At 63.4% G+C, this 54,765-nt stretch carries 56 protein-coding genes and 1 other RNA gene (2 of these 57 cut by a window edge); 28 read left to right on the top strand and 29 right to left on the bottom strand.

The window, feature by feature from the left end; genetic code table 11:
* The 10 genes from D0T21_RS23050 to groL form a co-directional block, all read left to right on the top strand.
* A protein-coding gene (locus D0T21_RS23050) for a TonB-dependent receptor domain-containing protein (RefSeq protein ID WP_116992856.1) crosses the window boundary here: on the top strand, positions 1-1,610 show its 3' portion. The gene continues 1,186 nt to the left of window position 1, outside the view; only the last 1,610 of its 2,796 coding nucleotides appear in the window; its start codon lies off the left edge, out of view; its stop codon occupies positions 1,608-1,610.
* A gap of 193 nt (positions 1,611-1,803) precedes the next feature.
* The gene (locus tag D0T21_RS23045) at positions 1,804-4,113 is read left to right on the top strand and encodes a DUF1549 and DUF1553 domain-containing protein (protein WP_116992855.1); all 2,310 of its coding nucleotides are present in this window, start codon (positions 1,804-1,806) and stop codon (positions 4,111-4,113) included.
* Positions 4,114-4,134: 21 nt separating this feature from the next.
* Positions 4,135-5,580, top strand: coding sequence for a DUF1501 domain-containing protein (locus D0T21_RS23040; protein ID WP_116994540.1), 1,446 nt, complete (start codon positions 4,135-4,137; stop codon positions 5,578-5,580).
* A 7-nt stretch (positions 5,581-5,587) separates the two neighbouring features.
* Positions 5,588-5,965 carry a hypothetical protein gene (locus tag D0T21_RS23035; protein WP_116992853.1) on the top strand — a complete coding sequence of 126 codons (378 nt, stop codon included), beginning with the start codon at positions 5,588-5,590 and terminating at the stop codon, positions 5,963-5,965.
* Positions 5,966-5,980: 15 nt separating this feature from the next.
* Positions 5,981-6,607 (top strand): c-type cytochrome, encoded by a 627-nt coding sequence (locus D0T21_RS23030; protein WP_229211606.1) that lies wholly within the window; start codon positions 5,981-5,983, stop codon positions 6,605-6,607.
* A 26-nt stretch (positions 6,608-6,633) separates the two neighbouring features.
* Positions 6,634-7,224, top strand: coding sequence for a peroxiredoxin (locus D0T21_RS23025; protein WP_116992852.1), 591 nt, complete (start codon positions 6,634-6,636; stop codon positions 7,222-7,224).
* Positions 7,225-7,235: 11 nt separating this feature from the next.
* Positions 7,236-8,246 carry an SMP-30/gluconolactonase/LRE family protein gene (locus D0T21_RS23020; protein ID WP_116992851.1) on the top strand — a complete coding sequence of 337 codons (1,011 nt, stop codon included), beginning with the start codon at positions 7,236-7,238 and terminating at the stop codon, positions 8,244-8,246.
* Positions 8,247-8,275: 29 nt separating this feature from the next.
* Positions 8,276-8,755 carry a cytochrome c gene (locus tag D0T21_RS23015; protein ID WP_116994539.1) on the top strand — a complete coding sequence of 160 codons (480 nt, stop codon included), beginning with the start codon at positions 8,276-8,278 and terminating at the stop codon, positions 8,753-8,755.
* 2 nt (positions 8,756-8,757) lie between these two features.
* Positions 8,758-9,474, top strand: a complete 717-nt coding sequence (locus D0T21_RS23010) for a lectin (RefSeq protein ID WP_307720728.1) — start codon at positions 8,758-8,760, stop codon at positions 9,472-9,474.
* Positions 9,474-11,099 carry a chaperonin GroEL gene (gene groL, locus D0T21_RS23005; protein ID WP_116994537.1) on the top strand — a complete coding sequence of 542 codons (1,626 nt, stop codon included), beginning with the start codon at positions 9,474-9,476 and terminating at the stop codon, positions 11,097-11,099. Before D0T21_RS23010 ends, groL begins: the two co-directional genes overlap by 1 nt.
* 24 nt (positions 11,100-11,123) lie before the next feature.
* Here the strand turns inward: groL and D0T21_RS23000 are convergent, their stop codons facing one another.
* From D0T21_RS23000 to D0T21_RS22955, 10 genes are read right to left on the bottom strand one after another with little or no spacing between them, the layout of a single operon-like run.
* Positions 11,124-11,813, bottom strand: coding sequence for a tetratricopeptide repeat protein (locus D0T21_RS23000; RefSeq protein WP_158568041.1), 690 nt, complete (start codon positions 11,811-11,813; stop codon positions 11,124-11,126).
* Complete coding sequence (locus tag D0T21_RS22995) at positions 11,810-12,229, bottom strand: cytochrome c-type biogenesis protein (RefSeq protein ID WP_116992846.1); 420 nt, start codon at positions 12,227-12,229, stop codon at positions 11,810-11,812. Before D0T21_RS22995 ends, D0T21_RS23000 begins: the two co-directional genes overlap by 4 nt.
* Complete coding sequence (locus D0T21_RS22990; protein WP_116992845.1) at positions 12,222-12,749, bottom strand: DsbE family thiol:disulfide interchange protein; 528 nt, start codon at positions 12,747-12,749, stop codon at positions 12,222-12,224. The genes D0T21_RS22995 and D0T21_RS22990 overlap by 8 nt, the downstream gene beginning before the upstream one ends.
* A gap of 12 nt (positions 12,750-12,761) precedes the next feature.
* Complete coding sequence (locus D0T21_RS22985) at positions 12,762-14,735, bottom strand: heme lyase CcmF/NrfE family subunit (protein WP_116992844.1); 1,974 nt, start codon at positions 14,733-14,735, stop codon at positions 12,762-12,764.
* Complete coding sequence (ccmE, locus tag D0T21_RS22980; RefSeq protein ID WP_070269894.1) at positions 14,732-15,175, bottom strand: cytochrome c maturation protein CcmE; 444 nt, start codon at positions 15,173-15,175, stop codon at positions 14,732-14,734. The genes D0T21_RS22985 and ccmE overlap by 4 nt, the downstream gene beginning before the upstream one ends.
* A complete protein-coding gene (ccmD, locus tag D0T21_RS22975; protein ID WP_116992843.1) occupies positions 15,172-15,339 on the bottom strand; it encodes a heme exporter protein CcmD in 168 nt (55 codons plus the stop codon). The genes ccmE and ccmD overlap by 4 nt, the downstream gene beginning before the upstream one ends.
* Positions 15,336-16,121: a heme ABC transporter permease CcmC gene (gene ccmC / locus D0T21_RS22970; protein ID WP_116992842.1), complete on the bottom strand. Its 786-nt coding sequence runs from the start codon at positions 16,119-16,121 to the stop codon at positions 15,336-15,338. Before ccmC ends, ccmD begins: the two co-directional genes overlap by 4 nt.
* A gap of 19 nt (positions 16,122-16,140) precedes the next feature.
* Complete coding sequence (ccmB, locus tag D0T21_RS22965; protein ID WP_116992841.1) at positions 16,141-16,809, bottom strand: heme exporter protein CcmB; 669 nt, start codon at positions 16,807-16,809, stop codon at positions 16,141-16,143.
* Positions 16,803-17,453, bottom strand: coding sequence for a cytochrome c biogenesis heme-transporting ATPase CcmA (gene ccmA, locus D0T21_RS22960; RefSeq protein ID WP_116992840.1), 651 nt, complete (start codon positions 17,451-17,453; stop codon positions 16,803-16,805). Before ccmA ends, ccmB begins: the two co-directional genes overlap by 7 nt.
* Positions 17,453-18,577, bottom strand: a complete 1,125-nt coding sequence (locus D0T21_RS22955) for a sigma-54-dependent Fis family transcriptional regulator (RefSeq protein ID WP_116992839.1) — start codon at positions 18,575-18,577, stop codon at positions 17,453-17,455. Before D0T21_RS22955 ends, ccmA begins: the two co-directional genes overlap by 1 nt.
* A gap of 291 nt (positions 18,578-18,868) precedes the next feature.
* On the opposite strand from D0T21_RS22955, the gene D0T21_RS22950 reads away from it, so the two are divergent.
* Positions 18,869-19,756, top strand: a complete 888-nt coding sequence (locus D0T21_RS22950; protein ID WP_116992838.1) for an RNA polymerase sigma-70 factor — start codon at positions 18,869-18,871, stop codon at positions 19,754-19,756.
* Positions 19,757-19,853: 97 nt separating this feature from the next.
* Positions 19,854-20,318: a carboxymuconolactone decarboxylase family protein gene (locus D0T21_RS22945; protein WP_116992837.1), complete on the top strand. Its 465-nt coding sequence runs from the start codon at positions 19,854-19,856 to the stop codon at positions 20,316-20,318.
* A gap of 2 nt (positions 20,319-20,320) precedes the next feature.
* Here the strand turns inward: D0T21_RS22945 and D0T21_RS22940 are convergent, their stop codons facing one another.
* Complete coding sequence (locus D0T21_RS22940) at positions 20,321-21,430, bottom strand: DegT/DnrJ/EryC1/StrS aminotransferase family protein (RefSeq protein ID WP_116992836.1); 1,110 nt, start codon at positions 21,428-21,430, stop codon at positions 20,321-20,323.
* 120 nt (positions 21,431-21,550) lie between these two features.
* Between D0T21_RS22940 and D0T21_RS22935 the strand changes: the two genes are divergently transcribed.
* Together D0T21_RS22935 and D0T21_RS22930 are read left to right on the top strand one after the other, a co-directional pair.
* Positions 21,551-22,570, top strand: a complete 1,020-nt coding sequence (locus tag D0T21_RS22935; protein ID WP_229211605.1) for a diguanylate cyclase — start codon at positions 21,551-21,553, stop codon at positions 22,568-22,570.
* 230 nt (positions 22,571-22,800) lie between these two features.
* Positions 22,801-25,521 (top strand): LamG-like jellyroll fold domain-containing protein, encoded by a 2,721-nt coding sequence (locus D0T21_RS22930; RefSeq protein ID WP_116994536.1) that lies wholly within the window; start codon positions 22,801-22,803, stop codon positions 25,519-25,521.
* 53 nt (positions 25,522-25,574) lie between these two features.
* Here D0T21_RS22930 and D0T21_RS22925 read toward each other — a convergent pair whose 3' ends face one another.
* Both D0T21_RS22925 and D0T21_RS22920 read right to left on the bottom strand, forming a co-directional pair.
* Positions 25,575-25,907, bottom strand: a complete 333-nt coding sequence (locus tag D0T21_RS22925) for a helix-turn-helix domain-containing protein (protein ID WP_116992834.1) — start codon at positions 25,905-25,907, stop codon at positions 25,575-25,577.
* Positions 25,891-26,154, bottom strand: coding sequence for a type II toxin-antitoxin system RelE/ParE family toxin (locus D0T21_RS22920; protein ID WP_116992833.1), 264 nt, complete (start codon positions 26,152-26,154; stop codon positions 25,891-25,893). The genes D0T21_RS22925 and D0T21_RS22920 overlap by 17 nt, the downstream gene beginning before the upstream one ends.
* A 1,545-nt stretch (positions 26,155-27,699) precedes the next feature.
* Here D0T21_RS22920 and D0T21_RS22910 point away from each other — a divergent pair.
* The 4 genes from D0T21_RS22910 (at position 27,700) to D0T21_RS22890 (ending at position 30,268) form a co-directional block, all read left to right on the top strand.
* Positions 27,700-28,335 (top strand): HEAT repeat domain-containing protein, encoded by a 636-nt coding sequence (locus D0T21_RS22910; RefSeq protein ID WP_116994534.1) that lies wholly within the window; start codon positions 27,700-27,702, stop codon positions 28,333-28,335.
* Between the two features lie 63 nt (positions 28,336-28,398).
* On the top strand, positions 28,399-28,731 hold the full coding sequence (locus D0T21_RS32560; protein WP_116994533.1) for a low molecular weight protein tyrosine phosphatase family protein: 333 nt from the start codon (positions 28,399-28,401) through the stop codon (positions 28,729-28,731).
* A gap of 94 nt (positions 28,732-28,825) precedes the next feature.
* Positions 28,826-29,347 carry a hypothetical protein gene (locus D0T21_RS22900; protein ID WP_147328160.1) on the top strand — a complete coding sequence of 174 codons (522 nt, stop codon included), beginning with the start codon at positions 28,826-28,828 and terminating at the stop codon, positions 29,345-29,347.
* Positions 29,348-29,707: 360 nt separating this feature from the next.
* Positions 29,708-30,268 (top strand): DUF2059 domain-containing protein, encoded by a 561-nt coding sequence (locus D0T21_RS22890; protein ID WP_158568040.1) that lies wholly within the window; start codon positions 29,708-29,710, stop codon positions 30,266-30,268.
* A gap of 86 nt (positions 30,269-30,354) precedes the next feature.
* On the opposite strand, the gene D0T21_RS22885 is transcribed toward D0T21_RS22890, so the two are convergent.
* The 3 genes from D0T21_RS22885 to D0T21_RS32550 all read right to left on the bottom strand — a co-directional run bounded on the left by D0T21_RS22885 (position 30,355) and on the right by D0T21_RS32550 (position 32,858).
* Positions 30,355-31,569: an integrase arm-type DNA-binding domain-containing protein gene (locus D0T21_RS22885; protein ID WP_116994530.1), complete on the bottom strand. Its 1,215-nt coding sequence runs from the start codon at positions 31,567-31,569 to the stop codon at positions 30,355-30,357.
* Positions 31,570-31,864: 295 nt separating this feature from the next.
* Positions 31,865-32,225, bottom strand: a transfer-messenger RNA (tmRNA) gene (ssrA, locus tag D0T21_RS22880).
* A 192-nt stretch (positions 32,226-32,417) separates the two neighbouring features.
* Entirely contained in the window at positions 32,418-32,858 is a 441-nt protein-coding gene (locus D0T21_RS32550; RefSeq protein WP_229211604.1) for a hypothetical protein, read from the bottom strand.
* 254 nt (positions 32,859-33,112) lie between these two features.
* On the opposite strand from D0T21_RS32550, the gene D0T21_RS22870 reads away from it, so the two are divergent.
* The 3 genes from D0T21_RS22870 to D0T21_RS22860 are packed head-to-tail and all read left to right on the top strand — an operon-like array spanning position 33,113 to position 34,424.
* Positions 33,113-33,757, top strand: a complete 645-nt coding sequence (locus tag D0T21_RS22870) for a TetR/AcrR family transcriptional regulator (protein ID WP_116993449.1) — start codon at positions 33,113-33,115, stop codon at positions 33,755-33,757.
* A gap of 25 nt (positions 33,758-33,782) precedes the next feature.
* Positions 33,783-34,082, top strand: a complete 300-nt coding sequence (locus D0T21_RS22865) for an antibiotic biosynthesis monooxygenase (RefSeq protein WP_116993450.1) — start codon at positions 33,783-33,785, stop codon at positions 34,080-34,082.
* Between the two features lie 39 nt (positions 34,083-34,121).
* Positions 34,122-34,424, top strand: coding sequence for a hypothetical protein (locus tag D0T21_RS22860; protein WP_116993451.1), 303 nt, complete (start codon positions 34,122-34,124; stop codon positions 34,422-34,424).
* 8 nt (positions 34,425-34,432) lie between these two features.
* Here D0T21_RS22860 and D0T21_RS22855 read toward each other — a convergent pair whose 3' ends face one another.
* The 3 genes from D0T21_RS22855 to D0T21_RS22845 are packed head-to-tail and all read right to left on the bottom strand — an operon-like array spanning position 34,433 to position 38,800.
* Positions 34,433-36,718: a bifunctional diguanylate cyclase/phosphodiesterase gene (locus tag D0T21_RS22855; protein WP_116993452.1), complete on the bottom strand. Its 2,286-nt coding sequence runs from the start codon at positions 36,716-36,718 to the stop codon at positions 34,433-34,435.
* A gap of 1 nt (position 36,719) precedes the next feature.
* The gene (gene pncB, locus D0T21_RS22850; RefSeq protein ID WP_116993453.1) at positions 36,720-37,913 is read right to left on the bottom strand and encodes a nicotinate phosphoribosyltransferase; all 1,194 of its coding nucleotides are present in this window, start codon (positions 37,911-37,913) and stop codon (positions 36,720-36,722) included.
* The gene (locus D0T21_RS22845) at positions 37,910-38,800 is read right to left on the bottom strand and encodes a cysteine hydrolase (protein WP_116993454.1); all 891 of its coding nucleotides are present in this window, start codon (positions 38,798-38,800) and stop codon (positions 37,910-37,912) included. Before D0T21_RS22845 ends, pncB begins: the two co-directional genes overlap by 4 nt.
* A gap of 125 nt (positions 38,801-38,925) precedes the next feature.
* Here D0T21_RS22845 and D0T21_RS22840 point away from each other — a divergent pair, with 125 nt between their 5' ends.
* Entirely contained in the window at positions 38,926-39,456 is a 531-nt protein-coding gene (locus D0T21_RS22840; RefSeq protein WP_116993455.1) for a DUF3455 domain-containing protein, read from the top strand.
* Positions 39,457-39,530: 74 nt separating this feature from the next.
* Here D0T21_RS22840 and D0T21_RS22835 read toward each other — a convergent pair whose 3' ends face one another.
* Entirely contained in the window at positions 39,531-40,142 is a 612-nt protein-coding gene (locus D0T21_RS22835) for an FMN-dependent NADH-azoreductase (RefSeq protein WP_116993456.1), read from the bottom strand.
* Positions 40,143-40,283: 141 nt separating this feature from the next.
* Here D0T21_RS22835 and D0T21_RS22830 point away from each other — a divergent pair, with 141 nt between their 5' ends.
* Entirely contained in the window at positions 40,284-41,387 is a 1,104-nt protein-coding gene (locus tag D0T21_RS22830) for a LysR family transcriptional regulator (protein ID WP_116993457.1), read from the top strand.
* Here D0T21_RS22830 and D0T21_RS22825 read toward each other — a convergent pair.
* The 4 genes from D0T21_RS22825 to D0T21_RS22810 form a co-directional block, all read right to left on the bottom strand.
* Positions 41,365-41,673 (bottom strand): chaperone modulator CbpM, encoded by a 309-nt coding sequence (locus D0T21_RS22825; protein ID WP_116993458.1) that lies wholly within the window; start codon positions 41,671-41,673, stop codon positions 41,365-41,367. The genes D0T21_RS22830 and D0T21_RS22825 overlap by 23 nt on opposite strands.
* A 3-nt stretch (positions 41,674-41,676) precedes the next feature.
* Positions 41,677-42,615: a DnaJ C-terminal domain-containing protein gene (locus D0T21_RS22820; RefSeq protein WP_116993602.1), complete on the bottom strand. Its 939-nt coding sequence runs from the start codon at positions 42,613-42,615 to the stop codon at positions 41,677-41,679.
* A 67-nt stretch (positions 42,616-42,682) separates the two neighbouring features.
* Entirely contained in the window at positions 42,683-43,018 is a 336-nt protein-coding gene (locus D0T21_RS22815; RefSeq protein WP_116993459.1) for a beta/gamma crystallin family protein, read from the bottom strand.
* A 49-nt stretch (positions 43,019-43,067) separates the two neighbouring features.
* A complete protein-coding gene (locus tag D0T21_RS22810; protein WP_116993460.1) occupies positions 43,068-43,748 on the bottom strand; it encodes a beta/gamma crystallin-related protein in 681 nt (226 codons plus the stop codon).
* Positions 43,749-43,927: 179 nt separating this feature from the next.
* On the opposite strand from D0T21_RS22810, the gene D0T21_RS22805 reads away from it, so the two are divergent.
* The 3 genes from D0T21_RS22805 to D0T21_RS22795 all read left to right on the top strand — a co-directional run bounded on the left by D0T21_RS22805 (position 43,928) and on the right by D0T21_RS22795 (position 48,322).
* On the top strand, positions 43,928-45,346 hold the full coding sequence (locus D0T21_RS22805; RefSeq protein ID WP_116993461.1) for an MATE family efflux transporter: 1,419 nt from the start codon (positions 43,928-43,930) through the stop codon (positions 45,344-45,346).
* A gap of 131 nt (positions 45,347-45,477) precedes the next feature.
* Entirely contained in the window at positions 45,478-47,694 is a 2,217-nt protein-coding gene (locus D0T21_RS22800) for a S9 family peptidase (protein WP_116993462.1), read from the top strand.
* Positions 47,695-47,827: 133 nt separating this feature from the next.
* Complete coding sequence (locus D0T21_RS22795) at positions 47,828-48,322, top strand: type VI secretion system tube protein Hcp (protein ID WP_116993463.1); 495 nt, start codon at positions 47,828-47,830, stop codon at positions 48,320-48,322.
* A gap of 58 nt (positions 48,323-48,380) precedes the next feature.
* Here the strand turns inward: D0T21_RS22795 and D0T21_RS22790 are convergent, their stop codons facing one another.
* The 3 genes from D0T21_RS22790 to D0T21_RS22780 all read right to left on the bottom strand — a co-directional run bounded on the left by D0T21_RS22790 (position 48,381) and on the right by D0T21_RS22780 (position 51,570).
* Positions 48,381-48,572: a CsbD family protein gene (locus D0T21_RS22790; protein WP_008446105.1), complete on the bottom strand. Its 192-nt coding sequence runs from the start codon at positions 48,570-48,572 to the stop codon at positions 48,381-48,383.
* Between the two features lie 119 nt (positions 48,573-48,691).
* A complete protein-coding gene (locus D0T21_RS22785; protein ID WP_116993464.1) occupies positions 48,692-49,312 on the bottom strand; it encodes a bifunctional 2-polyprenyl-6-hydroxyphenol methylase/3-demethylubiquinol 3-O-methyltransferase UbiG in 621 nt (206 codons plus the stop codon).
* A gap of 221 nt (positions 49,313-49,533) precedes the next feature.
* Entirely contained in the window at positions 49,534-51,570 is a 2,037-nt protein-coding gene (locus D0T21_RS22780) for a M13 family metallopeptidase (RefSeq protein ID WP_116993465.1), read from the bottom strand.
* 232 nt (positions 51,571-51,802) lie between these two features.
* Between D0T21_RS22780 and D0T21_RS22775 the strand changes: the two genes are divergently transcribed.
* Both D0T21_RS22775 and D0T21_RS22770 read left to right on the top strand, forming a co-directional pair.
* On the top strand, positions 51,803-52,630 hold the full coding sequence (locus D0T21_RS22775; protein ID WP_116993466.1) for an HDOD domain-containing protein: 828 nt from the start codon (positions 51,803-51,805) through the stop codon (positions 52,628-52,630).
* Positions 52,631-52,781: 151 nt separating this feature from the next.
* Positions 52,782-53,060: a flagellar protein FliT gene (locus tag D0T21_RS22770; protein WP_116993467.1), complete on the top strand. Its 279-nt coding sequence runs from the start codon at positions 52,782-52,784 to the stop codon at positions 53,058-53,060.
* Positions 53,061-53,116: 56 nt separating this feature from the next.
* On the opposite strand, the gene D0T21_RS22765 is transcribed toward D0T21_RS22770, so the two are convergent.
* Positions 53,117-54,343: an aminotransferase class I/II-fold pyridoxal phosphate-dependent enzyme gene (locus tag D0T21_RS22765; protein WP_116993468.1), complete on the bottom strand. Its 1,227-nt coding sequence runs from the start codon at positions 54,341-54,343 to the stop codon at positions 53,117-53,119.
* A gap of 90 nt (positions 54,344-54,433) precedes the next feature.
* On the bottom strand, positions 54,434-54,765 hold the 3' portion of the coding sequence (locus tag D0T21_RS22760; RefSeq protein WP_116993469.1) for a FimV family protein. 1,210 nt of this gene lie beyond the right edge of the window; the window shows 332 of its 1,542 coding nt (coding positions 1,211-1,542); its start codon lies beyond the right edge, outside the window; the stop codon is at positions 54,434-54,436.

Genomic DNA, 54,765 nt, shown 5'->3' with positions numbered 1-54,765 from the left:
AGATCGACCTGACCTGGAACCTGGCCAACCACACACTGACCTCCATCACCGCCACCCGCAAATACAGCTTCGACGCCCACAACGACGAAGGCACGCCGTTCGACATCAACCGCAACGGCGGCGGCGGCGTCGACTACCAGCAATTCAGCCAGGAGCTCAAGCTCAAGTCCAAGCCGGGCGGCGCGTTCGACTACGTGACCGGCTTGTTCTACCTGAAGACGAAAGACGACATCGCCTCGAAAACCGGCTGGGGTTCGGACGCCGGCGCATGGTTCGCCACCACCGCGCAATACAACACGCTGGACCGCCTGGCGGGTGTCAACCGCGGCGCGGGCCTGGCGCTGCTGAAGGATGCGCTGGACGATGCGCTCACCAAGGGCGATACCATGGTCGACACCAAGAGCAGCGCCATCTACGGCAACGGCACCTGGCACGCGACCGACGCCATCAGCCTTAACGGCGGCCTGCGGCTGACGCACGAAAACCGCACCACCACCGATCTGAAGGTGCTGACCGCCAACGGCGCAGGCGCCGCGCTCAATCCGGTCGCGGTGCGCGGCGTGCAGCTGGGCGGCTTCAACTCCACCGCCAGCGGTGCGCTCGCCGCCGGCAACAGCACCGCACAGGTGGCGCTGGCCGACGCGGTGGCCAGCCGCTACTTCGGCGCCGCCTCGTATGGCGCTTTGAGCACCGCGCAGCTGGCGCAGGTGGCCGCCGCCAAGGCGCTGCGCGCCGGCCAGGTCGGACAACTCATCAGTGGCATCACCAGCCATTACGACGACAACCTGGTCACCGCCACCCTGAGCCCGAGCTACCGCTTCAACGACAACGTCTCCGGTTACACCTCGTGGCAGTACGGCGAAAAGTCCGGCTCCGCGCTCAACGTCAACGGCCTGTCGGCCAACGTGCGGCCGGAGAAGACCAACGCCTTTGAAGTCGGCCTGAAATCGAGCCTGCTGAAAAACACGCTGATACTCAACGCCGACCTGTTCCAGATGAATATCCGCGACTACCAGTCGACGGTGCGGGTGGTGGACGACTTCACCACCCAGACCAACATCGCCAACGGCCAGGCCAATCCAACCGCCTACGTGACGGCGCAAGGCAACGTGCCCAAGGTGCGGGCGCGCGGGCTGGAACTGGACGCGGTCTACTCCGGCATCCAGAACCTCAGCATCCGCGTGGCCGGCGCCTACACCGACGCGCGCTACGTCAGCTTCCCGCTGGCGGCCAAGCCGGACGAACTGGCTTACCTGGCGGCGCCGTACGTCGACCAGAGCGGCCTGACGCTGCCGGGCGTGGCCAAGTGGACCGGCAACGTCGGCGCCGAATACCGCCTGCCGGTGTGGGGCGACAAGCAGTTCCACACCAGCTTCACCACCGCCTTCACCAGCCGCTATAACAACACGGACACGCTGTCGGACTACGGCTACGTGCCGGGCAACGCGGTCACCGACTTGTCGGTGGGCCTGACCTTCAAGACCGGCTTCGACGTCAGCCTGGTCGTGAAGAACGCCACCGACAACCGCGCGCACGAACCGGCATGGACCAGCTACGCGCCCAATCCGTATCCGCGCTGGTTTGGCCTGACCTTCAGCGGCAAGCTGTAATCGCAGCAACGGCCTGCTGTTTATTCAACAGCAGGCCGCGACAACTGACCGCGCCGCAGCAGGCGCCCTTCCCGCCTGCGACGCAATTCCCAATCAAATCAAGTACATGGATGCAAAGCGACTGCTGGTCCGATAGTTGCTATCTAAAGCAGTAACACCTTATCTCGTCCACGCATACAGAAGGAGCAAGTCAGTGAACAAGCCCGCCATAAAGACGCTATCGATCGCCGTGCTGCTGTGCTTTTCCGCAGTGCTGTCGGCAGCGCCAGACGACACCACCAAGCCAGCGGCGCCAGCCAGCAGCAAGGCATGGGCATACACCACGCCGCAGCAGCCGTCCGCCCCCATCGTCAAACTGAAAAGCTGGGTGCGCACGCCGGTCGACGCCTTCGTGCTGGCCAAGCTGGAGGAAAAAGGCTTGAAGCCGTCGCCGGATGCGGACCGCGCCACCTTCATCCGCCGCGCCACGCTCGACACCTGGGGCCTGATCCCGACGCCGGAGGAAGTCCACGCCTTCGTCAACGACAAGTCGCCGGACGCCTACGAGAAGCTGGCAGACCGCCTGCTGTCGTCGCCGCACTATGGCGAGCGCCAGGCGCGCCGCTGGCTGGACCTGGCGCGCTACGCCGACAGCGCCGGCTTCCAGAACGACACCACCCGTCCTAACAACTACCGCTATCGCGACTACGTCATCAACGGCTTCAACGCCGACAAACCGTTCGACCGCTTCATCAAGGAACAGCTGGCGGGCGACGAGCTGTGGCCGGACAGCCAGGAAGCGAAGATCGCCACCGGCTTCCTGGCCGGCTATCCGGACAACTCGAACTCGCGCGACCTGGTACAGCGCAAATACCAGATCGCCACCGACATGACGGACCTGGTGGGCGAGACCTTCCTGGCCGCCACCGTCGGTTGCGCGCGCTGCCACAACCACAAGGCGGACAAGGTCACGCAGAAGGAATACTTCCAGCTGCAGGCCTTCTTCGCCAACACCAGCTTCGACGAGAAGGCGCCCGCCATCAAAGGCGAAGCCGAACTGGCATACGAGAAGCAGCAAGCCGCCTACCGCGAGGCGACCAAGGATATCCGCGCGCAGCAGAAGGCCATCCTCGACACCATCCGCACGGTGGCCGTCAAGTATCACAAGGAGCGCTACCTGACCGACAGCCGCGAGGCGATCTTCAAGCCGGAATCCGAATGGACGGCGATGGACCGCTGGGTTAACTTCCGCCTGAAGTCCGTCAGCACCGAGCAGGACGTGGTGGCCTACCTGAAGCTGACCGCCGAAGACAAGGACAGCACCGACTTCACCCCGGCCAACGTCGACAAGTGGAAGCAGTACCAGAAGCTGACCGCCGACCTGAAAAAGTTCGACAAGCTGAAACCTGAAAAAGGCAGCCTGACGCTGACCACCGCGACCGAACTGGGTCACGCCGATGCGCCGGCCACGTTCGTGCGTTTCGGCGGCGTGCATGAGCGTCCGACCGATGAAGTACAACCGGCACTGCCGGCGCTGTGGGCCGGCGCCAATGCCAAGCTGGAGATCAAATCGACCGCCACGTCGTCGGGCCGCCGCACCGCGCTGGCCAACTGGCTGGCCAGTCCTGAGAATCCACTGACGGCGCGCGTGTTCGTCAACCGCGTGTGGAGCCAGTACTTCTCCAACGGCATCGTCAGCACGGTGGCGGACTTCGGCCGCGCAGGCCAGAAGCCCACGCATCCCGAACTGCTGGACTACCTGGCCACCGACTTCGTCAAGCAGGGCTGGAGCGTCAAGAAGCTGCACCGCCAGATCCTGCTGTCGAGCGTCTACCGCCAATCGTCCGGCCAGCGCGACGATGTGCTGAAGGTCGATCCGGACAACAAGCTGCTGGCGGTCTATCCACGCAAGCGCCTGGAAGCCGAAGAGATCCGCGATTCGCTGCTGGCCGCTTCGGGCAAGCTGGAAGACAAGATCGGCGGCCCAGCGGTGTTCCCACCGGTGCCGGCCAACTTCAACGCCGGCAACCTGTGGACGCCGTCGGCCGACCCTGCGGAGCAGAACCGCCGCAGTGTCTACGTGTTCGTGCGCCGCAGCGTGCCGTATCCGCTGATGCAGAGTTTCGACCTGGCCGATCCTTCGCACGCCCACCACAAGCGCGATGTCACCACCACGCCGCTGCAGGCGCTGACGCTGTTCAACAGCGACGTGGTGTTCGGCTGGTCGCAAGCGCTGGCGGGCCGCGTGATCCGCGAGGCTGGGAAGGATGAATCGGCGCAGCTGAACCGCCTGTACGAAATCCTGTTTGCCCGCGCACCGAACAAGTCGGAGAAGGCGGCGCTGAAGGACTTCCTCGACAAGGAAGAAAAAATCATCCTGGCCAAGAACGCGGAGGGCAAGTTTGAAATCGCCGTGCCGTCCGGCCTGAACGAGAAACAGCAAGTGAACCCGGTGCGGGCGGCGGCATTCGTCGACCTGGTGCACGCGGTTTCCAATTCCAACGACTTTGCATACCGCTTCTAACACGACAAAAAGGACAGCACCATGAGCATCAATACACGTCGCGACTTCCTGCTTAAATCCGGCCTCGGTCTGGGCGCCGGCGCCCTCACCGGCCTGCTGCCGGGCGGTGGCCTGCTGCACGCGGCCAGCGCCGCCGAATTAGCGGATCCGCTGGCGCCGAAACAGCCCAACTTCCCGGCCAAGGTCAAATCCGTCATCTGGCTGCACATGAACGGCGCACCGAGCACGCTGGACCTGTTCGACTACAAGCCGGACCTGATCAAGCTGGCAGGCCAGGACGTGCCGGCCTCCTTCCTGAAAGGGATCAAGACCAGTACCCAGGGCGGCGTCGGCAAGCTGTATGCATCCAAGCGCACCTGGGCGCAGCATGGCGACAGCGGCTCCTGGTTCTCGGACCTGGTACCCAACATCGCCACCCAGTCCGACAAGATCGCCTTCATCAAATCCAGCGTGACGGTGGGCGCCACCCACGACATCTCGATCCTGAAGCTGAACACCGGCGACCTGAGTCCCGGCCGTCCATCGTTGGGCGCGTGGGTTAGCTACGCGCTAGGTTCCGCCAATCCCGACCTGCCGCCTTACGTGGTGCTCTACAACGGCAAGAGCGAGCCTAGCGCCGGTTCGGTCAACTGGAACTCCGGCTTCCTGCCGGCGGTGTACCAGGGCACGGCCTTCCGTCCCGGCCCGTCGCCCATCCTGTACCTGGAGCGCCCGGAGCTGCGCACCGCGTCGCAGCAGCGCGCCTCGTTGGACCTGCTCAAGCGCCTCAACAACGAAGGCGCGGCGCGCTACTCGGCCGACACCGAACTGAAAGCCCGCGTGCGCTCGTATGAGCTAGCCGACCGTATGCAGGTCGCGGCTCCAGAAGCCGTGGACCTGACCAAGGAAAGCGACGCCACCAAAGAGCTGTATGGCCTGAACGACGAAACCAGCGCAAGCTACGGCACCACGCTGCTGCGCGCGTGCCGTCTGGTGGAGCGCGGCGTGCGCTTCATCCAGGTTGTGTCCGGCGCGCCGGACGGCCAGACCGAGATCACCAGCTGGGATGCGCACAGCGAGCTGGAAAAGAACCACAGCGTCAACGCCCGCATGATCGACAAACCGATCGCCGGCCTGCTGGCGGACCTGGCCTCGCGCGGCCTGCTCGAATCGACGCTGGTGGTGTGGACCTCGGAATTCGGCCGCACCTCCTACGGCCAAAGCGGCAATGGCCGCGACCACAATCCATGGGGCTACACGCAATGGGTGGCGGGCGGCGGCATCAAGGCCGGCACCACCTACGGCGCGACTGACGAAATCGGCCTGCAGGTTGCGGACAAGGACAAAGCGGTCGACACCTACGACCTGCACGCGACGGTGCTGCAACTGCTGGGCCTCGACCATCTGAAAACCACTTTCCTCAACAACGGCCGCTCGGAACGCCCAACCGTCGTCTACGGCAAAGTGATCAAAGAACTGCTGGCCTAAGGTCTCCATGCGTAAAGTCATTTTGTTATTTGCAGTCGCGATGGCGCTGTCGGCCGGGGTCCGGTCGGCAGAGGAGTTGAGCGTGGACCTGATGCAGTCGATCGAGGACACCAACAAAAGCCTGTCCTCGAATATCGCCCTCAGTAACAAGCAGGCCGCCACGGCGGACGCGAAGGAACTGACGCAGATGTTCGCGCAGGTCGAGACCTTCTTCGACCACAAGGGCGATGCGAAGAATGCGGTGGACCTGGCGAAGCAGAGCAAGGACCTGTCGACCGAAATCGTCGGCTACGTGGCGGCCAATAACTTTGAATCGGCCACCACTGCAGCCACCACGCTTTCGCGCACCTGCCGTACCTGCCACACGTTCTACAAGAAGGAGTAGCGTATTTACAGAGCATTGCAAGCGGCCGCACTGGCGTCGTTGCTGGTTCTGCTGCCCGCTTCAGCCAAGCCACCGGGAGATCCGGTGGCCGGCAAGGAAAAGGCCGACACCGAACGCTGCCTGGAATGCCACGGCGGCAGCGGCGAAGGCCAGGGTTTCAGCGTCGGCACGGACGGCAAGTTCGCCAAGTTGGGCGGTCAATACCCGGAGTACATCATCAAGCAGATACAGGATTTCCGCAGCGGTAAACGCAAGCATGAATTCATGAAGATGATGGCCACCGGGATCAGCGACGCCGACCTGGCAGACATCGCAGCCTACTTCGCCACGCTGCCGCCGATGCCGGCCGCCGCGCCGGCCAGGCCCGCGCCGCAGCAAGCCGCAGCACAGCAACTCTACGTGCACGGCGATCCGGCGCGCAGGCTGCCCGCCTGCGCCACCTGCCACGGCGAAGGCGGCAAGGGCACGGCGGGTGTCGGCCCGGTCATTGGCGGCCAGGGCCAGCGCTATCTGGAGCAGCAGCTGCACGACTGGCGCAACGGAAGCCGCAACAACAGCGCCGGCGGCGTCATGAACCAGCTGGCGGCGCCGCTCAGCGATGCGGAAATCGAAGCGCTGGCGCGCTACGTATCCGAGATGTAGTCCACTTAACCAAAACAGGAGTTCCAATGAAACGCATGTTAATCGCATCGCTGCTGGCGGCTGTTGTCACGCTGCCCGCCGCCGCCGCGCTCAAGGAAGGCGACGCGGCGCCGGCCTTCAAGGCACAGGCTTCGCAGGCCGGCAAGGCCTTCTCCTTCTCGCTCAAGGACGCGTTGAAGAAAGGCCCGGTGGTCGTATACTTCTATCCGTCCGCCTTCACCGGCGGTTGCAATATCCAGGCGCATAGCTTCGCGGTCAATCACGATAAGTTCAGCGCCGCCGGCGCCACCGTGGTCGGCGTTTCGCTGGACAGCATCGCGCGGCTGAACGAATTCTCCGCCGATCCGAACTACTGCGCCGGCAAGTTCCCGGTGGCCGCCGATGTCGACGGCGACATCGCCAAGTCCTACGAACTGGCGATCCGCGACATCGCCGCCGGCAAGAAGGACACACGCGGTGTCGAGATCGACCATGCCGCAGCCGAGCGCACCACCTTCGTCATCACCCCGAACGGCAGGATCGCCGCCACTGTGGGCGGCCTGACGCCGGAGGCCAATGTCGAGAAAGCGCTGGCGGCGGTGCAGCAACTGGCACAGCGTCCAGCCAAGAAATCCTGAGGAGCCAGAACATGAAAGATCTCTACACGACCTGGCGTCCGCACCTGGCCACCATCGTCGCCACCGGCCTGGCGCTGGTGGCCCTGGACCTCACCGCCCACGCGCAAACAGCTCCCGGCCCGAGCACCACGCCGGCAATTGCGGGCGTGGTGGCGGCGGGCACGCCGATAGAACTTATACGCGATGGCTTCACCGGCACCGAAGGCCCGGTGGTGCTGCCCGACGGTAGCCTGATCTTCACCGAGACCACCGCCAACCGCATCACCCGCATCGCCGCCGACGGCAGCACTTCCACCTTCCTCGACAACAGCAACGGCTCGAATGGACTGGGCTTCACCGCCAACGGCGACCTGTACGCGGTGCAGGTGCTGAAGCCGCGCGTCGGTATCGTCTACCCGCCTTCGCATGCGCGCACGCTGGCCGACCAGTACGACGGCAAGCCATTCGGCCGCCCGAACGACCTGGTGGTGGACCGCAAGGGCGGCGTCTACTTCACCGATTCCGGCGCGCCACCGCGTCCAGCGGGTACGCCCGCACCGGCGGAGCAGCCGGTAGTGGCCAAGCCGGCCGTGTATCACATTACGCCGTCCGGCGAGCTGCAACGCATCGCCGCCGATATCGAGCGCCCGAACGGCATCCAACTGAGCCCTGACGAGAAGGTGCTGTATGTCGCCAATACCGCCGGTGAGCACGTGCTGGCCTACGACATCGCCGCCGACGGCAGCATCGGCGCACGCCGCAACTTCGCAAAGTTGGAAGGTTGGCGCAAGACCGACACCGGCGCCAGCAGCGGCGCCGACGGCCTGGCGGTGGATGGCAGCGGCAGGCTGTATGTGGCATCCACCGCAGGCATCCAGGTCTTCTCCAGCAAGGGCGAAGCCCTGGGCGTGATCGCCCTGCCGAAAGCGCCGCAGAACCTGGCCTTTGCGGGACCGGGCAAGAAAACCCTGTATGTGGTCGGACGCGGTGCAGCATACAAGATCGCCCTGCTGGCAGAGGGCTACGGCGGACGCGCCAAGTGAAGACTTCTCAACCTGACGACGGAAAACTGATGAAACAAACACTCAAAAAAGCACTCATATCCACGCTGGCGATCGCCCTCCTCGCCGGTTCCGCCAGCGTGCTGGCGCAGCAGGCGCCGAAGCCGGAGAACCTGATCAAGTGGCGCCAGTCGGCGTTCCAGGTGGTGGCCTGGAACACCGGCCGCATCAAGGCTTCGGTGGAAGGCCAGTACAACAAGGACGAAGTGCAGCGCGCGGCCAACACCATCGCCGCCATCGCCAACTCGGGCCTGGGCGGCTTGTTCGCAGCGGGCACCGAGCAAGGCAAGGGCTGGCACGACACCAGCGCCAAGCCGGAGCTGTTCAAGGACGGCAAGCATTTCGCTGAACTCGGCGCCAACTTCGGCAAGGAGGCCACCGAGCTCGCGACCGTGGCCGGCGGCGGCGATGTCGCCGCGATCAAGGCCCAATTCGGCAAGCTGCAACGCACCTGCAAATCCTGCCACGACGATTTCAAATCCAAAGACTGAACATGACCACTCATAAAACAAGCTTGATATGCAGCGCCATCGCGGCGCTGTGCCTGTCCCATGCCGCGCTGGGGCAAACGCCTGCTCCGGCGCAGCCGAACACCGCGCGCTCCACCGATCCTGCCAAGCCGCTGAGTTTCTTCGTCACCAGCGAAGGCCTGGGCAAAGGCGCGGACCTTGGCGGCCTGGCCGGCGCCGATGCGCACTGCCAGAAGCTGGCGGAGTCGGTCGGCGCGGGCAAGCAGACCTGGCGCGCGTATCTGAGCACGCAGGCGGCCGACGGCAAGCCGGCTGTCAATGCGCGCGACCGCATCGGCAACGGGCCATGGTTCAACACGCGCGGCGCCGTGGTGGCGCGCGACGTGGCGCACCTGCATGGCGATACGCTGGATGCCGCCCGTCTCGGCAACAACCTGACCCGCACCACCGTCTTCACCGAAAAGAACGAACCGGTGAAGGGCGCCGGCGACAAGCCGAACGAGCATGACATCATCACCGGTTCGCAGCCGGATGGCCGCGCCTATGCAGATGCAGCCGATCATACGTGTAAGAACTACACCAGCAGCGCCGCTGACGGCTCCGCGCAGCTGGGTCACTTCGACCGCACCGGTGGCGGCAACTCGTCCTGGAACGCGGCGCATCCAAGCCGCGGTTGTGGCCAGCCTAACCTGGTGGCCACCGGCGGCGCCGGCCTGCTCTACTGCTTCGCAGCCAACTGATGTCGGCAAAGGACATCGTATTCGGGGATAGTGCCCGCAGGCGCCTGGCTTCCGGCGTCGACATCCTGGCCGACGCGGTCAGGTTGACGCTGGGGCCGAAGGGCCGCAACGTGGCACTGGAACGTGGCCATGCCGCGCCGGCACTGACCAAGGACGGCGTGACCGTGACGCGGGAGATCGACTTCGAGGATCCGTTGCAGAACATGGGCGCCCAGCTGCTCAGGGAGGTGGCGGCGCGCACCGGCAATGACGCCGGCGACGGCACCACCACCGCCACCGTGCTGGCGCAGGCCATCGTACGCGAGGGCCTCAAGTACGTCTCGGCCGGTTTCAGTCCAATAGAGCTGAAGCGCGGAATAGACAAGGCGGCAGCCGCCGTCGTTGGTGAACTGGCGGCTATCGCGCGTCCGGTTTCAGACAGTCGGGAAATCGCGCAAGTGGCGACGGTGTCCGCCAACGGCGACGCGGCGATAGGCGACATCATCGCGCGGGCCTTCGAGCAGGTCGGAAGGGATGGCGTGATTACTGTGGAGGATGGGCCGTCGTTGCGGGATGAACTTGTCGTTGCGGAGGGTACGCAATTCAAGCGCGGCTACCTGTCGCCCTACTTCATCAGCGACGCCGAGCGGCAGGTGGCGGAACTTGAGCGGCCGCTGATACTGCTGGCCGATCAAAAAATCGCCAACGTGCGCGAGCTGTTGCCGCTGCTGGAACTGGTCGCCCAGACCGGTCGGCCGCTGTTGGTCGTGGCGGAGGATGTGGAGGGCGAGGCGCTGGCCGGCCTGGTGGTCAATCACGCGCGCGGGCTGCTGAAGTCCGTCGCCGTCAAGGCGCCTGGCTTTGGCGAGCGTCGCCGCGATAGCCTGGAGGACCTGGCTGCGCTGACCGGTGCGCGCGTGCTGTCCAACGATAGCGGCCTGACGCTGGCGGCGGTCACGCTAGCGGACCTGGGCGAAGCACGGCGGGTTGAGGTGGGCAAGGAGCACACCATCGTCATCGATGGCGGCGGCACGGCGGAGCGGACAGGATTACGCGCGCAGCAGATCAAGTCGCAGATCGCAGCGACGTCCGCCGGCTATGATCACGACAAGTTGCAAGAGCGTCTGGCAGGATTGGCCGGCGGCGTTGCGGTGATACGGCTGGGAGCCGCCACCGAGGCGGAACTGTCGGAGAAAAAGGCACGGCTGGAAGATGCCCTGCATGCGACCCGTGCGGCCGTCGCCGAAGGTGTGGTACCGGGCGGCGGCGTGGCGCTGCTGCGCGCGAGGACGGCAATCCAGCAGCTGCGCGGCGACAGCGCCGACCAGGATGCGGGCCTCGCCATCGTGCGCCGCGCGCTGGAGGAGCCGCTGCGCCAGATCGTGACGAACGCCGGCGGCCATCCCGCTGCGGTGCTGGCGCGGGTGCTGGAGGGCAGCGGCAATTTCGGCTATGACGCGGGTGACGGAAGCTACGGTGACCTGATCGAGCTGGGTGTGCTGGACCCGGTCAAGGTGACGCGAGCGGCGCTGCAAAACGCCGCATCCATCGCCGGCTTGCTGTTGACGACCGATGCAGGCATCTACACCATCCCGCTTCCGCCTTCGGCGCACGACGACCATCATCACCACGAGGAAGCGGCCTGACAGCCGCCCGGCACAGGCGCGGCGCTATCGCAGCTGCGCCTGTGCTTCCGCTTTGGCGATGTTTGCCGAAATCGATTTTCTCATCTCCGAATCCGCTGGCACCAGCGCCAGTATCTTCTTCCACGGTTTAACGGCGGCGGTATAGTCGCCGCGTTCCAGCGCTGCACTCCCCGACAAGGCCAGTGCTTGAATATGATTCGGATCGATCGCCAGCGCACGGGCGATCAGCGCTTCCGGCTCCCCGACCAAAGTGGTATTCAAAGTCATGCCCAGCACCACCGCGTAGTCCACCAGCAGTTCTGGATTATCCGGCTCCAAAGCAAGCAGATGGCGATATGCGTCCGCAGCTTGATCGAAGCGCCGCAGTGTCTCATTGGAGCGCGCCAACATGCGCCAGCCATCGGCGTCGTTCGGCTCCTTGGCGAGGCGTTGGGTCAGGCGGGCGACCATGCCCTCGATCTGTTCCGGCCCAACCACGCTATCTGCAGCCAGCGCGATCTCCGGCGGCGGCTCCAGCCCCTTGGGATTGCCCAGCACCGCGTACAGGGATGCCGCCAGCAGCGGCACCAGCAACGCCACCAATAGCACCGGCCAGCGTTGGCGCGGCGACGCTGCTCGCGCGCTGCCTCCCGCTTCACGGCGCCACAATGGCGGCAATACAAACAGCAGACTGCAAACCAGCATCGCGCCGGCGATCAGGATAAAGCGCGTCATTCGAATTCCTCTGTTGCGAGCTCGCCTTCGGCAAGACCGCGTTGTCGCAATTGATACAGGAGCGCCAGCAAACCGGCGGCAAGCAGCGCGAAGGGCCCCACCCATAGCAGCCAGGTAACGGCCTTGAACGGTGGCCGGTACAGCACAAAGTCGCCATAGCGCTGCACCATGAACTCAACCACGTCCTGCTCCGAACGGCCTTGCGCCAATTGGTTGCGCGCTTCCTTCTTCAGGTCCATCGCCAGCTGGGCGTGCGAGTCGGCGATGGTCTGGTTCTGGCAGACCAAGCACCGCAGCTGCTCGGCGACATGCTGGACGCGCAGCTCCAGTGCCGCATCGGCGGTGGAAGGCGCGGCCTGCGCGAGCAGCGACAACGCCGCAGCGAGGCATGCCAGCAGGCGGCGCAGCTCAGGCACGATTGAGCTCCTTTATGATGGGCAGCAGCTTCTCGCGTATCAGCTCCGACGTCAGCGGGCCGGTAAGCTTCAACCGTATCTGCCCCTGTTTGTCGATGACGAAGGTCTCCGGAACGCCGTAGACGCCGAACTCGATGCCGGTCTTGCCGTCGCCGTCAAAGGCGGATACCTGGTAGGGGTTGCCGAACTCCTTCAACCACTTCTGGCTGTCGCCGCGCACGTCGTTGTAGTTCAGTCCCACGACCGGCGCCGCCGCCAGCCGGGAAAACTCCAGCAACACGGGATGCTCGGCGCGGCATGGCGCGCACCACGACGCCCAGACGTTCAGAACCCAGACCTTGCCTTCCATATCCTTCGAACTGAAGCTACGCCCCGCGTCCTCAACCTGCGGCAGCGAGAACACCGGCACGTGCTTGCCGATCAGCGGCGACGGTATCTCCTGGGGCTTGAGGCGCAGGCCTATGCCCAGAAAAATCAGCAGTATCAGGAAGCCGCCCAGCGGCAGTATGTATCGTTTCATCTTCACTCCGGGTCAAATGGGAATCGCTGTGGTGGGCGGCAAGACAGTCGCTTGCCGCGCCAGCCGGTAACGTTTGTCGGATGCGGCCAGCAAGCCGCCAGCGGCGATAATCAGGCAGCCGGCCCAGATCCAGCCGACAAACGGCTTGCGCTGCATGCGCACCGCCCAGGCGCCGTCAGTGGATGGTTCGCCCAGCGACAGGTAGATGTCACGCGTGAAGCCGCGATCAATGGCCGCCTCCGTCATCGGCATCTGCTGCACGGTGTAGTAGCGCTTTTCCGGATGCAGCATCAGTACCTGGCCATCGCCGGTGCGCACTTCGAAGGTTGCGCGGGCGGCGATGTAGTTCGGGCCATCGACTTTCTCCAGCGCGGTAAAGCTGTAGCGCCAGCCGCTGCTGACGATGCGGTCGCCGACGCGCATGCTGGCGTCCTCGGAGACTTCACCGCCCTTGACCAGCGTGACACCGGCCACGAACACCGCCACGCCCGCGTGTGCAGCCAGCATGCCCCAGTAGCTCAAGGGCTGCTTGCCTAGATGGTGGCCGAGCGATACGCCCTGCCCCGGCGCCGCAACACGCTGATACAGATGCAGCGCCGTGCCGAGCAAAATCCACACCGACAGCATCAAGCCGCCCGCCACGGCCGGCGTCATCTTCCAGGCCAGCCAGGCTGCCAGGCCAAACAGCAACGACGTCTGCGCGATGCGCGACAACCGCGCCAGCACCGGCGGCAGCGGCGCCGACTTCCATTCGACGAAAGGCGCGGCCGCCATCAACACCAGCACCGGCAGCATCAGCGGCACAAACACCGACTCGAAGTACGGTGCGCCCACCGATATCTTGCCCAGGTCCAGCGCATCCAGGAACAAGGGATACAAGGTGCCCAGCAAGACCGTGGCCGCCGCCGTCAGCAGCAGCACGTTATTCAGCAACAGCAGCGATTCGCGCGAGAACAGCGCGAAGCGTCCGCCCAGCCCGACCGACGGCGCGCGCCACGCGTACAGCGCCAGCGAGCCGCCGATGACGATCGCCAGGAAGATCAGGATGAACAGGCCGCGGCGCGGATCGGTCGCAAACGCATGCACCGACGTCAGCACGCCCGAGCGCACCAGGAAGGTTCCCAGCAGCGACAGCGAGAACGCGACGATCGCCAACAGCACCGTCCAGTTCTTGAAGCTGCCGCGCTTTTCCGTCACCGCTAGCGAATGGATCAGCGCCGTGCCGACCAGCCATGGCATGAAAGAGGCGTTTTCCACCGCGTCCCAGAACCACCAGCCGCCCCAGCCCAGTTCATAGTAGGCCCAGAAGCTGCCCATGAAGATGCCCAGCGTGAGGAAGGCCCATGCCACCAGCGTCCAGGGCCGCGACCAGCGCGCCCAAGCCGCATCCAGCTGGCCGCTCAGAAGCGCCGCGATGGCGAACGCGAACGCCACCGAGAAACCGACGTAGCCCATGTACAGCAAGGGCGGATGAATGATCATGCCGAAGTCCTGCAACAGCGGATTGAGGTCGCGGCCATCGCGCGCGGCAGGCAGCAGGCGGTCGAAGGGATTGGAGGTGAACAGCATGAACAGCAGGAAGCCGACGCTGATCCAAGCCATCACACCCAGCACCCGCGCCGTCATCGCGGCAGGCAGGCGGCGGCTGAATACCGCCACCGCAGCGGTCCACACGGCCAGGATCTGCACCCACAACAGCAGCGAACCCTCGTGCCCTCCCCACACGGCCGCCACGCGGAAGTAGACCGGCAGCGTGGAATTGGAATTGGACGCCACATAGGCGACTGAGAAATCGTTGCCGACAAACGCGGCCAGCAAGCAGCCGAAGGCGAAGCTGACAAACACGAACTGGCCAGCCGCCGCAGGCCGCGCCAGCGCGATCCAGCGCTGGTTGCCGCGCCAGGCGCCGAGCAGCGGCAGGCTGCCTTGCACCAGCGCCAGGCACAGGGCCAGCATCAGCGCGAAGTTACCCAATTCGGCGATCATTTGTCCACCTTGGCAGTTTGCCGGCCTTTTTTCAGCGCGTAGGCGGCGTCCGGCGGCATGTAGTTTTCATCGTGCTTGGCCAGCACTTCGTCGGCCACGAAGCGGTGGTCGTCGCCCAGTTTCCCTTGCGCGACCACGCCCTTGCCTTCCTTGAACAGGTCCGGCAGGATGCCCCGATAGTGCACTGGCAGGCGCTGCACGGTGTCGGTGACGATGAAGCTGACGGTGATGCCGTCCGCCTCGCGTTTCAGGCTGTTCGGTTCGACCATGCCGCCCATGCGGAAGCTTTTGTTGTGCGGCGCTTCGCCGGCCAGCACCTGGCTGGGGGTGAAGAAGAAGACCAGGTTTTTCTGGAAGGCCGACAGTATCAGCCACGCCGCCACCAGCAATGCGCTCAATGCCGCCGCCAGCAACGCCAGGCGCTGTTGACGGCGCGTCATGAGCTTTCCCCGGCGGTGCGTGCGGCCTTCAGCGCGGAGCGGTGGCGCAGCGCGAGTGCAACCTGTTCTCCTACCAGCACCACCGCAACGACGGCGAACGAGCCCCATACGTACTTCGCATACCCACCCATCGCGATCAAATCGCTCCAGCTATCCCAAATCATTGTTGCTCCGTGATGTAACGTTGTACCCATTCCGCGCGCCGCTCGCGTTCCAGCACGATGGCGCGCAGTCTTTGCAGCGTGGCGGCGATGGCATAGGCCCACAATGCCAGCGTCATGATCAGCATCCCTTGCAGCATCAGCGTCGCCATCGTCGGCGCGCTGCGCAGCGATACCGAGGAACCCTGGTGCAGCGTGTTCCACCACTGGACGGAAAAATAAATCACCGGCACGTTGACCACGCCCACCAGCGCCAGCACGGCGCCGGCGCGGTCGGCGCGGCGCGGATCGGATATCGCCGCTTGCAGCGCCATGAAGCCGATGTAGAGGAACAGCAGGATCAGCTCCGACGTCAGCCGCGCGTCCCACACCCACCACGCGCCCCATGTCGGCTTGCCCCACAAGGCGCCGGTCCACAGCGCCAGGAAGGTGAACAAGGCGCCGGTGGGCGCCAGCGCGCTGGCCATCATCGACGACAGCCGCGTGTTCAGCACCAGCCCGACGGCCGCCCAGAAGGCCATCGCCAGGTAGATCAGCATCGACAGCCACGCTGCGGGAACGTGGACGAAGATGATGCGGTAGGCGTCGCCCTGCTGGAAATCGGTCGGCGCGGCGAACAGGCCGATATACAGGCCTATAGCCGACAGCAGCAGCGCGGCGGCCAGCAGCCACGGTATCAGGCGCCCGGCCAGCGGGAAGAAGGCCTGCGGTGCGGCGTAGCGCAGCCAGCTGCCGGCGCGCGGATGTTCGGCGCCGGTGGTGTAGAAGGTTCGGATGCTCAGCACAATGGTGTTCCTTCTTTAGTCATTCCAACGAAATCCGCAGCGCCGATGCGGTGGCCCACGGCGCCAGTGCCGCCGCGCCGGCCAGCAAGCCGCCTAGCAGCAGCAGATTGGCTTCGGCCGTGCTGCTGCCGGCATCGGCCACGGCGGCGCCTGCGCCGAAGATCAGCACCGGCGCATACAAGGGCAGCACCAGCAGGGCCACCAGCACGCCGCCGCCGCGCACATCCAACGTGAGCGCGGCGCCGATGGCGCCCACCAGGCTCAGTGCCGGCGTGCCGACCAGCAGGCTGAGAGCCACCGACGTCGTCGCCTCCCCACTCAAGCCGAACTGCAAGGCCAGTACAGGCGTCAGCAGCACCAGCGGCAGGCCGCTGACCAGCCAGTGCGCGACCACCTTGCCGGCCACGATCAGCACCAGCGGTTCGGACGACAGCAGCATCTGCTCCAGCGTGCCGTCGGCGTGATCGAGGCCGAACAGGCGGTTCAGCGCCAGCGTGCTGGCCAGCAGCGCCGCCACCCACAGCACGCCGGGGCCCAGTGTCCGAAGCAGTTCCGGCTCCGGCCCCACGCCCAGCGGGAATAAGGTGCAGACGATGACGAAGAACGTCAGCGTGCTCAAAATATCGGTGCGGCGGCGGAAGGCCAGCAGCAGGTCGCGCCGTATCACATGGGCCAGCGCGGTCAGCATGGCAGCAGCCGGTCCAGGTCGAACTGCTCCAGGCGCCGCGCTTGCAGGGCCTGCGCCTGGTGTGTGGTGTAGACCAGCATGCCGCCGCCCGCCAGGTGCCGGTTCAGCGTGCGGCACAAGGTTTGCACTGCCGCCTGGTCCAGCGCGACAAACGGTTCATCCAGCAGCAGCAAGGGTGGCAGCGGATCAATCGCCAGCCGCGCCAGCGCCACCCGCCTCCGCTGCCCCTGCGACAGCGCGCGCGCCGGCAGATCCGCCGCGCCGCCCAGTCCTACGCTGACCAACGCCACCACGGCCTGCTCGCGGCTGCACGCGGTGCCGGACAGTGTGCTGGCGGTGGCCACGTTCTCCCACGCCGACAGGTCGTCCTTGACGGCGCTAGCGTGGCCGCAGTAGATCAATTGGCGGTGATAATCCTCGCGTAGCTGCTGGATGGGACGGCCGTTCCAGCGCACTTCGCCGGCCAGCGGCCGCCCCAGGCCGCACAGCAATCGCAGCAGGCTGGTTTTGCCGCTGCCGTTGCCGCCCTTGAGCCACAAGGCCTCGCCGCTTTGCAGCTCGAAATTCAGATCGCTGAACAGCTGCCGCTCGCCGCGCGCGCACGCCAGCCGGTGCGCCTGCAGACGCATGGTCGTGGCCCCCATCAATGCTGCAGCAGTTCGCCGTGGCCGCCCACCGCGCCCAGCTCACCCGCCGTCTCGAAGCCGATCAGGCCAAAGCGCTTCAGGTGCGTGCGCAGGATGTTGCGGCTGATGCCCAGCACCCGCGCCGTCTGCACCTGGTTGCGATGGCAGCTGTCGAAGGCGGTGCGCACCAGGCCTTCCTCGAAGCGGTCGAACAGGTCCGGCTGGTCGCTGTCGATCATGCTGTTGACCAGCGCGGACAGCTGCTGCTGGAACGTGTCCGCGCTGGGACGCGGTGGCACCGCCGGCGTTTGCCGCGCGTGATGGCTGTGATGGCGGTGCGAGATGCCGGTCAGCTTCAGGTCTTCAGCCTGGATCTGGTTGTCGCGGCAGACGATCAGCGCGAAGTGGATGACGTTTTCCAGCTCACGGATATTGCCCGGCCATTCGTAGGACAGCAGCGCCGCCCTGGCATCCGCCGCCAGCGTGACGTTCTCCAGATTCAGCTTGCCGCTGTAGACATCGATGAAGTGGCGCGCCAGCGGCAAGATGTCGCCGGTGCGCTCGCTCAGCGGCGGCAGGTGCACGGTCGCCACGCCGAGGCGGTAGTACAGGTCGGAGCGGAAGCGGTCGGCCGCAATCGCCTTGTGCAGGTCGACGTTGGTGGCCGCCACCAGCCGCACGTTCAGCGGGATGGGCTGGCGCGCGCCGAGGCGCACCACCTGCCGCTCTTGCAGCACGCGCAGCAGCTTCACTTGCAGCGCCAGCGACAGGTCGCCGATCTCGTCGAGGAACAGGGTGCCGCCGTTGGCCGCTTCAAACCAGCCGGAGCGCGCCTGCGTGGCGCCGGTGAAGGCGCCCGCCTCATGGCCGAACAGCTCCGCATCGATCAGCGATTCGCTGAAGGCGCCGCAGTTGACCGCGACGAAGGGGCCGCGCCGCCCGCTCTGCGTATGGATGTGGCGCGCGATCAGCTCCTTGCCGGTACCGGTCTCGCCGATGATCAGCGTGGTGGCGTCGCTGCGCGCGATGCGCTCCACCTGTTGCAACAGCTCCGACGAGCGCGGATCATGAAACAGCATGGCCTTGGCGCGGATCGACAGGGTCATCCCGGACTGGTCGGGGAAGGTAAGTAGTTTGTCCACGGCGGTTCCTGTTATTGTTGAGGAGTCAAGTCAGCGTAAGGCGAATTTGTTGCGTCGCACACGAATCATTACGTACATCTAAATTCACATTCTGGATAAAGACACCACACGCCTTGTGTGGACTGGCGCGGCTTGCGGGAAGAACGTAAAATATTTTTGCGCAGAGTGTTGTATTTTTTTGCTGCACTGCGGGGTGCTATGAAATCAACAGTTCATCAACAGCTGATCAACATCTGTCACAAAACCGGATGCCAGCGCGTCTAAGCTCGACGACGACTACTTTTACTTGCCATGACCGAGACCACCTCCCCTGCCGAACTGGCCACCTTCGCCGCGCTGCGCCCACGGCTGTTCTCCATCGCCTACCGCATGCTCGGCACCCGCGCCGACGCCGAGGACGTGGTGCAGGATGCCTGGCTGCGCTGGCACGGCAGCGAAAAGGAAGCGGTGCAATCGGCCGAGGCCTGGCTGGTCACCATCACCACCCGCCTCGCCATCGACCGCCTGCGCTCGCGCATGGCGGAGCGCGAATCCTATGTCGGCTGGTGGCTGCCGGAACCGATCGTGGAGCTGGACGAGCGCACGCCGGAGAGCAGCGCGGAGCTGGCGAGCGAGGTGTCGATGGCCTTCCTGTGGGTGCTGGAGCGGCTGTCGCCAGAGGAGCGCGCGGCGTTCCTGATGCGGCAGGTGTTCGACCAGGACTACGCCGATATCGCGGGCATGCTGGGCAAGAGCGAATCGGCCTGCCGGCAGATGGTGCATCGCGCGCAGGAGCGCGTGCAGCAGCAGAAGCCGCGCTTCGACGTGCCGAAGGAGCAGCATCGCGATTTGCTGGTCAAGTTCATGGAGGCGGCCAAGGTCGGAGACCGCGCGGCCATGAAGGCGATGATGGCCGGCGATGTGCAGCTGGTGGCCGACGGCGGCGGCAAGGTCAACTCCTTCCTGCACATCCTGCACGGCGCGGGGCGCGTGGCGGGTGTGTACTGGTCGCTGGAACACCAGAACCCGAAGCAGGTCGCCTACCGGCAGGCGCGCGTCAACGGCGTGCCGGGACTGGTGCGCTACGTGGGCGGCAAGCTGGAATCGGCGCAATCCTTCCAGGTGGAGGATGGCCGCATCGTGGCGATCTTCATCGTGCGCAATCCGGACAAGCTGACCGGCGTGCCGCAATTTATTTGAGATTTTTTTAGAAAAGCTGTCACAGAACGCGAAGCCGGGGCGTCTTACAGGTATGGAGGGCGCAATGGTGTGCCCTCACTGACTGAAAGGCACCATCATGAACCACTCTGCCCGCATTCCTTTCTTCCAACTGGCACAACCCCAGCTGCAAGCCATGATCACTGTGTCCGGCGCCGTCAAAAAAAGCTCGCTAGGCGCGCGCTTGGTGGAGCTGATCAATCTGCGCGTGTCGCAGATTAACGGCTGCGGCGTATGCATCGACATGCACTGGCGTGACCTGATCAAGCAGGAAGCCAATCCGCGCCACCTGAACGCCATCGCCGGCTGGCGCGAAGCGCCGTTCTTCAGCGACCGCGAACGCGCGGCGCTGAACTGGGCCGAGGCGGTCAACGCGATCCCGCACCAGCATCCGAGCGACGACGACTTCGCCCTGCTCCAGCAGCATTTCACCGATAACGAAATCGCCGAGATCAGCTACACCATCGCCGTGATCAAGGGTTGGAACACCATCAACGCCAGCCTGCGCAACCAGATTCCGGAAGTGCCGGCGCCCGGCATGTAAGGTCAGTACTTGAGGACTTGTGCGACCACGGCGCAGACGTGGTCGACCTCTTCCAGCGTCATCGCCGCGTGCAGCGGCAGGGTGACGGTTTCGCGCGCGATGCGTTCGGCGTTGGGGAACTGGCCCTCGGTGTAGCCGTAGCCACGGCCGACGGTGGTCAGGTGGCAGGCCTCATACGACATGCCAGTGCCGACGCCCTGCGCCTGCAAGGCCGCGCGGAAGCTCTGGCGCGTGAGGCCGAACTGTTCGTACGGGATCAGCACATTGAACATGTTCCAGCTCTGGCGCGGCACGCCCTGTGGCGGCAGCACCACGCCCGGCACCGGCGGGAATTTTTCAAAGTAGCGCTCGACCAGCGTGGCGCGCTGCGCCAGGAAGCGCGGCAGCTGCTTCAGTTGATGGACGCCGATCACCGCCGACACGTCGGACATATTGAATTTTCCGGCGGCGATGGCGACGTCGCGCGTGTCGTCCGGCAGGCGCTTGATGCCGTGGAAGCGCAACAGGTCCACCAGTTTGGCCTCGTCCTCGCTGGCGACGACGATGGCGCCGCCTTCGATGGTGGTCATGTTTTTATTCGGGTGGAAGCTGAAGACGGCGATGTCGCCGAAGCCGCCCACCGGCTGGTCTTTCCAGTACGAGCCTTGCACCAATGCGGCGTCTTCGATCACGCGCAGCTGGTGGCGCCGGGCCAGCGCGTACAGGGCGTCGATGTCACCGAGCGCGCCGGGGAAATGGGTCGGCATGATGGCCCTGGTGCGCGGCGTGATGGCCGCCTCCACTTGCGCCAGGTCGATGGCGCGGGTGTGCAGCTCGCAATCGACGAACACCGGCGTGGCGCCGACCTTAACGATCATGTTCATCGCGGAGAAGAAGGTTTGGGCGGAGGTGATCACCTCGTCGCCGGGGCCGATGCCGCACACTTGCAGCGCGATCTCCATCGCGCCCGTCGCCGACGTCAGCACGCGCGTGGGACGCGCGCCGAAACTCTCCGATAGCGCGTGCTCCAGCTCAGTGACATTGGGGCCGGTGGCTATCCAATTGGAACGCAGCACGGCGGCTACGGCCTGGATGGTGTCTTCATCAAGTTGGGGTTGGGCGAATTTGAGCATGGATGTGGCCTGGGCGACGAAACTGGGGAGGATGATTCTACCAGCGCGGCGACGCCCGGTGATACCATAAAACTGCGACAAACTTCAGACCTCAGTTCTCAACTTGTAGCGGCCCCAAAAATGACAAATCAACCGGCGAACAACATCTCGCAGCTCAGCACTATCGAGTTGGTCGAAGCGATGCAGTGCATGCCCGTGGGCGTGACCATTATCGATCGCAGCCTGCAGATGCGATTCTGGAACGACGCGTTCTGCCGTCTGCTGGATTTTCCACAAGAGGTTATGCACGCGGGCGTGACGTTGCAGGAACTGTTCCTGTTTAACGCCAGGCGCGGCGACTATGGTCCCGGCGATCCCGATGACCAGGCCAGGGAACGCATCCGGCTGAGCATGATGTTTCAACCGCACCAGTTCACCCGCACCCGCGCCGACGGCACCGTCCTCGACATCACCGGCCGGGTGATCCATGACCCGGATGGGCAGGCGATCGGCTTCGTCACGATCTATCAGGATGTCACGCGCGAGCATCAGCATGCGCAGCATCTGCTGGCCGCCAACAAGGAGCTCCAGGTGGCCTATGACGATCTGCGACTGGCCCAGATCAGCTACGCGGCGATGGAAGAAGACCGGCGCCGCTACTATCAACTGGCGGTGCGCGATCCACTGACCGGCTTGTTCACCCGCTACTACATGGAAGACGCGGCGGCGCGCCTGATCGAACTGCATGAGCGCGACGAGGCCACGCGGCTGGCCTTGCTGGTGTTCGACATTGATCGCTTCAAGGACATAAATGATGCGCACGGGCATCTCGGCGGCGACACGGTGCTGCGTCATATCGCGCTCCTGCTCAAGCAGCACTCGCGCCGGTCCGATGTCGCGGTGCGTTTTGGCGGTGACGAATTTGCCGTTTTTCAATCAGGTATCGGCGACATGGAATGCGTGGCGTTTGCCGAGCGCTTTCGCGAGGCGGTGTGCGCAACCCGGCTGGATGGGGAGCTGTCCGAGTTGAGGCTCTCGATCAGCGTCGGGGTGGCCGAGCATCGGATCGGCGAATCGATGACCGACCTTTTGTCGCGAGCCGATGCGGCGCTGTATGCCGCCAAGCGCGCCGGCCGCAACTGCGTGCAAAGAGCGGATTAGGGTCTGCCTGGCCGAGGTTTTTCGCGGCCCTTTAACAAATCCGACAAGCCGGATTACGATTTTTCCCAATACCTGCGCACGATTGCCGCACAGCAATATTCACTGACATAATCCGCTCGTCGTCAGCGCGGCGCCCGCGATTGCGACTTCAGCAAGGACGCATTCCGGAGCGGCACCAGCCTCCCTGGCTATCCGGCATGCATGGCCCACTCTCACTCTGTCTGGATACCATGTCAAACACCAACCCACCCTTTTCCCCAAAACGACGGGCATTTTGTTCCAGCACGCTCGGATTCGCCGCGCTCGGCCCGCTGAGCCTGACAGCTTGCGGCGGCGGCGCGGATGCCGCCACCGCTGCCGCGCAGGTTGCGCCCAAACGGATGGGCGGAGCGCCTGGCGCTTTCGTCCATCCCGGCCTGCTGCACACCCAGGCGGACTTCGACCGCATGAGCCAGAAGGTCGGCGCCCAGGCATCGCCATGGATCGATGACTGGAACTTGATGCTTCAGAATAACCTGGCCAGCAACTCGTGGAATCCGGGGGCGCGACCGGTGATCTACCGCAACGACGGCGTGCATGGCGATAACGTCCAGAATCTGCAGTGGGACACCATGGCCGCCTACCTGAACGCGCTGCAGTGGAAAATCAACGGCAACCTCGCGGCCGCCAACACCGCCGTGAAGATCCTGAACGCGTGGGGCTCCACGCTCACTGGCATCAACATGACGGACGGCCACTGGGACGGCTACCTGGCCGCCGGATTGCAGGGTTATCAACTGGCCAACGCGGCGGAAATCATGCGCGGCTATTCCGGCTGGGCCGCGGCCGATCTGGCCACCTTCCAGCAAATGATGATCAACGTGTTCCTGCCGCTGACCGGAGGCTTCAGCCAGCTGACCGTGTTCTCCAACTGGGACCTGAGCAGCCTGGCCGCCACGATGGCCATCGCGGTGCTGTGCGACGACCGCACGCGGTTCGACAACGCGGTGAGCTACTTCAAGCAAGGCCTGGGCAATGGCGCGATCGCGCAAATGGTGTTTTACATCCACCCCGGCTACCTCGGCCAGACGCAGGAGTCCGGACGCGACCAGGGCCACAACATGCTCAGCATCGCGCTGGTCACCACCATCTGCGAGATGGCGTGGAACCAGGGCATCGACCTGTATGGCTACGATAACAACCGCGTGCTGGCCGCCTGCGAATATTCGGCCAAGGGCAATCTGATCCAGTCGGGGACGACCTACAATCCGGTCCCGTTCGTGAACTATGATGTGCCGGGCTTCTATTTCACCACGTTCTCCACCTCGGCGCAGGGCAATGCCCGGCCCGCATGGGCGCTGATCTACAACCACTACGTCAACCGCAAGGGACTGGCCGCCCCCTATACCCAACAGTTCGCGCAAAAAGTGGCGCCGGAAGGCGGCGGGCGCTATCCGCAAACGGGCGGCACCTGGGACCAGCTGGGCTATGGCACGCTGCTGTTCACGCGCGATCCGATCGCCGCCGGCGTGGCGCCCAGCGGCCTGAGCGCCGTGACCACCGCAGGCCAGGTGGTGCTGTCGTTGTGGGGCAGCGCCTACGCGACCGGCTACACCGTCAAGCGCGGCACGACCGCCGGCGGTCCCTACGCGGTGATCGCCACCGGCATCACCGACCTGCTGAGCTATACCGACGCCAACCTGGCGAATGGCGTGTATTACTACGTCGTCACGGCCAGTACGCCATCCGGCGAGACGGCCGCGTCGAACGAGGCGCAAGGCATCGCCGGCGTCAGGCTACACACCCGCCTGGCGTTCGACGAGGGTAGCGGCACTACTGCCGCCGACAGCAGCGGCAACGGACACATCGGCACGCTGGCCGGTGGCGCTGCGTGGGCGCCGGGCGTGTCGGGACAGGGCACGGCCCTGGCGCTGAACGGCAATGGCGCGTACGCCAGCCTGCCGGCCAATGTGGTCGATACCGTCGGCGACTTCACCATCGCGGCCTGGGTGTACTGGAACGGCGGCCAGACCTGGAGCCGGATCTTCGATTTTGGCAGCAACTCCCTGCATTACATGTTCCTGTCGCCGCACACCGGCCGCGGCACGCTGGGGTTCGCGGTCACGCTCAATGGCTCGGACAGCGAATGGCGCGTCGACGCGCCGACCTCGCTGCCGACGGCGCAATGGGTGCATGTCGCGGTCACGCTGGCGGGCACCGACCTGACCATCTATCTGAACGGTGCGCCGATCCAGACCACCGCCAACTTCCGCATGCCGCCATTCCAGGTCGGGCATACCACGCAAAACTATATCGGCCGCTCGCAATTCTCAGATCCGACCTTCAGCGGCATGATCGACGACTTCCGCATCTATAACGGCGCGGCCAGCGCGGCGGACATCGCCGCGCTGAGCGGCTCGTCGCTGCCGGCGCCGATGTTCGATGTCGACGTCGGTTCGGTTGCGGTGAAAGGCAGCGCCAGCCTCGCCAACGGTGTGTACACGGTGGCGGGTAGCGGCGCGGATATCTGGGGCAACAGCGACGGCTTCCATTTCGCCTCGGCCTGCGCCACCGGCGACGGCAGCATCACCGCGCGCGTGGCGAGCATCGGCAACAGCAACGCCTGGGCCAAGTCCGGCGTGATGATGCGCGCCACGTTGGACGGCAACGCGCAGAACGTGATGCTGGCGGTCACTCCCGGCAACGGCGCGCAAATGACTTACCGTGGCTCCACAGGCGGTGGCACCAGCACGGTCAACCAGCTGGCGGGGATCACGGCGCCTTACTGGGTGCGGTTGGCGCGGGCTGGCAATACCTTCACCGGCTTCATTTCGCCGGATGGGGTGAACTGGACGCAGGCGGGCAGCATCGACGTCGGCATGCCGGCGACGGTGTTCAGCGGGCTGTCTGTGCTGTCCCACAACAATCCGTCGTTGAACGCCTCCACCTTCGACCATGTAACCTACGCCTGACTTGGGCATCGCGCCGGCCGTGGCGGGCCGGCGCGACGGGAGAACAACTGCATTTACAAGCTCAACTGTTCTAGCGCCACACCTAGCGCCACGGCGATTTTTTCGCGACTCGACTTACGCAGCTTGGCGCTACTCTCTTGGACTGCATAGGACGACTGTGCGATGCCCAAGCGACTAGCAACTTCTGCTTGCGTCAGCCCCAGATGTTCGCGCCAGGCGCGGATCGGCGTGACGCCATCCTGGATGACTTTGCCGACCACTTCGTTGGGAACGGTGAGTTCTGGTCTCTGCTTGGTCATGGTTAGATAATCGTTGTAGGGGATGACAGCGAACGCTGGCAAACCATCCGGTCCCTTCAAGATCTGAATGTTAATAGGTGCGTTCACTTCGTTTTCTCACTTGGGCGATGGTGATGACGACAGGGTTGCCGTGCTGGTCAATTTCGAAAACAATTCGGTAGTCGCGGACGCGCAATCGGTAGTCTTCGCGGCCTTGCAGGCGTTGGATATCGCCATCGCATATCGGCCAGGCTGCTAATTTCTGGACCGCGTCATAGATAGCCTCGCGCTTCGCTTGGTCCGCGATCTTGCGAAGCTGACGCACGGCTTGAGGCTTCCAGACGATTGAGTTCATGAGAAGTATAGCTCAAATATAGCTTTATCAATCTAAAGCTATACCGCACGCAGGGTATCGGATTTGATCAAATTTCTGCGTGGAAATTGATGCTGAGAGGAAAAATCGCCTGCGGCGATTTTGAAGTCAGTCGAATCGGAGAGGGTTGCGCTTGCAAGCGCAACCCGCTGCGCGGGCGCCCCGCATGCGGGGCGAATTCCCCGCTCCGCCCCGCCGTCCGTGCCGGACGCGGTTTCGATTCCCGCCAACGCTAGCGATAGGATTAAAAACAAAAGGCCCCGGCGCTTTCGCGCCGGGGCCTTTTGTTTTTAATCCAGTGGTGGAGTCGGCGTCAATCGAACTGCAAAATCGCCTCATAGGGAAAATCGATAAAAACGCCGCGCTTATCTTTCCAGTTACCCCCAGAACGTACCCAGTATGTCGGCGGTGGCGAACAGACGGTAAAGCGAGAGACCTGCAAGCGCCATATGTTCAGCTTGAAGCCAGGAATCTTCGTCGGATTGGCTTTCCGCGTAGGCAGGCATACGGCTGCCGATATAGCTCCAACGCGTTTAATGACTGCTGGCGCGCTTCCAAGACAGGTCTGCGGGCAAAGTGACGTTCGAGGAACGCAGGCGATTCTGGGGCCGGCAATCCGCTCAGTCGATGACGATGCCAAGTCACCATTGGCCGTGCCAGTTCTTTGCCTGACACAACGGGTTGACGCTGGCTGGATTGGACCGCTTGATTTCACTTCAATGGCCGTTTTAACTGTTCAGCTCGGCTAAATATTGGCCTATTCGTCGTCCTAAAATTTTTCCGGTACGCATCAGTACAACTGGCAGTTGCAAAAAGTCGCGCTCAGTTACGGAAAAATCGCGATTAACAGCGTTTCAACCGCGCTTAGTTGCGGAGAAATCGCGTTTGAAACGCGTTTCTACAGCGTTCGATCGCACTCAGTTGCGGAAAAAAAGCGCAGAAATGACGGGCAGGATATGTGAAGTTAGCTAACCTTGCGGTTTGCTAACTCCACTTCCCTTATTTGCACCTGCGGTGCTCAACGGGAACCTGCCCTGCGGGGCAACGCTGCTGCCGCAGCGGTCGTTTAATGCAGTTCATCTTGCACAGGCTTTGTCCGCTGCCAAACGGCAGTGAAATCGTTCGCACGACATGTGGAAATTTGCGCATTTTCCTGTTTGGCAAAATGGTATGCTTTCCCAAACGAAAAGGTCTCATAGCTAAGAGCAATTTTGCAGGACATGTATGGATGGCTTCGGCCACGATAGGTAAATGCTTGGGGGGGGAGATGGATCGAAGAAATATGCGGGGCTACATCAATGCAATGATCAGCCTCCTAGGGTTGGTGATTGCGAGCGCGACGGCATGGGAGATGTTCTTCCCGGACCCTCACTTCGTTAAGATGGCAGGTTTTATCGCATTTGGCGCGCTTTGCATTTTTCTCCGTGCTGTACCGCCAAAATTTTTGATTCCAAAGTCGAAGAGATAGTTTTGCAAACTTCCGCAGCCACAGGCAGACTGCCAGGACAATTGGAAAGATAAAGAAATATGGCTGCAGATTTTCGTGCCGAGGTCGAAAAAGTTCGCATTTGGCTAACCACCAACCGTTGGGTAGATCAATATGAGTTCTGGTGGAGCGAAGGTGGCGTGATAAGCGCTCTCCAAGAATTCTTGACGCGCGTGCCGCCTGAGAACTGGTCTGACGATGATGTCACGGACATACTCTACGTGCTTGAACAGGTCAATACAGATTACATTGCTGAACTGGTCGCACAAAGCGAGCAGACGATGCTGGCGATCGCCAAGCATTCTCTTGCTAGAGGCGGGGTTGCTGGCGACGACATTGCTGAGCATCTAGGGTACTGCGTTCAGCGTCGCGATGAGGCGGAAGTGCTACTGATTGCGTTTATGCGGGACGAGCACGAGCGCACGCGTAGAATGGCACTACTCTCATTGGCGCACATGCGATCACCTGCCGTTCCTGCTCTTGCCAAGGCTGCTTGGAAAAGTGGAGACGAGTATTCGCAGATGGGGGCACTTTCAGCGCTCAACACAGTCGGTTCAGACCTGTTTGCGTCGTACCTTTCACTAGCCTTGGCGGATAGACGAGAGAATTTGCTTGCCTTAGCTAAAAGGTATGCTGATGAGCTAGCGAAAGATAATTCGCATCAACTATCGAGCTAAGCCGAGACCGGCCAGAAGCTGCCGTTCCCAACATTTAAAAAGATACTTTGAGGTTGAAATCGATTGAAGCGTGCACTGTTCATCTGTAGCCAAAACCGTCTGAGAAGCCCGACAGCTGAACAGATATTCTCTGCTTGGCCAGATGTTGAGACCGATTCGGCGGGGTTGGGTGGCGATGCAACTGTACCGCTGTCTTCTGAGCAAATAGCTTGGGCAAACATCATATTTGTGATGGAAAAAGCCCATCGGAATCGACTCTCATCCAAATTCCGTTCATATTTAAATGGGAAGCGAGTTATCTGTCTCGATATTCCGGATGACTATGAGTACATGCAACCTGAGCTCATAAAGCTCTTAGAAGTAAAAGCCGGTCGTTTTTTACGTTCGTCCTCATAGGCCGAACTCGGCCAAAAGCTGTAGTCGTTGCGCTTGCGCCAACCGCTGAAAATGGTTTTGCAACGGTCACCCATTTAATTAACCAAGGGATGTAATGAAATTTTTTCGCTATGTTTTGTCCGCAATAGTTATGCTAACTGCCCCGCAGGTATATGCTGATGTGAACGATTCAATTACCGACCGCAGGTTTTCGATACCGTTAGGTGCGCAAGGGCTGGTGATGCCGCGCGCGGACTGGGCGTTGAACAAAGAACAAAGACGTTCGGATGGTAAGGTCGCCTATTACATGATGTACAGTGAACAGGCACGTACTGTCTTTTCGGTCTACATAGACAAAACGGGACCTTGCCGGTCAGCGGATGACTGTCTGAAAGAGGCGCTGAAGAATCCTCTGTACAAGGATGCGCAAGAAATAAAGATGACCGATGACCGTCAATTCAAGGTAGCTTACTTTTATCTCGATAAGCCGCAAGGTTTAGCGGTGAGTCAAGCGCACGTATTGGCGAGCGCTTATGTGGATGGATTGTGGTTCGACATCCATATTTCCCAGACCAACAAAGAACGCCCGGATATCGGGGGGCTGCTGGAACTGATGAAGACACTGCAATTGAAATAAGAGCCATGACCCGTCAACGCGAAAACTCGGCGTATGAAAATAGTGTTGTTGCCAGCGATAGTGCGACTTTTATCGGCCAGAAGCAGACCACCAGGACAATTGTAAAGACAAAGAAATATTGCTAAACCGGCATGTGCCAAATGGTACGCCTTTGAACGTGTTGCAAGAGTTAGGCGGCTGGGAAAGTCCTCAGATGGTACGTCGATATGTCCACTTTTCTGCTGGGCATTTAGCCGTATACGTGTCAACATTGCAATGTTAATTTTGCCGAATGGACGTTAGACTATTGTTCGCATTGCGGTTATTGTCGGTTGGTTAATACCTTAATGAAATAAAATGATAAGTGATAATATTATATTTATGAAAAAATTTATGTTTGAAAATTTGTTTTTTATTGTGTGTATGGTTATGCCTTTATTCGTGTTCGCTGAATCAACTACATCTACGACAAAACAAGGTGCGCAGTTGGGAAAGCTTTTAGATTATCAGTCTGTGCCGACTTCATTTAAAGATCAGTGCGAGCTAAGTCAAGCTGCGGCATTAGACCCGAAATCTATTTTCAAGGTGCAGCCGGATGCATTTGGCGGCATAACTCCAGAATCAAAGTACTGGCCGAGAGTAGTAGCAGCATACAAGAAATATCAAGTGGAAATTTGTCGACAGTCAAATATTGATGGCGTCAACGATATAGTCGCAAAAGAAATGGCTAATAGTTTATCGCAGAAAGAATTACGTGCTGCCATTGCTTTTTTTTCTTCGCCTGAAGGGCAGGCGTTTAAGAAAGCTAATATTCGCTCCTGGGAAGCCATTAGTCAGCAGGTAACAAAAGCGAACGCTACCCCCTTTGAATCTCTTGCGTATAAGAAAGTCAACAAAGAAATTTCAGACATTGTTGGAGAATTTCAAAGGAATCGTAGGTGATGCATTTAGGCTGTACTGACGATACTGAAAAATGAAGAGGAAGAGCTGGTAATGTTGATAGAGGTCTGCTAAGGGGTTGCAGCCGCTCAGTCGCCATGCGCACCACTATCTGTTTGGCGCCCCTCCCTCTTTATACGGTCCAGATAGTCTGACCATTGCTGCATCATCTTTTTTCGTTCGGGCAGGTGCGCCGTGCGGTTATAGGCCCTGCCGTTAGGGTCCCTCACTGCATGCGCCAGCTGGTGCTCAATGAGATCCGGACGCACACCAAGCACCTCATCGAGAATGGTGCGTGCCATCGCACGGAAGCCGTGCCCGCTCATCTCTTCTTTTTCAATGCCCAATCTCCGCATGGCCGCCAAAATCGCGTTATCACTCATCGGCCGTTCATTCGTGCGGGCACTGGGAAAAACGTATTCGCCGTCACCTGTTATGGCGTATAGCTCCCGCAATACAGTCAGAGCTTGCGAAGACAGCGGAACAATATGCTGAGTATCGGTCTTCGAGACGTGAAACCGCCATTCCGCATTACCAAGGTCGAAATCGCTCCACTTCGCTTTCCGCAACTCGCCAGGTCGAACAAAGACAAGTGGTGCCAGACGTAACGCGCAAGCGACGACTGACGAGCCTTCATAGTTATCCAACGCACGCAACAAGGTTGCAACTTTGCTGGGTTCAGTCACAGCGGAGAAATGCTCGCCTCGGACAGGCGGAAGCGCTCCACGCAAATCGCCCGTTGGATCACGCTGAACACGGCCAGTAGCGACCGCATAGCGAAACACTTGGCCACAGTTTGCAAGCGCCCTGTGAGCTGTTTCAAGCGCTCCGCGTTGTTCTATTCGACGTGCGACCGAGAGCAGATCCGGTGCCGAAACGTCTACGACTGGCCTTCCGCCGATCCAAGGAAAAACATCGCGCTCCAGTCGACGCAGAATACGGTCGCCGTGATGTTCTGCCCAGGTAGGGGCGTACTTTGCATGCCATTCCCGCGCCACAATCTCGAAACTGTTGGCGGCATGCTCTTGCCTTACGCTCTTCTGTGCTTTGCGCTGAAGTCCAGGGTCTATGAAGTGCGCCACAAGCCTGCGGGCCTCCTCTCTTCTCTCCCTGGCGTCCTTCAATCCAATGTCCGGATAGACGCCCAGCGAAAGCAGTTTTTCCTTATTTTCAAAACGATACTTCAAGCGCCACCATTTACCGCCGTTTGGAGTGACGATGAGAAAAAGTCCACGCTCGTCGTACAGCTTGTAAGGTTTCACAGCTGGTTTCGCGTTCTTAATTTTGACGTCGGTAAGTAGCATGGGTTGTCTCCGTCTGAAACTTTGGAGTTCTCCTGCCATCGATAGTTCCCATACCGCGTTGAGGTAAATCAAACGGTTCAGAGCGCTTTCCGTGCGAGGCAACCGCGCCATCACGCTCACCTCGACAAACTGGGGTAACTCCCCGCCGTCGTTGGCTGTTACCCCTGACAGTTACCCCACTTTGCTATCGGATGCCGGCGGTCGTCCACGTACGTCGGCGGACGGCCGCTCATAGTAAAAAACCCGCTCGGAGGCGGGTTTTTGGTGCTTCATGAGGCTGCTTAAAACGTATTAGTGGTGGAGTCGGCGGGAATCGAACCCGCGTCCGCAAGCACTCTACAGACAGTTCTACATACTTAGCACTATCATTTAATTTAACCAGTACAACACGGATGTGCACGTTTTGGACTAGCGATTCACCTTAGATTTAGCGCGGATTGAAGTGACCCCTCACAGCGCGAGTCCCTGTAAATGACTCCACAGCTTTTAACGGCCCACCCCAGGGACGAGGTGTTGTGGAGCTAACAGCAATTAAGCTGCCAGTGCGTACGAGTTATCGTTTGCAGTTAAGTTTTTTCAGGTTGTATTTACGAGGTAGCCCGCCCTCGGTATGCCCTGCGCTGCTTTGCAACCCACGTCGAAACCAGGTCGACCCCACAGAACTCCATTTTACCGCACTTTGCCCGCGTTCGCACCCTCCCCCTGAAGAGCACGTCAAACGCCCGTCATATTTGACCGTTATGATGATCGCAGTTCTCACACAGAACGACCATTTAGCGCCTCCCAGAGGCGGCTACTACCGGCGCCGGCGGTCGGGAAATATACCGGCACCAACACTCTACACCTCGCTAAAACACGGCTCCAGCCTTGGCCAGCAGGCCGAAAATCCCCAGGAAACTCGAAACGATCAGGGCAACCAGCCAGCGGAACTGTGCATCACTGCGGTCCATGCGCTTCTGGCTCTCATGAATCATCGTGTCAATACGGATCGTCGTCTCGCGATGCATATTGTCGATGCGACTGCTGATGTCCCTGTGCATGCCGTCCAAGCGGCTGGTAGTGTCTCTCTGCAGTTCGTGGATCTGCGCATTGACCGCAAGGGAATGATCCGCCGTCTCTCTTCTGATTTGTTCAAACTTGGCGTCTACCAGCTTGAAGTTATCTGCAGTCTCCTTGCGCAACTCATCTATCCGCGCCGTGGTCTCGCGACGCAGCTCATCGATCCGGGCATTGACCTCCTTGAAGCCGGCACCCATCTCCTGCCTTAGTGTTTCCATCTCCGGGCTCATATCCTCATCCTCGGCACCACTGTGGCCGTTGTCAAGCTGAGCTAACGCGTTATTTTTCGCATGCTTGGAACGGCCCCTGGCCTATCCAAGCAGCTTAATCCCGGCTCCGCGCTACATCTCTGATCTGCCTCAAGCCCATCCTTGCGCAGCGTTGTTGCGACGCAGCATAAAATAGGATTTCTGCATGCTTTTTCGGGTGCGAGCGGCGCTCTGCATTAAAATGAAAGCCACACTTCCCGCGCCTGAGCCTCGCCATGCCCGATGCCGCCGTCCTCGCCGCTGCCAGCCCCAAGAAACGCGGGCGGCCCCACAAGGGGGAAGGCGGCGGCCTGCGCGCCGAATTGCTGGAGAAATCGGCCCAACTGTTCCGCACCAAGGGCTACGACAACACCACCGTGCGCGAGATCGCGGCCGCCGCCGGCATCCAGGCCGGCAGCTGGTTTTACCATTTCAAGTCCAAGCAGGACATCCTGGCCGCCATCATGGAACAAGGCCTGGCCCGCTCGCTGGCCGAGATCGAAGCCATCGCCCGCCAGCCGCTGCCGCCCTGCGAGCTGCTGCGCCAGCTGGTCGAGGCCCATCTGCATACGCTGCTGGCGCCCGACCACCATTTCATCGCCGTGCTGCTGTACGAGTGGCGCTCGCTGGACGAGTCCTCGCGGGCCCGCATCGTCGCCCTCAAGGACCGCTACGAGGCGGTGTGGGACCACGCCATCGCCGCGCTGCACCGTTCCGGCGACTGGGCCATGCCCTCGCAGTTCGACCGCCTGCTGATCTTCGGCGCGCTGAACTGGACGGTGCAATGGTACAAACCCGGCAGCGGCGTCGACGTCCAGCAACTGGCCCGGCAGGCAATGCTGTTCATCTTGCGCACGCCGGCCGCGCTTGAGGCACAATAGAGGCGTATCTTGAAAGGAATGCCCTATGATCTATGAAATCGCCGAGTTGTACATCAAACCCGAATCCCACACCGCCTTCCAGGCCGCGGTCGCCGAGGCTGTGCCGGTGTTCCGCGCCGCCACCGGCTGCCTGTCGATGCGCCTGGACCGCGACATCGAGGTGCCGGACACGTATCATCTGGTGGTGGGCTGGGAAACGCTGGACAACCATCTGGTCGATTTTCGCTCCAGCCAGGGTTTCCTGGTCTGGCGCGGGCTGGTGGGCAGCCATTTCGCCCTGCCGCCGAAAGTGGAACATTTCGAAACCGTGGTCCCCGGCTTTTAAGCCGCCCATCGCTGTCCAGTCTCAAGACGGAGGCTCATCATGACACGTACCATCCATCGCAATTTCGACCAGGTGACGGACGCCGAAAGCGCCCGCAGCGCTCTGCTGTCGAGCGGCTTCCCGCCGTCCTGCGTCAAGCTGACCAAGCACACGACGCTGCCGCCCAGCGTCTCGACCAGCATGGTCGGCAACCTGCTCGACTCGCTGACGCCGGGCGGGCCGGCCGCCGCCGCACAGGCGCGCCAGCGCAGCGGTGCCATGCTGACCATCGATATCTACGATGAGGACGAAGGCGCCAAGGCGGACGCCATCATGGGCGGCTTCGGCTCCACCGCAGCCTAGTCCGCCAGTCAGGTGGCCAGCAGGCCGGCCGCTTCGGCCTGCTGGCGCCGCATCCATTCGCCGGCGTCGGCCACGGTCAGCGCGCGCGCGTAGAAGAAACCCTGCAAGGCGTGGCAGCCGGCGTCGCGCGCGGCCACCGCTTGCTCCAGCGTTTCGATGCCTTCGGCCACCACTTGCAGCTCGAGCGCGGCGGCCAGCTGGCAGATCGCCTTGACCACCGCCACCGCGTCCGGCGCCGGCAGCGGGTCGATCAGGCCGCGGTCGATTTTCACCGTGCTCAGCGGCAGCTGGCGCAGCATGCTCAGCGACGAGAAACCGGTGCCGAAATCGTCCATCGCGACGTCGATGCCCAGGGTGCTCAGGTGTTGCAACTGCAGCCGGGTGTCGTCGAGGTTGTCGACCGCGGCGCTTTCGGTGATCTCCAAGGTCAGGCAGCGCGGCGGGATGGCGGTGTCGATCAGCGTCTGCTCGACGATCTGCAGGAAGCCGCGGTTGAGCAGCTGCATCGGCGAGACGTTGACCGCCACCGGCACACAGTCGCCCAGCTCGGCGCACCAGGCGGCGATCTGGCGGCAAGCCTGCCCCAGCAGCATGGCGCCCAGTTCCGGGATCAGCCCGGTGCGCTCGGCGATGGCGATGAATTCCACCGGACTGACCCAGCCGATGCCCGGCCGCACCCAGCGCGCCAGCGCTTCAAAGCCCAGCAGCTTGCCGGTGACGGCGTCGATCTTGGGCTGGTAGTCCAGGTAGATCTCGTGGTTCTTGATGCCTTTGCGCAGCGCCTGTTCGTTGTCCAGGGTCTGGCTCGACATCTGCTCGAAGCGTTGCTCGGCCATGGCCAACGCTGTGCCCGGCGTGCGCTTGGCCTGGTACATGGCGGCGTTGGCGGCGCGCAGCAGCGCCTCAGCGTTGCCAGCGTTGTCGGGGAACACCGCCATGCCCATCGAGGCGTCGATGAAGTATTCGCCGCCCGGCACCGTGAGCGCCTGCACGCAGGCATTGGTCAGGCGCTCGCCGATGTCGCGCGCATTGCCTTCGTCGGGATCGACGATGGCGAATTCGTCGCCGCCCAGCCGTATCAGTTCGGCGCGCGCGCCGAGCGCGTCCTTGAGCTTGGCGGCGAAGGCCTTGAGCACGTGGTCCCCCGTCACATGGCCCTGGCTCTGGTTGAACAGTTTGAAGCGGTCGATATTCAGCACCACCAGCGTGCAGTGCAAGGAGCCGTCGGCCAGGTAGCAATATTCCCGCAGGCGCTGCATCAGCACGGCGCGGTTGGGCAGGCCGGTGAGCTTGTCGTGCGTGGCCTGGTGCACCAGCGCGCGGGCGCTGGCGTTGCGCTCGGTGTCGTCGGTGATCAGGATCTGGGTGGCGCCGACGCCGTCCCATTCGACCCGCCACGCTTCGAAGCGCAGCTCCAGCTCGCGCCCGCCGGCCACTTCGCGCCGGCCTTCCCAGCTGGCGATGTCGAGCGCGCCGTCCTGCAGCAGGCGGTGCTGGCGCTGCAATTGCTCGTCGCTGAAGCTCTCCGGCGGCAGGTCGGCAAACACCGTGTAGTTGCCCTGCCCCAGCGGCATGCCGTAGATGCCGCGCACCGCCGGATTGGCGTACAGGATGCGCTGGCCGTCGGTGACCACCACGCCCTGCACCGAGTGCTCGGTCAGCAGCTGGAAGCGGGCCGCCAGCTTGCCGGCGTCGCGCAGCGCGCCGTCCAGCGCACTCAGCACGAAGACGGTGCCGATCGCCGCGCGCAACACGGTGCCGATGACGATGTTGGCGGCGATGCCCTGCTCGCCGTACAGCACCAGCAGCAGCTGGTTCAGGCCCAGCAGGATCAGCAAGGGGCCGACCAGGCGCTCCAGCGCGTGGGTGGACCACAGCCAGCGCGTGGCCAGCGCGCCCAGTCCGCACAGCACCAGCATATTGCACAGCGGCCAGTAGAACAGCTTGCCGGCGACGTCCGGCGCCACCAGCGCGGCGGCGGCGGCCACGCCGATGGCGATGGCGGCGCCGCGCGCCAGATGGCGCCCGGCCAGCTGCATCACGCCGGAGCCGAGGAACAGCAGGTTGGGAATGGCGCCGACCAGCACCAGCGGCACGCCCAGGCTGTCGAACGGCGCCGGCGCCGTGGTGTGGATCAGGTAGGCGACCGGGATCAGCGCGGCGAACAGCGTCGAGCAGCCCATGTGGTGGGCGAAGGCCTGATTGCGGTGGCGTCGCCATACCAGCAGCAGCGCCGCGCCGATGACGGCGTACATGGCGGCGTTGAGCAGGTACAGGTAGCGCATGCTGTCCATGTCAGGCCGCCGGGTGGTTGAACACTTGCCGCAGATAGGCCAGGAAGGTCTCGTCCTTGCACAGCGTCTTGCCCGGCGAGTCGGACAGCTTGGCCACCGACTGACCGTTGCAGCACACCAGCTTCATGACGATGTTCAGCGGCGTCAGGCCGACGTCGTTGGTCAGGTGGGTGCCGATGCCGAAGCCGGTCATGATGCGGTCGGCGAAGTGGCGGTACAGCGCGAACGCGGTGTCGAGCTTCAGGCCGTCCGAAAACACCAGCCGCTTGGTCTTGGCGTCGACCCGCAGCGCGGCGTAGTGGGCCAGCGCCTTTTCGCCCCACACCACCGGGTCGCCGGAGTCGTGGCGCAGGCCGTCGAACAGCTTGGCGAAGTACAGGTCGAAGTCGTCGAGGAAGGCGTCCATGCCGACCACGTCGGTCAGGGCGACGCCGAGGTCGCCCCGGTATTCCTGCACCCACGCTTCCAGCGAGGCTTTCTGGAAGTCGCGCAGGCGCACGCCGAAGGCCTGGAACGATTGCATGTATTCGTGCGCCATGGTGCCGATCGGCACCAGGCCGAACTGCATCGCCTGGTAGACGTTGGAGGTGCCCTTGAAGTATTGCGGCACTTCGCGCGCCAACCGCTGCACCACTTCGTCGTGCCAGGCGGCCGAGTAGCGGCGGCGGGTGCCGAAGTCGGAGAATTCAAAGGGATGGCGTTTGGCCGGCTCGGCGCCGAAGGCCTGCAGCGCGGCGATCTTGGCGCTCAGGCGCGCGCGTCCCTCCGCCAGCGCGGCGGCGCCGTCGAAGCGGCGGAAGTACAGCTCGTTGACGATGTACAGCACATAGATCTCGAAGCCCATCACGTGCACCTGCGGGCCGCTGGCGTGGATCACCAGCGTGGCGCCGTCGGCGCGCACCTCGATGAACTTGCGCTGGAAGCGGAACACGGTGAGGAAGTCGACGAAATCGCTCTTGATGTAGCGCAGCGAGCGCAGGTAGTTCAGCTCGTCGTCGCGAAAGCTCATCGAGCACAAGTGGTCGAGTTCGCGTTCGATGTCGGGCAGCAGCTCGGTCAGCGGATAGGCGGTGGCGTTGCGGCAGACGAACTCGTACTCGGTGTGCGAGTTCGGATGGCCGTGCAACAGCGCCTGCCACATGGTGAACTTGTATAAATCGGTCTCCAGCAGGCTGCGGACGATGGGTTGGTTCATGCGGGGTCCGCTCCCAGTGGGCGGCCGGCGTTGGCCAGAAGTTCGGGCAGCACGTCGGCCGCCTGCCGCAGCTGCACGCCGCGCGCCTGCATCGCTTGCAGGAAGGCCTGGTATTGCGGCTCGAAGCCGGTCACGGGGCTGATGCAGTCGGTCAGCAGCACCAGCTTGGACAGGGGCTGGCCGCCGAAGTGCTCGACGATGTGCTCGACCGTGGCCTTGACGCAATGGCTGCCGGCCTCGCCGGCGATGTAGACCTGGTCGGCCTCAGCCAGCGAGGCGATGAACTTGGTGTTGAGCTGGGTGTCCGGGTCGTCGGCGTCCGGCACCTCGGCCATCACGGCGGAATAGTGTTCGGTCCACGGGTTCGAGCCCTTGGCCAGCTTGGCGACGATGCCCAGCGAGGCTTCCTCCCAGGCGCCGTAGGCGGCGCGCACATGGTCGTGGACGTTGTGGCCCCAGGTGCCGATCTCGCAGTGCACCGGCCACACCATCAGCCGGTAGCGGCCCGCCGCCTCCAGTTTATCGAGGTAGTTCAGCGCCAGCGGCAAGGCGCCGGCATGGCGCGGCAGGAAGCGTTCGGCGCGCACGTCGGCCGCGCTGATCTGCGTGAACGGCGCCACCGGCGCGCCGTCGCGGGCGATCCAGAAGGTCGGGTGGGCGATGTCGAAGCGGTGGTGCGAATCGAGCGTGATGCTGATGGCGGTCAGGCCGGCGCGGCCGCGGTTGATCAGGCCGGCCAGGCGCAGCATGTCCTGGTGGGCGCCGAGCACCGGCAACGCCGGCGCATGTGGCGCGCGAGTAGCCGGGTCGAGCGGCAGGTGGCTGTCCGGCAGATCGCAAAAATCGTTTTGCGGATCGATGATCAGCAGATGCAGGTTGCGTTTCATATGAGCTCCGATGCTTGCTTAACTGTATATGATTTTGCCCGATAGCGCGGGCCGACGGTGAGGATTATCGGCCAAGCCGCACGAATTTGCGTAAAATGCCTTTTCAATAACATGGAGGAAACCATATGCACACTCGCCTGCTCTCCGCCGCCGCGCTGGCGGCCACGCTGTCCGCTTGCGCCAGCGCCGGCTTCCCGCCGGTGACGGTGCCGGACGCGCTGCAAGCGCCCGCCGGCCACAAGCTGTCGCTGGCGGCCAACGCCACAGGCGTGCAGATCTATGTCTGCAGCGCCGCCAAGGCCGGTCCGGCCCAGGCGGAATGGGTGTTCAAGGCGCCCGAGGCGGCGCTGTTCGACGCCGCCGGCGCCAGCCTCGGCAAGCACTACGCCGGCCCGACCTGGGAGGGCCTCGATGGCAGCAAGGTGGTCGGCGAAGTCAAGGCCAAACAGGACGATCCGGCCGGCCAGGCGATCCCGTGGCTGCTGCTGACGGCCAAGTCGGCCAGCGGCGACGGCACGTTCGGCCGCGTCAGCTACGTGCAGAGGCTGGCGACCGAAGCGGGCAAGGCGCCGGCCGGCGGCTGCACCACGGCCGAACTGGGCAAGGAAGCGCGGGTGCCGTACAAGGCGCTGTACCGCTTCTACGTGCCCGGCTGAACGGCCGCGCCCGACGCAAAAAAACTCCCTGCCGGCAGCCGCCGGCAGGGAGTTTTTCATTGCGGGGACTGCGCTTAGGCGGCGATCGCTTCGATCTTCGAGCGGCCCTTGGCGACGGCGGCGGCCACCGCTTCTTCGCCCATGGCCACGCCTTCGGCGACCACGAAGGTGACGTCGGTCATGCCCAGGAAGCCCAGCACCGAGCGCAGGTAGGTGGTGACGTGGTCGTAGGCGGCGGCAGGGCCTTCGCTGTAGACGCCGCCGCTGGCGACGAACACGATGACTTTCTTGCCGTGGACCAGGCCTTCAGGGCCGTTGGCGCCGTACTTGAAGGTGCGGCCGGCGCGCGCCACGTGGTCGATCCAGGCCTTCAGGCCGGAGGTCACGGAGAAGTTGTACATCGGCGCGCCGATGACGATGGTGTCGGCGGCCAGCAGTTCGTCGACCAGCGTGTCCGAGGTCTTGATGGTGTGGGCCTGGTCGGCGTTGCGCTGCTCGGCCGGGGTGAAGTAGGCGCCCATCATCTGTTCGGTCAGGTGCGGCACCGGGCTGGAAGCCAGGTCGCGGGTGACGACGGTGCCGGACGGGTTGGCCGCCTGCCATTTTGCGACGAACTCGCCGCCGAGCTGGCGCGACAGGGAGCCGCTTTGACGAACACTGCTGTTGATGTGGAGTACGGTTGCCATGATGCTGTTTCCTTTCGGGTGGGGAGGGATTGCATTCATCATAGAACGAGTTTAATATCGATGAAACTAGGTAAATTTAAATCCTACCTATCGATATATTAGATAAATTCTTTCGATATCAATCTCTCAACAAGGTGCTGTATGCGCGATCCCGGCCTTCCCTCCCTCGACCAGCTGCGCGTGTTCATCGCCGTCATCGACCATGGCGGTTTCGCCCACGCGGCGCGCGCGCTGCACCGCACGCAGTCGGTGATCAGCTACACCATCGCCAACCTGGAGGAGCAGCTCAATATCGCGCTGCTCGACCGCAGCAAGCGCAAGCCGGTGCTGACCGAGGCCGGCAAGGCGCTGCTGGCCGACGCCCGCGCGGTGTCGCTCAAGGTGGACGGCATGCGGGCCCGCGCCAAGGCGCTGTCGGCCGGGCTGGAGGCCGAGGTGTCGGTGGTGGTCGACGTGATGTTCTCGACCTGCAAGCTGGTGCGCATCCTGCACGCCTTCCAGAAGGAATTCCCGACCGTGGCGATGCGCCTGCGCACCGAGGCGCTGGGCGCCGTCACCCAGCTGGTGCTGGAGCAGGAGTGCCACATCGGCATCAGCGGCTGGATGCCGGGCACGCCGGACACCATCGAGCGCCAGAGCTGCGGCTTCGTGACCATGGTGCCGGTGGCCGCGCCCGAGCATCCGCTGGCGCAGATCGAGGGCATCATCCCCAGCACGGTGCTGCGCGAGCACACCCAGCTGGTGCTGACCGACCGCAGCACGTTGACCAAGGGCCAGGATTTCGGCGTGCTGGCGCTGCGCGACTGGCGGCTGGGCGACCTCAGCTCCAAGCACGCGCTGCTGCGCAGCGGCATCGGCTGGGGCAATATGCCGGTCGAGTTCGTGCAGTGGGACCTGGATGCGGGACGGCTGGTGCAGCTGCACATCAGCGAGGGCAGCGCCTTCAGCTTCCCGCTGTACGTGATACGGCGCGGCGACGAGGAGCCGGGGCCGGCCACGCGCTGGCTGATGCAGCAGTTCCTCGAGCTGGAGCAGCCCGGCGCGCCGCTGCCCAACCACGACATGCGGCCGGTGCCGGTGGCCGGCGATCCGGGCGTCAGCCATATGTACCACCGCCTCAGCGATCAGTCCGAGGCTGCCAAGCCCAAGGGCGAGCCGAAAGGCAAGACGAAACCCGCGCCGCCGATCGCCGAGGTCCCGCCCGGCTTGGCGGCGCCCTCGCCTATTTCACTCCGGCGGCGCTGAGCTTGCCGCGCAGGCGGCGGATTTCTTCCGACAGATCGACCACCAGCGCGGCGACGTCGTCGTTGGCGTCGAAGTCGCGCTCGACCTGGCACAGCCGGCGCGCGCGCACCAGGTCGGCGCTGGTGAAGCGCCAGGCGACATCGTCGCCGTCGGCGCAGTCGAGCAGGATGCCGGTGCGCACCCGCTGCACCACCCAGTCCGGCTCGACGGCGCAGGCTTGCGCCAGTTCCGCCACCGTCAGCGCGGCCTCATCGACCAGCACCGGGTTCAAAATAGCCTGTCCCATCGCTCATCCTCCCGCGCGCGGGTTGAACGCCAGTTCGCGCGCCATGGTTTGATACAGTTCGCGTGCCTTGTCGCTGCTGGCCGGCGGCAGCACCACCTCCAGCAGCAGGTACAGATCGCCGGCCTCCTTGCCGGGGATGCCGCGCCCGCGCAGGCGCAGCTTGCGGCCGCTCTGCGAGGCGGCCGGCACCGTGACGGTGACCTTGCCGGACGGCGTGGCGACGTCGATCTCGCCGCCCAGCGCCAGCTCCCACGGCGCCACCGGCACCGTTTCGTAGACGTCGCGGCCGTCGATGCGGTAGCGGGCGTTGGGGCGGAACTGGATTTCCAGGTACAGGTCGCCCGGCCCGGCCGCGCCCGGCTGGCCCTGGCCCGACAGCCGCAGTTGCTGGCCGGCCGTCACGCCTTTCGGAATGTTGACGCTGAGGTTGCGCTCGCGCGTGACGATGCGGTCCTGGGCGTCGCGCTCGGCCACGGTCAGGCCGATGGTGCGGGTGGCGCCGTGGTAGCTGTCGGCCAGGTCGATGGTGATGCTGGCGTGGCTGTCCTCGCCGCGCTTGGGCGGCGCCTGGCGCCGGCGGCCGCCGCCGCCCAGGTTGGCGAACAGGTCGGCAAAGAAGTCGCTGCCCATGGGGTCGCCGCCGAAGCCGCCCGCGCCGGCGCCGCCGTTGCCGAAGCCGCGGCCCCAGTCCGGCGGCGGACGGAATTCCTGGCCGGCGCGGTATTGGTGGCCGCGTCCGAGCTCGTCGTAGGCGGCGCGCTTTTCGGCGTCGCCCAGCACGCCGTAGGCCTCGTTCAGTTCCTGGGTCTTGTGCTGGGCGTCGGCCTCCTTGCTGACGTCCGGATGGTATTTCCGGACCAGCTTGCGGTAGGCTTTCTTGATGTCATCCTCGCTGGCCGTCTTGGCCACGCCCAGGGTCTGGTAGTAATCCTTGTATTCCACGTTGCGCGCTCCCGTCATGCATGTGCCACAGTCTAGCGCCGATTGGACGCGGGCGGCGTGCGTTGCTTCACTTGTGCTCGCGTTTGTCCTTGGCGGCCGGCCTGGCTTCGACCTCCCGCACCGACGACATCATGTCGTTGAAATTCTTCAGTTCGGCGTACTCGCCCTTTTCCAGCACCAGGCAACGCCCCTTGTAGTGCTTGTTCTCGCAGACCTCCCAGGTGCCGTTGTGCACGATCACGCTGGAGGTCTTGTCGTTGAAGCCCAGCTTGTCGAGGTCGGGCTCCGAGCCGTGCAGCTGCAGGGCCGGGCCGCCGAAATGCTCACGCGTGTAGAGCGTGATGTCGCCCGCCTGCGCCGCCGCGGCGGCGCCCAGCAGGATGACGCACAGTAGTCGATTCATGGCCGGGTCTCCAGGTCGGGGCGGTGGCCTGCATGATAGCGCATGCCGCTCAGCGCACCCGGCGCAGCGAGGAAATGCGGTTGTTCATGTCGTCCAGGAACTCGTAGCGGCCCGGCTCGAGCACGATGCAGCGGCCACCGAAGTCGGCGTGCTCGCACAGTTCCCAGCGGCCTTCGTTGACGATGACGGAACCGGCCTGGTCGTTGAAGTCGTAGCGGTCCAGGGTGCGCACTTCGTTGTTGTGCAGCTCCAGCCGGGCGCCGCCGAAGCGCGACTTGGAAAACAGCACGATGGCTTCGCGGCGCTGGCCGTAGCCGCGGTCGTCGTCGCGGTCGCGGTCGCCACGGCGGCCGCCGCGATCGTCGCGATCGTCACGGCCACCGCGGTCGTCGCGGCCGCCGCCGTTGACTTCGCGCACCGAGGAGATGACGTCGTTGAAGCCGTCCAGCACCGGATACTCGCCGCGCTCGACCGTCATGCAGCGGCCCTGGAAATTGGCGTGTTCGCACAGCTGCCAGGTGCCGGAGCGCACGATCACCGACGAGGCGCGGTCGTTGAAGCCCAGCGGCTCCAGGTCGGGCGTGGTGCCGCGCAGGGTCAGCGGCGGGCCGGCGAAGTTGGAATGGGTGTACAGCGTCAGCTCGCCCGCGTGGGCGGCGCTGGCGGCCAGCAGGGGCGCGGCGGCCAGCAAAAGGGCGGCGCGGGTCAGACGGTGCAGGAATGGTTTCATGATGAAGCTCGCTCAGGTAAAAAGTTGATCAGCCAGTGCCATGCACCGACAACGCGTATGCTAGCGCTTCGGCCGACAAGACAATATGGCTAAATTGCAAGAAAGTGTAATGATACAGCGCGGCGGCCCCGGCCGGTCCGGGGTAGAATTGTCGCCCGCCCTTTTCTTGACCGCCGCGCATGCCCCACTCCTTCACCCTGCCCAATCTCCGCCGTGAAACCGCCGCCCTGTGGCGCCTGGCCTGGCCGATGCTGATCGGCCAGCTGGCCACGGTCGGCATGGGCGTGGCCGACGTGGCGATGACCGGCCACGCCAGCGCCGACGAGCTGGGCGCGGTGTCGCTGGGGGCGTCGATCTGGTCGATCATCCTGGTCACCGTCAGCGGCACCATGATGGCGATTAACAGCGTGGTGGCGCACGACGTCGGCGCCGGCGAGCTGGGGCGCATACCGCACGCGGTGCGGCAATCGTTGTGGAAGGCGCTGGGCGTGGGCGTGGCGGCCATGCTGCTGGCCAACCTGGCGACCCTGCTGTTCGACCATCTGTACCTGACCCCGTATGTGCAGCGGCAGGCCACCCTGTTCGTGCACGTGATCAGCATCGGCCTGCCGCCGTTCGCCGCCTACCGTGCGCTGTACGGCTACAGCACCAGCATCAATGAGACCAAGCCGGTGATGCTGATCGCCCTGCTCGGCCTGGCTTTCAATGTGCTGGTCAACTGGCTGCTGATCTTCGGCCACTGGGGCTTGCCCAAGCTGGGCGGGGTCGGCTGCGCGGTCGCGACCGGCTTGTGCATGTGGCTGATGCTGGCCGCCATGCTGGGCTGGATGCGCGTGGCGCCGGCCTACCGCGCCACCTATCCGTTCACCCACTGGGAGTGGCCGCACTGGCCGGAGATCCGCTCGATGCTGCGGCTGGGGCTGCCGATCGGCGTCACCTACTTCGCCGAGGTCAGCGCGTTCGGCGCCATCAGCCTGCTGATCGCGCGCTACGGCGTGGTGCAGATTTCCGCCCACCAGATCGCGCTAAACTTTTCCTCGCTGGTGTTCATGGTGCCGCTCAGCTTTGGCATCGCGCTGATCACCCGCGTCGGCCAGGCGGTGGGCGAAGGCAATCCGGCGCGGGCCCGCTTCGTGGCGTGGACCGGGGTGTGGATGTCGCTGGCCTGCGCGGTGCTGTCGGCGCTGTTCATCGTGGTGTTCCGCCAGCAGATCGCCGAGGCCTACACCTCGGACGCGGCGGTGCAGGCGCTGTGCGTGCAGCTGCTGCTGTTTGCCGCGCTGTTCCAGCTGTCGGACGCCACCCAGGTGGCGACTTCGTGCGCGATCCGCGGCTACAAGGTCACGCGCCAGCCGATGCAGATCCAGCTGCTGGCGTTCTGGGGCTTCGCGCTGCCGCTGGGCTGCTGGCTGGGGCTGGCGCCGCAGTGGCTGCCGTGGGCGCCGGCGCAGCCGATGGCGGCGGCCGGCTTCTGGATCGGGCTGGTGATCGGGCTGACGGTGGCGGCGGTGCTGTTGAGCTGGGCGCTGCAGCGTTTGTCGCTGGCGCGGGTCGCGCAGGATCAGGGCCAGGAGCGGGCGCCGGCGCGGGCCGGCTGAAGCCCTACACTGTGTTACCGACGCCGAAGGAAAAACGGTTTTCCTGCGCGGATTCAGAACATTGCCGTCTCGCCACAAACCGGCCGGTCTGGTATCGTCTTGGGTTCTGATAACCAAGAGACACTCACCCCATGCGCTTCATCCTCTGCTTCCTCGCCCTGCTGGCCGGCTCCCAAGCCTCGGCCGAAAAACTGACCCTGGACCGCCTGCATTCCGACCCGTCGCTGAGCGGCCCCGGCGTGCGCAGCCTGAAGGTGTCGCCGGACGGCGCCCGCGTGACCTTCCTGCGCGGCCGCGACGACAACCAGTTCCAGCTCGACCTGTGGGAATACAACCTGAAGGACAAGACCACGCACCGCCTGGTCGACTCCAAGATCCTGGTGCCGGAAGAGAACCTGTCGGACGCCGAGAAGGCGCGCCGCGAGCGCGAGCGCACCGCCAGCCTGAAGGGCATCCTCAGCTACAGCTGGTCGCCGGACGGCAAGCAGCTGCTGGTGCCGATCGCCGGCAACCTGTACCTGATCGACGCCAGCAAGCCGGACGCCGCGCGCATGGTGGCCTCGGGCAATGTGCTCGATCCCAAGATTTCGCCCAAGGGCCGCTACGTCTCCTTCGTGCGCGACCAGAACCTGTACGTGATCGATCTCTCCACCGGCAAGGAAAAGCAGCTGACCAGCGACGGCAAGGGCACCATCCACAACGCCGAGGCCGAGTTCGTGGCGCAGGAAGAAATGGCGCAGACCAGCGGCTACTACTGGGCGCCGGACGATTCCGCCATCGCCTACAAGCGCTACGACGAAGCGCCGGTGCCGGTGGTGCGCCGCTTTGAAATCTTCGCCGACCGCACCGACGTGGTCGAGCAGCGCTACCCGGCCGCCGGCGATCCGAACGTGCTGGTGCAGCTGAAGATCGTCTCGCCGGTCAGCGGCGAGATCCGCAACGTCGAACTGGGCGCCAACGCCGACATCTACCTGGTGCGCGCCGACTGGAGCGGCAGCGCCAAGGCCTTGCTGTTCCAGCGCCAGAGCCGCGACCAGAAGACGTTGGAGCTGGTGTCGGTGGACGCCGCCACGCTGGCGCAGAAGGTGCTGATCACCGAAACCTCGCCGACCTGGGTCAGCATCTTCGACGACCTGCGTTTCCTCGGCAACGACAAGGGCTTCATCTGGTCGTCCGAGCGCAGCGGCCGCAAGCACCTGTACCAGTACGACATGAACGGCAAGCTGCAGCACGCCATCACCAGCGGCGAATGGGGCATCGACCGCGTGCTGGCGGTGGATGAAAAAGGCGGCCGCGTGTTCGTGCAATCGAACCGCGACGCCGTGGTCGACAGCCAGACCTACGCGCTCAAACTGGACGGCAGCACCGCCAACAAGCCGCTGCGCATCACCCAGGGCGACGGCTGGCACGACTCCGCGTTCGCCCGCAACGGCGAAGTGTTCGTCGACACCTACTCCGATCCGGACACCCCGCCGCAGGTCAGCATCCGCCGTCCGGACGGCGCGATGATCAGCTGGCTGGAGCACAACGAGCTGAACGCGTCCCACCCGTACGGCAAGTACCTGGACGCCCACCTGCACACCGAGTACGGCAGCCTTAAGGCCAAGGACGGCCAGACCCTGTACTACTCGATGATCAAGCCGAGCGGCTTTGACGCATCGAAGAAATACCCGGTCTACCTGTCGACCTACGGCGGCCCGCACTCGCAGCACGTGGCTCGCCGCTGGGGCAACTTCTTCGACCAGTACATGGCGCAGCAAGGCTTCGTGGTGTGGCGCCTGGATAACCGCGGCTCGTCGCGCCGCGAGCGCGTGTTCACCGACGCCAACTACCACAACCTCGGCAAGGTCGAGGTCGAAGACCAGATCACCGGCATCGAGTGGCTGGGCAAGCAGAGCTTCGTCGACGCCAAGCGCGTGGGCGTGTTCGGCTGGAGCTACGGCGGCTTCATGACCTTGCGCCTGCTGGCGGAAGCGTCGGACAAGATCGCGATGGGCGTGTCGGTTGCGCCGGTGACCGACTGGTCGCTGTACGACACCCACTACACCGAGCAGTTCATGGGCACGCCGAAAGAGAACGCGGCCGGCTATGAATCGGGCAGCGTGTACTCGCACCTGGATGGCCTGAAATCGCCGCTGCTGCTGATGCACGGCATGGCCGATGACAACGTGCTGTTCACCAACACCACGCGCATGATCGACGCGCTGGTCAAGCGCAATGTCCACTTCGAGCTGATGACCTATCCGGGCGCCAAGCACGGCATCTCGGGACGCGGTCCGCAGCGCCACGTGTACGGCAATATCGAGGCCTTCTTCAAGAAGAATTTGATGCCGGAAACGACGAAGTAAGCAAACAACCAAGGGGCCTGCGGGCCCTTTTTTTATGGTGCGCTTGAGCGGCCACAAGTGCCGATTTGTTAGCCATTCGATAATGCCCGCTGCGGTGCATTCCGCACCGCTCCATTCATATCTTGGAGGAATTATGGCTATCGATGTCTACCTGCAAATTGACGGTATCCGCGGCGAATCGGCCGACGATAAACACAAGGATTGGATCGAATGCAAGTCGGTCAGCTGGGCGGTCAGCCAGCCCAAGTCCGCCACCGCGTCGACCGGCGGCGGCCACACCGCCGAACGCTGCGAGCATCACGACATCACCTTGATGAAGCTGGCCGACCTGGCCTCGCCGGTGCTGCTGCAAACCTGTTCGTCGGGCAAAACCATCCCCAAGGCCAAGTTTGAATTCATGCGTGCGGATGGCCAGGGCGAGCGCGTCAAGTATTTCGAGATCGAGCTGGAAAATGTGCTGGTCGGCGCCGTGTCGCCCAGCGTGGAGGAAGGCGACATCCTGAGCGAGCATGTGGCGCTGAAGTTTTCAAAAGTGAAGTGGCGCTACACGCAGCAAAAGATCGGCGGCGGCGCGGGCGGCAATACCGCCGGCGGCTGGGACTTGAGTACCAACCGCATCGCGGCTTGAAGCCCGCGCCAATAAAAACAGCCGCTACAAGCGGCTGTTTTTATTGGCGCGACAACGATTAGTTGCGGTTGCCTTTGGTGATGTCTTTCACGGCTTCCTTGGCGTCGCCCAGGCCTTTTTGCAGCTTGCCTTCAGCTTGCTTGTTCAGGCCCTTGGCTTGCTGCTCCGAACTACCGACCAGTTTGCCAGCCTCTTCCTGGATTTTACCGCCGATGTCTTTCGCCGTACCTTTGACTTGATCCTTGTTCATGGTGAACTCCTTAGTGGGTGATGAAGCTACAGGACACACAGCGCTGTGCTGAGTGCATGAGGCCCACTATAGGCAGGCACCGGCTGCCACTCTGTGCGATTGCGCACCCACGGAGGCAATCAGATTTTGCGCCAGACGCTGGCCAGCCATGGCTGCTGGTCGCGCGGCAAGCCCTCAGGACGATAGTAATGTTGGACTGCGATAAATCCTGCTGCCAGCAGGTAACGCTCCCAGGTTTCGTAATCGTAGTAGCTGCCGTAGCGCGGGCCGTTCCAGCCTTCGCGGTTGTCGCCGCGCGGATTGGAACTGAACAGCACGCCGCCGGTTTTCAACGCGGCATGCAGGTCCAGCAGCACTTGCGGCAGCGCGGCGCTGGGCACGTGGAACAGCGAAGCGTTGGCGTAGACGCCGTCGAAAAAACCGGCGGGCAGGTCGAGTTTGACGAAGTCCTGCTGCCACGCTTCGCAGCCGCTGTAGGCGCGCGCCATCTCGACGAATCGCGCCGAGCCATCGACGCCGATCGCTTCGTGGCCCATGCTCTTGAAGGTCTTCAGGTCGCGGCCGGGGCCGCAGCCCAGGTCCAGCAGGCGGTATGGCGCGCTGCCATGTATCGCACCCAGCAAGGCGGCGATGTTTTGGCTGACGTCGTGGTCGATGGTGCCGGCGAAAAACTGCTCGGCATTGCGCTCATAATGCTGCAGCGTGGTCTGAGTGATCTGCTCGATAGGGTCGGGTTCCATGCCGCCAGTATATACGGTGGGTGCTGAATTCAAACCTTCGACAGACGGTCCTATTTCGCCGCTCTGAAACTCTCTATTTTGCCCGGATCCTTACCTTGTGCGGCGCACAAGCCAAACCCAGAGAAGATCGAACAAAAATAGAGAGTTTCAGAGGGCCGGAATAGTAAGGTCTGTCGAAGGATGTGCGATAGGACGCCCACCGCACATCCTCCCTGCTCAGCTTACCAGACGCGCACGCGGTCCTTGGGCGCAAGGTACAAGGTCTGTCCCGGCTGCACGTTGAAGGCCTGGTACCACGCGTCCATATTGCGCACGGTGGCGGTGCGCCATTTGTCGGGCGCGTGGCCGTCGGTCAGGATCGCGCGGCGCAGCGCGGCCTCGCGCTGCTTCTCGCGCCAGCTCATCGCGTAGCCGGTGAAGAATTGCTGGTCCGCTTCCGCCGTCACGCGCTGCTTGTCCAGCGTGGTGTGGTAAGCGTCATACGATGCCGCCAGCCCTGCCAGATCGGCCAGGTTCTCGCTCAAGGTCTGCTGGCCGTTGATGGCCAGATCCGGGAACGGCTTGTACGCCGAATACTGCGCCGCCAGCGCCGCCGAGGCCTGCTTGAAATGCTTGCCGTCGGACGCCGTCCACCAGTCGCGCAGGCGGCCTTGGGAATCGAACTGCGCGCCCTGGTCGTCGAAGCTGTGGCTGATCTCGTGGCCGATGGTGGCGCCGATGCCGCCGTAGTTGATCGCGTCGCTGGCGCTGGCATCGAAGAACGGCGGCTGCAGGATCGCGGCCGGGAAGTTGATCGCGTTCTGCATCGGCATGTTCACCGCATTGACCAGCTGCGCCGGCATGCACCACTCGGCGCGGTCCACCGGTTGATGCAGCTTGGCCAGTTGCTGCTGCGTATGCACGCGTTGCGCGCGCAGCAGGTTGCCCAGCGCATCGCCCGGCACCACGTCCAGCTGCTCGTAGCTGGCCCACTTCTCGGGATAGCCTATGCCCACGTACAAGGTCTTCAGCTTGGCATGCGCTTCCTTCTTGGTGGCCGGGGCCATCCATGCCAGCTGGTCGATGCGGCTATGGAAGGCATCGACGATCTTGCCCACCATCTGCTGCAAGCGCTGCTTGGACTCCGGCGGGAAATACTTGGCGACATACACCTTGCCCAGCGCATCAGGCATGGCCGCATTGACGGCGGCCAGGCTGCGCTTCCAGCGCAGCGATTGCTCCGGCGTGCCGTTCAGCGTACGGCCGTAAAAATCGAAATGCTGGTCGGCCAGCGCCTTCGGCAGCGCGCTGCTGGCCTGGTTAATGCGGTGGAAGGCGAGGAAATCCTTCCACGTTTCCAGCGGCACCGACTGCACCAGCCTGGCCGCGCCGACGATGGCGGTCGGATGCCAGACGATGAATTTCTTCTGCTCGCCCAGGCCGGCGCTGGCGAAGAAGGCCTTCCAATCCAGGCCCGGCGCCTTGCGCGCGAAATCGGCGGCGCTCCAGTTGTTGTTGGCCTTCAGCACATCGGACGACACTTCGCGGCTGGCGTGCGCCAGGGCGATCTTGCGTTCCAGTTCGAACACGCGCGCAGCGCGGGCGTCGGCGTCGGCGATGCCGGCCAGCTTGAAGGTGGCGGCGATGTGCGCCTGGTACTGGCCGCGCAGCTTTTGCATGGCCGGCGTGGCGTCCAGATAGTAGGCGCGGTCCGGCATGCCCAGCCCGCCCTGCAACAGGTAAGGCGTGTAGTGCGCCGAGTCCTTCAGGCCTTGCGCGATCCACAGGCCGAACAGGTTTTCGGTGAAGAAGTTGGTGGCGTTGAGCGGATCGACATCGGCTTGCAACGAGCCGCCCAGCGCCTGGGCCAGCGCGCGCTTGTCGGCGATGGCGGCGATTTGTTGCAGCAGCGGCTGCAATGGCGTCAGGCCCTTGGCCTCGATTCCCGCCTCGTCCATGAAGGCGGCGTAGTAGTCGGCGATTTTCTTCGCCTCGGCGTCGGCCGGCTGCGCCGCCATCGCTTCGATCAATTTGACGATGCGCTGGTTGGTGTCCTCGATCAGCGCGTTGCCCACGCCCCAGCCACTGCGGTCGGCCGGAATCTCGACGCTGTTGAGCCAGTCGGCGTTGACGTAATCAAAAAAATCGTCACCCGGCAGCACCGCGCTCTTGGCGGCGGCGGTCGATGGGGCGGCGGAGGTCGGCTCGGCGCGCAGCGGCGCGGCCAGCATCAGGGCGGCGCATATGGCCAGGCTTAACTTGCTTGCGGATGGGTGCATGGGAGTCCCTTGGTCGTGGATCTGGTTGAATGTCAGGCGTGGTACGCCAGCGTGCACTATATCGCCGCGGCGCGCCCGACGATGCAGCTTTGCGACGAACGGCGGATTTGGCGGAATAGATGGTGGCAACTCGGCAGAAAAGAGACGCCCGCCCCGCAAAATTGTTTCATTCAACGGGCGAATCGCTATATAGTTAGCCTATAGCAACGCGCTAATTACCCAGGAGATAAATATGAAACTTGATGCCCTGTTCCAGAATCCAACTGCGTTGCCCACCGCGCCTAAAGTCGTGGAAGAGCTGATCAGCAGTTTCGACAAGGCCAGCGTTTCGACCGAAGAGATCGCGAAGAAACTGTCGACGGATCCGGTGCTGAGCGCCAAGCTGCTGCGCCTGGCCAACTCGGCCTACTACCACGTCTCGCGCAGCATCGGCACGGTGGAAGACGCGGTGCTGATGCTCGGCTTCGTGACCGTGCGCACGCTGGTCATCAGCTCCGGCCTGGTCAGCGGCTTCAAGACCGTGCCCGGTCTCGACCTCAAGCAATTCTGGCGCTACAGCCTGCACACCGCGGTGTCGGCCAAGTGGATCGCCAAGAAAACCAAGGAAAACACCGATCTCGCCTTCACCATCGGCATGATGCACGCCATCGGCCAGCTGGTGATCCATTCGGCGATGGCCGAGCAGGCGATGGCGCTCGACAAGGTGGCCGGCCCGCTGGACTCGCGCCGCCTGGACGCCGAGCAGCAGTCGTTCGGCTACACCTTCGCCGACGTCGGCGCCGAGCTGGCCAAGCGCTGGAAGTTCCCGCTGACCTTCTCGGAAACCATCCTGGCCTTCCCCGAGCCGCACCACAACGGCGAGCTGAACCGCCTGGCCGCCGTGGTCTCGCTGGCCGCCTGGCGCGCCCGCGTCGAGCAGGCCGGCCTGAGCGAAGACGAAATCGCCGCCTGCTACCCGTCCGACCTGGCCGAGGAACTGGGCCTGGACGACAACGCGCTGATCGACGAAATGCCGTCGCCGGACGAACTGAGCGCCGGCCTGGAAGAGCTGGTCAAATAAGCCAACTTGCTTTTTAAGCCACAAAAAGCCCCGCATGGGGCTTTTTTTTCAATCTTTTTCAAATATTTTTTCAAAACACCCTAAAGTTCCCGTTTAAGGCGACGTTAATCAGGACATGCGGTAATTCGTTTTAACTAGCCAGGGTGAGAACATGACCTCCACCGAAGTCCTCTCGATGTACGAAAATATTGCCGGTTTGACCAATCAAATGGCCGCCGCCGCACGTCTGGGTGATTTCGACGGCCTGAGCCGCCTGGAAGCGCAATGCGCCAGCGAAGCCCGCGCCACCGCCACCGGCGTACCAGCCCTGAGCGGCGCCCCGCGCCTGCGCAAGATCGACCTGCTGAAGCAAATCCTGGCCAACGACCGCGCCATCCGCGACGTCACCGAGCCTTGGCTGAACAATGTACCCGGCGTAACGCATCAGTAAAATCCGCCACTCAATGAAAAAAGCGCCCGCAGGCGCTTTTTTTACGTCCGAGGCTATCAGCCCGCCAACGCGACCTTCAGCGACAGCGCGATGCCCTGCGCCGCCTTGGTGATCTCGTCCAGCGACGGAAAACTCGGCGCGATACGGATATGGCTGTCCTTAGGATCATTACCGTAAGGGAAAGCCGCACCGGCCGGCGTCAACGTGATGCCCGCCTCCTTGGCCAGCGCCACGGTACGCTTGGCCGAACCGTCCGGCGTCACCAGATCGATGAAGTAGCCGCCTTGCGGACGGGTCCACGACACACCCGGCACGTCGGCCAGATAGTGCTCGAACTGCGCCAGCACCGCATCGAACTTCGGCTTCAGCAGCAAACGATGCTGTTCCATCAACGCTTCCACCGTCGCCACGTCCTTCAGCAGACGCACATGGCGCAGCTGGTTGATCTTGTCCGGGCCGATGCTGCGGATGCCCGCATGCTTGGTCCACCAGGCGATATTGGCCGGCGAAGCGGCCAGCGCGGCGATGCCCGAACCGGCCCAGGTCACCTTCGACGACGATGCGAACACGATCGCGCGGTCCGGGTTGCCGGCCTTGGCGCAGGCGTCCAGGATGTTGGCCACTTCCAGCTTCTGCTCGCCCAGATGGTGGAAACGATAAGCGTCGTCCCACATCAGGCGGAAGTCCGGCGCCGCCGTCTTCATCGCCGCCAGGCGGGCCACCACGGCGTCCGAAAACACCACGCCGCCCGGATTGCTGTACTTCGGCACGCACCACATGCCCTTGATGCTGGCATCCTCGGCCACCAGTTTTTCCACCAGATCCATGTCCGGACCGGCTTCGCTCATCGGGATGTTGATCATCTTGATGCCGCGCGCTTCGCAGATGGCGAAGTGGCGGTCGTAGCCCGGCACCGGGCACAGGAAGGTCACCGGCTCGCGCACCCACGGCGCGTTGCCGGGCGTGCCGTTGAGCAGGCTGTAGATGATCACGTCATGCATCAGCGACAGGCTGGCGCTGCTGTCGACCACGACCTGCGCGGCCGGCACGTCCAGCAACTTGCCGAACAGTTCGCGCGCTTCCGGCAGGCCGATGGTGCCGCCGTAGTTGCGGCCATCGGTGCCGTCGGCGGCCTTGTAGCCGTCCAGCGCGGCCATCAGGCCATTCGACAGATCCAGTTGCTCGGGGGCTGGCTTGCCGCGGGACATGTCCAGCTTCAGGCCGAGTTGTTTGAAAGCTTGGTATTGCTCGTGATGCTGAGAGGGGAGATCTACTGCGGTCATAGCGCTCTTTCAGTATGGGGAAGACGGTGGGCGTCGAATACTATACCCCAGATTGCCTGGCCTCGATAAGAGCGTGCAGTTATATACTTATTACTGCTGCATCATTGATTCCGGCGTGACTTCGTGCAGCGGCGGCGCCTCCACAGGCGGCTCGCCCTCGCCGGCCGGCTTTTTCTTGCGGAATCCCTGCCAGATTTTCAGCGGCCCGCTGCCGCGTTTCTTGCGCAGGTAGAAGTAGCCGCCGCCCCCCAGCAACAAGGCCAGCGCGCCCGCGCCAGCGGCGATCAGCGGCAGATTGCTGGCAGCCGGCTCCGGCGGTTTTTCCTTTTTGTACTTCAGCTTGGGCAACACGCGCACCTTCTTGACCGGCACCGATGCCTCCGCGGATGCGGATGCCGATGCCGCCCCGCCGGACGCCGACG

This window comes from Duganella sp. BJB476, from assembly GCF_003416895.1.
Lineage (GTDB): Bacteria > Pseudomonadota > Gammaproteobacteria > Burkholderiales > Burkholderiaceae_D > Rugamonas.
The sequence above is the reverse complement of the archived record's forward strand: the minus strand, read 5'-3'. Positions and strand labels throughout refer to the sequence as shown.

Excerpts from the sequence above, each read along its gene's own strand:
- D0T21_RS23040 (WP_116994540.1), top strand. The coding sequence starts at position 4,135 with ATGAGCATCAATACACGTCGCGACTTCCTGCTTAAATCCGGCCTCGGT.
- D0T21_RS23035 (WP_116992853.1), top strand. The coding sequence starts at position 5,588 with ATGCGTAAAGTCATTTTGTTATTTGCAGTCGCGATGGCGCTGTCGGCC.
- D0T21_RS23025 (WP_116992852.1), top strand. The coding sequence starts at position 6,634 with ATGAAACGCATGTTAATCGCATCGCTGCTGGCGGCTGTTGTCACGCTG.
- D0T21_RS23020 (WP_116992851.1), top strand. The coding sequence starts at position 7,236 with ATGAAAGATCTCTACACGACCTGGCGTCCGCACCTGGCCACCATCGTC.
- D0T21_RS23015 (WP_116994539.1), top strand. The coding sequence starts at position 8,276 with ATGAAACAAACACTCAAAAAAGCACTCATATCCACGCTGGCGATCGCC.
- D0T21_RS23010 (WP_307720728.1), top strand. The coding sequence starts at position 8,758 with ATGACCACTCATAAAACAAGCTTGATATGCAGCGCCATCGCGGCGCTG.
- groL (WP_116994537.1), top strand. The coding sequence starts at position 9,474 with ATGTCGGCAAAGGACATCGTATTCGGGGATAGTGCCCGCAGGCGCCTG.
- D0T21_RS23000 (WP_158568041.1), bottom strand. The coding sequence starts at position 11,813 with ATGACGCGCTTTATCCTGATCGCCGGCGCGATGCTGGTTTGCAGTCTG.
- D0T21_RS22990 (WP_116992845.1), bottom strand. The coding sequence starts at position 12,749 with ATGAAACGATACATACTGCCGCTGGGCGGCTTCCTGATACTGCTGATT.
- D0T21_RS22985 (WP_116992844.1), bottom strand. The coding sequence starts at position 14,735 with ATGATCGCCGAATTGGGTAACTTCGCGCTGATGCTGGCCCTGTGCCTG.
- ccmE (WP_070269894.1), bottom strand. The coding sequence starts at position 15,175 with ATGACGCGCCGTCAACAGCGCCTGGCGTTGCTGGCGGCGGCATTGAGC.
- ccmD (WP_116992843.1), bottom strand. The coding sequence starts at position 15,339 with ATGATTTGGGATAGCTGGAGCGATTTGATCGCGATGGGTGGGTATGCG.
- ccmB (WP_116992841.1), bottom strand. The coding sequence starts at position 16,809 with ATGCTGACCGCGCTGGCCCATGTGATACGGCGCGACCTGCTGCTGGCC.
- ccmA (WP_116992840.1), bottom strand. The coding sequence starts at position 17,453 with ATGGGGGCCACGACCATGCGTCTGCAGGCGCACCGGCTGGCGTGCGCG.
- D0T21_RS22950 (WP_116992838.1), top strand. The coding sequence starts at position 18,869 with ATGACCGAGACCACCTCCCCTGCCGAACTGGCCACCTTCGCCGCGCTG.
- D0T21_RS22945 (WP_116992837.1), top strand. The coding sequence starts at position 19,854 with ATGAACCACTCTGCCCGCATTCCTTTCTTCCAACTGGCACAACCCCAG.
- D0T21_RS22940 (WP_116992836.1), bottom strand. The coding sequence starts at position 21,430 with ATGCTCAAATTCGCCCAACCCCAACTTGATGAAGACACCATCCAGGCC.
- D0T21_RS22935 (WP_229211605.1), top strand. The coding sequence starts at position 21,551 with ATGACAAATCAACCGGCGAACAACATCTCGCAGCTCAGCACTATCGAG.
- D0T21_RS22930 (WP_116994536.1), top strand. The coding sequence starts at position 22,801 with ATGTCAAACACCAACCCACCCTTTTCCCCAAAACGACGGGCATTTTGT.
- D0T21_RS22920 (WP_116992833.1), bottom strand. The coding sequence starts at position 26,154 with ATGAACTCAATCGTCTGGAAGCCTCAAGCCGTGCGTCAGCTTCGCAAG.
- D0T21_RS22910 (WP_116994534.1), top strand. The coding sequence starts at position 27,700 with ATGGCTGCAGATTTTCGTGCCGAGGTCGAAAAAGTTCGCATTTGGCTA.
- D0T21_RS22900 (WP_147328160.1), top strand. The coding sequence starts at position 28,826 with ATGAAATTTTTTCGCTATGTTTTGTCCGCAATAGTTATGCTAACTGCC.
- D0T21_RS22890 (WP_158568040.1), top strand. The coding sequence starts at position 29,708 with ATGAAAAAATTTATGTTTGAAAATTTGTTTTTTATTGTGTGTATGGTT.
- D0T21_RS22885 (WP_116994530.1), bottom strand. The coding sequence starts at position 31,569 with ATGCTACTTACCGACGTCAAAATTAAGAACGCGAAACCAGCTGTGAAA.
- D0T21_RS32550 (WP_229211604.1), bottom strand. The coding sequence starts at position 32,858 with ATGAGCCCGGAGATGGAAACACTAAGGCAGGAGATGGGTGCCGGCTTC.
- D0T21_RS22870 (WP_116993449.1), top strand. The coding sequence starts at position 33,113 with ATGCCCGATGCCGCCGTCCTCGCCGCTGCCAGCCCCAAGAAACGCGGG.
- D0T21_RS22865 (WP_116993450.1), top strand. The coding sequence starts at position 33,783 with ATGATCTATGAAATCGCCGAGTTGTACATCAAACCCGAATCCCACACC.
- D0T21_RS22860 (WP_116993451.1), top strand. The coding sequence starts at position 34,122 with ATGACACGTACCATCCATCGCAATTTCGACCAGGTGACGGACGCCGAA.
- D0T21_RS22855 (WP_116993452.1), bottom strand. The coding sequence starts at position 36,718 with ATGGACAGCATGCGCTACCTGTACCTGCTCAACGCCGCCATGTACGCC.
- pncB (WP_116993453.1), bottom strand. The coding sequence starts at position 37,913 with ATGAACCAACCCATCGTCCGCAGCCTGCTGGAGACCGATTTATACAAG.
- D0T21_RS22845 (WP_116993454.1), bottom strand. The coding sequence starts at position 38,800 with ATGAAACGCAACCTGCATCTGCTGATCATCGATCCGCAAAACGATTTT.
- D0T21_RS22840 (WP_116993455.1), top strand. The coding sequence starts at position 38,926 with ATGCACACTCGCCTGCTCTCCGCCGCCGCGCTGGCGGCCACGCTGTCC.
- D0T21_RS22835 (WP_116993456.1), bottom strand. The coding sequence starts at position 40,142 with ATGGCAACCGTACTCCACATCAACAGCAGTGTTCGTCAAAGCGGCTCC.
- D0T21_RS22830 (WP_116993457.1), top strand. The coding sequence starts at position 40,284 with ATGCGCGATCCCGGCCTTCCCTCCCTCGACCAGCTGCGCGTGTTCATC.
- D0T21_RS22825 (WP_116993458.1), bottom strand. The coding sequence starts at position 41,673 with ATGGGACAGGCTATTTTGAACCCGGTGCTGGTCGATGAGGCCGCGCTG.
- D0T21_RS22815 (WP_116993459.1), bottom strand. The coding sequence starts at position 43,018 with ATGAATCGACTACTGTGCGTCATCCTGCTGGGCGCCGCCGCGGCGGCG.
- D0T21_RS22810 (WP_116993460.1), bottom strand. The coding sequence starts at position 43,748 with ATGAAACCATTCCTGCACCGTCTGACCCGCGCCGCCCTTTTGCTGGCC.
- D0T21_RS22805 (WP_116993461.1), top strand. The coding sequence starts at position 43,928 with ATGCCCCACTCCTTCACCCTGCCCAATCTCCGCCGTGAAACCGCCGCC.
- D0T21_RS22800 (WP_116993462.1), top strand. The coding sequence starts at position 45,478 with ATGCGCTTCATCCTCTGCTTCCTCGCCCTGCTGGCCGGCTCCCAAGCC.
- D0T21_RS22795 (WP_116993463.1), top strand. The coding sequence starts at position 47,828 with ATGGCTATCGATGTCTACCTGCAAATTGACGGTATCCGCGGCGAATCG.
- D0T21_RS22790 (WP_008446105.1), bottom strand. The coding sequence starts at position 48,572 with ATGAACAAGGATCAAGTCAAAGGTACGGCGAAAGACATCGGCGGTAAA.
- D0T21_RS22785 (WP_116993464.1), bottom strand. The coding sequence starts at position 49,312 with ATGGAACCCGACCCTATCGAGCAGATCACTCAGACCACGCTGCAGCAT.
- D0T21_RS22780 (WP_116993465.1), bottom strand. The coding sequence starts at position 51,570 with ATGCACCCATCCGCAAGCAAGTTAAGCCTGGCCATATGCGCCGCCCTG.
- D0T21_RS22775 (WP_116993466.1), top strand. The coding sequence starts at position 51,803 with ATGAAACTTGATGCCCTGTTCCAGAATCCAACTGCGTTGCCCACCGCG.
- D0T21_RS22770 (WP_116993467.1), top strand. The coding sequence starts at position 52,782 with ATGACCTCCACCGAAGTCCTCTCGATGTACGAAAATATTGCCGGTTTG.
- D0T21_RS22765 (WP_116993468.1), bottom strand. The coding sequence starts at position 54,343 with ATGACCGCAGTAGATCTCCCCTCTCAGCATCACGAGCAATACCAAGCT.